The sequence below is a fragment of the Enterobacter cloacae complex sp. 2021EL-01169 genome (genome assembly GCF_020733125.1).
Lineage (GTDB): Bacteria > Pseudomonadota > Gammaproteobacteria > Enterobacterales > Enterobacteriaceae > Enterobacter > Enterobacter roggenkampii.
On sequence record NZ_JAJFTC010000003.1, the window covers coordinates 172001 to 226701 of the forward strand.

Annotated in this window: 60 protein-coding genes, 1 tRNA gene and 1 pseudogene (2 of these 62 running past the window's edge); 37 read left to right on the forward strand and 25 right to left on the reverse strand. The window is 56.4% G+C overall.

Annotated elements, in window-relative coordinates; all coding sequences use genetic code 11:
- On the forward strand, positions 1-668 hold the 3' portion of the coding sequence (rlmG, locus tag LLF79_RS11985; protein WP_008503153.1) for a 23S rRNA (guanine(1835)-N(2))-methyltransferase RlmG. It extends 469 nt beyond the left edge of the window; the window shows 668 of its 1137 coding nt (coding positions 470-1137); its start codon lies beyond the left edge, outside the window; its stop codon occupies positions 666-668.
- Positions 669-758: 90 nt separating this feature from the next.
- Here rlmG and LLF79_RS11990 read toward each other — a convergent pair whose 3' ends face one another.
- The 3 genes from LLF79_RS11990 to lsrR form a co-directional block, all read right to left on the reverse strand.
- On the reverse strand, positions 759-2780 hold the full coding sequence (locus LLF79_RS11990) for an NADPH-dependent 2,4-dienoyl-CoA reductase (protein WP_227879564.1): 2022 nt from the start codon (positions 2778-2780) through the stop codon (positions 759-761).
- Between the two features lie 185 nt (positions 2781-2965).
- Positions 2966-4546 carry an autoinducer-2 kinase gene (gene lsrK / locus LLF79_RS11995; protein ID WP_227879565.1) on the reverse strand — a complete coding sequence of 527 codons (1581 nt, stop codon included), beginning with the start codon at positions 4544-4546 and terminating at the stop codon, positions 2966-2968.
- A 33-nt stretch (positions 4547-4579) separates the two neighbouring features.
- Positions 4580-5551, reverse strand: coding sequence for a transcriptional regulator LsrR (gene lsrR, locus LLF79_RS12000; RefSeq protein WP_008503156.1), 972 nt, complete (start codon positions 5549-5551; stop codon positions 4580-4582).
- Positions 5552-5766: 215 nt separating this feature from the next.
- On the opposite strand from lsrR, the gene lsrA reads away from it, so the two are divergent.
- From lsrA to lsrG, 6 genes are read left to right on the forward strand one after another with little or no spacing between them, the layout of a single operon-like run.
- Positions 5767-7254, forward strand: a complete 1488-nt coding sequence (lsrA, locus tag LLF79_RS12005) for an autoinducer 2 ABC transporter ATP-binding protein LsrA (RefSeq protein ID WP_227879600.1) — start codon at positions 5767-5769, stop codon at positions 7252-7254.
- Entirely contained in the window at positions 7251-8282 is a 1032-nt protein-coding gene (gene lsrC / locus LLF79_RS12010; RefSeq protein ID WP_095428750.1) for an autoinducer 2 ABC transporter permease LsrC, read from the forward strand. The genes lsrA and lsrC overlap by 4 nt, the downstream gene beginning before the upstream one ends.
- Positions 8283-9221 carry an autoinducer 2 ABC transporter permease LsrD gene (gene lsrD, locus LLF79_RS12015; protein ID WP_227879566.1) on the forward strand — a complete coding sequence of 313 codons (939 nt, stop codon included), beginning with the start codon at positions 8283-8285 and terminating at the stop codon, positions 9219-9221. It abuts the gene before it with no gap.
- A gap of 40 nt (positions 9222-9261) precedes the next feature.
- Positions 9262-10263 (forward strand): autoinducer 2 ABC transporter substrate-binding protein LsrB, encoded by a 1002-nt coding sequence (lsrB, locus tag LLF79_RS12020; RefSeq protein ID WP_032653517.1) that lies wholly within the window; start codon positions 9262-9264, stop codon positions 10261-10263.
- Between the two features lie 11 nt (positions 10264-10274).
- A complete protein-coding gene (gene lsrF, locus LLF79_RS12025; protein ID WP_039024802.1) occupies positions 10275-11162 on the forward strand; it encodes a 3-hydroxy-5-phosphonooxypentane-2,4-dione thiolase in 888 nt (295 codons plus the stop codon).
- Positions 11159-11452: a (4S)-4-hydroxy-5-phosphonooxypentane-2,3-dione isomerase gene (lsrG, locus tag LLF79_RS12030; RefSeq protein ID WP_008503162.1), complete on the forward strand. Its 294-nt coding sequence runs from the start codon at positions 11159-11161 to the stop codon at positions 11450-11452. The genes lsrF and lsrG overlap by 4 nt, the downstream gene beginning before the upstream one ends.
- Before the next feature lie 101 nt (positions 11453-11553).
- Here the strand turns inward: lsrG and LLF79_RS12035 are convergent, their stop codons facing one another.
- The 10 genes from LLF79_RS12035 to ygjG form a co-directional block, all read right to left on the reverse strand.
- Positions 11554-11841, reverse strand: coding sequence for a hypothetical protein (locus LLF79_RS12035; protein WP_227879567.1), 288 nt, complete (start codon positions 11839-11841; stop codon positions 11554-11556).
- A 9-nt stretch (positions 11842-11850) separates the two neighbouring features.
- On the reverse strand, positions 11851-12552 hold the full coding sequence (locus LLF79_RS12040; protein ID WP_046092490.1) for a fimbria/pilus periplasmic chaperone: 702 nt from the start codon (positions 12550-12552) through the stop codon (positions 11851-11853).
- A 10-nt stretch (positions 12553-12562) separates the two neighbouring features.
- Positions 12563-13093 (reverse strand): fimbrial protein, encoded by a 531-nt coding sequence (locus tag LLF79_RS12045; protein WP_023294617.1) that lies wholly within the window; start codon positions 13091-13093, stop codon positions 12563-12565.
- A 9-nt stretch (positions 13094-13102) separates the two neighbouring features.
- Complete coding sequence (locus LLF79_RS12050; RefSeq protein WP_021242355.1) at positions 13103-13648, reverse strand: fimbrial protein; 546 nt, start codon at positions 13646-13648, stop codon at positions 13103-13105.
- A 10-nt stretch (positions 13649-13658) separates the two neighbouring features.
- Positions 13659-14666, reverse strand: coding sequence for a fimbrial protein (locus LLF79_RS12055; RefSeq protein ID WP_008503167.1), 1008 nt, complete (start codon positions 14664-14666; stop codon positions 13659-13661).
- Positions 14667-17294 carry a fimbrial biogenesis usher protein gene (locus LLF79_RS12060; protein ID WP_045334542.1) on the reverse strand — a complete coding sequence of 876 codons (2628 nt, stop codon included), beginning with the start codon at positions 17292-17294 and terminating at the stop codon, positions 14667-14669.
- A 77-nt stretch (positions 17295-17371) separates the two neighbouring features.
- Positions 17372-18079, reverse strand: a complete 708-nt coding sequence (locus LLF79_RS12065; protein ID WP_119312241.1) for a fimbria/pilus periplasmic chaperone — start codon at positions 18077-18079, stop codon at positions 17372-17374.
- 45 nt (positions 18080-18124) lie between these two features.
- Positions 18125-18658 (reverse strand): fimbrial protein, encoded by a 534-nt coding sequence (locus tag LLF79_RS12070; protein ID WP_021242352.1) that lies wholly within the window; start codon positions 18656-18658, stop codon positions 18125-18127.
- 72 nt (positions 18659-18730) lie between these two features.
- A complete protein-coding gene (locus LLF79_RS12075) occupies positions 18731-19273 on the reverse strand; it encodes a fimbrial protein BcfA (protein WP_008503171.1) in 543 nt (180 codons plus the stop codon).
- 511 nt (positions 19274-19784) lie between these two features.
- On the reverse strand, positions 19785-21164 hold the full coding sequence (ygjG, locus tag LLF79_RS12080; protein WP_008503172.1) for a putrescine aminotransferase: 1380 nt from the start codon (positions 21162-21164) through the stop codon (positions 19785-19787).
- 436 nt (positions 21165-21600) lie between these two features.
- On the opposite strand from ygjG, the gene LLF79_RS12085 reads away from it, so the two are divergent.
- Together LLF79_RS12085 and LLF79_RS12090 are read left to right on the forward strand one after the other, a co-directional pair.
- Positions 21601-23121, forward strand: coding sequence for a PAS domain-containing methyl-accepting chemotaxis protein (locus tag LLF79_RS12085; RefSeq protein WP_008503173.1), 1521 nt, complete (start codon positions 21601-21603; stop codon positions 23119-23121).
- A 337-nt stretch (positions 23122-23458) separates the two neighbouring features.
- Positions 23459-25018, forward strand: coding sequence for a methyl-accepting chemotaxis protein (locus LLF79_RS12090; protein WP_023326131.1), 1560 nt, complete (start codon positions 23459-23461; stop codon positions 25016-25018).
- Here the strand turns inward: LLF79_RS12090 and LLF79_RS12095 are convergent.
- On the reverse strand, positions 25015-25509 hold the full coding sequence (locus LLF79_RS12095) for a PadR family transcriptional regulator (RefSeq protein ID WP_021242349.1): 495 nt from the start codon (positions 25507-25509) through the stop codon (positions 25015-25017). The genes LLF79_RS12090 and LLF79_RS12095 overlap by 4 nt on opposite strands.
- A 147-nt stretch (positions 25510-25656) precedes the next feature.
- Here LLF79_RS12095 and LLF79_RS12100 point away from each other — a divergent pair, with 147 nt between their 5' ends.
- A complete protein-coding gene (locus LLF79_RS12100; RefSeq protein ID WP_049121086.1) occupies positions 25657-26421 on the forward strand; it encodes a siderophore-interacting protein in 765 nt (254 codons plus the stop codon).
- Here LLF79_RS12100 and LLF79_RS12105 read toward each other — a convergent pair whose 3' ends face one another.
- Positions 26422-27591, reverse strand: coding sequence for a DNA repair protein (locus LLF79_RS12105; RefSeq protein ID WP_206805658.1), 1170 nt, complete (start codon positions 27589-27591; stop codon positions 26422-26424).
- A 281-nt stretch (positions 27592-27872) separates the two neighbouring features.
- Positions 27873-28448: a phage repressor protein CI gene (locus tag LLF79_RS12110; RefSeq protein WP_206805659.1), complete on the reverse strand. Its 576-nt coding sequence runs from the start codon at positions 28446-28448 to the stop codon at positions 27873-27875.
- A gap of 227 nt (positions 28449-28675) precedes the next feature.
- Here LLF79_RS12110 and LLF79_RS12115 point away from each other — a divergent pair, with 227 nt between their 5' ends.
- The 25 genes from LLF79_RS12115 to LLF79_RS12235 all read left to right on the forward strand — a co-directional run bounded on the left by LLF79_RS12115 (position 28676) and on the right by LLF79_RS12235 (position 45970).
- On the forward strand, positions 28676-29014 hold the full coding sequence (locus LLF79_RS12115; protein ID WP_222665192.1) for a DUF5347 domain-containing protein: 339 nt from the start codon (positions 28676-28678) through the stop codon (positions 29012-29014).
- Positions 29015-29082: 68 nt separating this feature from the next.
- Positions 29083-29310, forward strand: coding sequence for a DUF2732 family protein (locus tag LLF79_RS12120; RefSeq protein WP_222665193.1), 228 nt, complete (start codon positions 29083-29085; stop codon positions 29308-29310).
- Positions 29310-29531 carry a TraR/DksA family transcriptional regulator gene (locus LLF79_RS12125; protein WP_045404086.1) on the forward strand — a complete coding sequence of 74 codons (222 nt, stop codon included), beginning with the start codon at positions 29310-29312 and terminating at the stop codon, positions 29529-29531. Before LLF79_RS12120 ends, LLF79_RS12125 begins: the two co-directional genes overlap by 1 nt.
- A gap of 1 nt (position 29532) precedes the next feature.
- Positions 29533-31722, forward strand: coding sequence for a replication endonuclease (locus tag LLF79_RS12130; RefSeq protein ID WP_222665194.1), 2190 nt, complete (start codon positions 29533-29535; stop codon positions 31720-31722).
- Positions 31723-31831: 109 nt separating this feature from the next.
- Positions 31832-32272, forward strand: coding sequence for a DinI-like family protein (locus LLF79_RS12135; RefSeq protein ID WP_024906437.1), 441 nt, complete (start codon positions 31832-31834; stop codon positions 32270-32272).
- A 178-nt stretch (positions 32273-32450) separates the two neighbouring features.
- On the forward strand, positions 32451-32654 hold the full coding sequence (locus LLF79_RS12140) for a tail protein X (RefSeq protein WP_024906438.1): 204 nt from the start codon (positions 32451-32453) through the stop codon (positions 32652-32654).
- Positions 32645-32866 carry an HP1 family phage holin gene (locus tag LLF79_RS12145; RefSeq protein WP_023309247.1) on the forward strand — a complete coding sequence of 74 codons (222 nt, stop codon included), beginning with the start codon at positions 32645-32647 and terminating at the stop codon, positions 32864-32866. The genes LLF79_RS12140 and LLF79_RS12145 overlap by 10 nt, the downstream gene beginning before the upstream one ends.
- A complete protein-coding gene (locus tag LLF79_RS12150; protein ID WP_222665195.1) occupies positions 32850-33359 on the forward strand; it encodes a lysozyme in 510 nt (169 codons plus the stop codon). The genes LLF79_RS12145 and LLF79_RS12150 overlap by 17 nt, the downstream gene beginning before the upstream one ends.
- Complete coding sequence (gene lysB / locus LLF79_RS12155) at positions 33356-33781, forward strand: Rz-like lysis system protein LysB (RefSeq protein WP_227879568.1); 426 nt, start codon at positions 33356-33358, stop codon at positions 33779-33781. Before LLF79_RS12150 ends, lysB begins: the two co-directional genes overlap by 4 nt.
- Positions 33669-33914 carry an Rz1-like lysis system protein LysC gene (gene lysC / locus LLF79_RS12160; RefSeq protein WP_255642687.1) on the forward strand — a complete coding sequence of 82 codons (246 nt, stop codon included), beginning with the start codon at positions 33669-33671 and terminating at the stop codon, positions 33912-33914. The genes lysB and lysC overlap by 113 nt, the downstream gene beginning before the upstream one ends.
- Positions 33877-34344: a phage tail protein gene (locus LLF79_RS12165; RefSeq protein ID WP_222665196.1), complete on the forward strand. Its 468-nt coding sequence runs from the start codon at positions 33877-33879 to the stop codon at positions 34342-34344. Before lysC ends, LLF79_RS12165 begins: the two co-directional genes overlap by 38 nt.
- Positions 34345-34456: 112 nt before the next feature.
- Entirely contained in the window at positions 34457-35098 is a 642-nt protein-coding gene (locus LLF79_RS12170) for a phage baseplate assembly protein V (protein ID WP_045910032.1), read from the forward strand.
- Entirely contained in the window at positions 35095-35445 is a 351-nt protein-coding gene (locus tag LLF79_RS12175; RefSeq protein ID WP_222665198.1) for a GPW/gp25 family protein, read from the forward strand. Before LLF79_RS12170 ends, LLF79_RS12175 begins: the two co-directional genes overlap by 4 nt.
- Positions 35446-35450: 5 nt before the next feature.
- Complete coding sequence (locus tag LLF79_RS12180; protein WP_048224966.1) at positions 35451-36359, forward strand: baseplate assembly protein; 909 nt, start codon at positions 35451-35453, stop codon at positions 36357-36359.
- The gene (locus LLF79_RS12185) at positions 36352-36882 is read left to right on the forward strand and encodes a phage tail protein I (protein WP_023616181.1); all 531 of its coding nucleotides are present in this window, start codon (positions 36352-36354) and stop codon (positions 36880-36882) included. The genes LLF79_RS12180 and LLF79_RS12185 overlap by 8 nt, the downstream gene beginning before the upstream one ends.
- Positions 36883-36893: 11 nt before the next feature.
- Positions 36894-38765, forward strand: a complete 1872-nt coding sequence (locus LLF79_RS12190; RefSeq protein ID WP_069598794.1) for a phage tail protein — start codon at positions 36894-36896, stop codon at positions 38763-38765.
- A gap of 2 nt (positions 38766-38767) precedes the next feature.
- On the forward strand, positions 38768-39205 hold the full coding sequence (locus tag LLF79_RS12195; protein WP_023616180.1) for a tail fiber assembly protein: 438 nt from the start codon (positions 38768-38770) through the stop codon (positions 39203-39205).
- A 387-nt stretch (positions 39206-39592) separates the two neighbouring features.
- Positions 39593-40780, forward strand: a complete 1188-nt coding sequence (locus LLF79_RS12200; RefSeq protein WP_227879569.1) for a phage tail sheath protein — start codon at positions 39593-39595, stop codon at positions 40778-40780.
- A gap of 11 nt (positions 40781-40791) precedes the next feature.
- Complete coding sequence (locus LLF79_RS12205; protein WP_045910027.1) at positions 40792-41310, forward strand: phage major tail tube protein; 519 nt, start codon at positions 40792-40794, stop codon at positions 41308-41310.
- Positions 41311-41366: 56 nt separating this feature from the next.
- Positions 41367-41669 (forward strand): phage tail assembly protein, encoded by a 303-nt coding sequence (locus LLF79_RS12210; protein ID WP_227879570.1) that lies wholly within the window; start codon positions 41367-41369, stop codon positions 41667-41669.
- A gap of 32 nt (positions 41670-41701) precedes the next feature.
- The gene (locus tag LLF79_RS12215; RefSeq protein ID WP_023616176.1) at positions 41702-41821 is read left to right on the forward strand and encodes a GpE family phage tail protein; all 120 of its coding nucleotides are present in this window, start codon (positions 41702-41704) and stop codon (positions 41819-41821) included.
- Positions 41814-44075: a phage tail tape measure protein gene (locus tag LLF79_RS12220; RefSeq protein WP_227879571.1), complete on the forward strand. Its 2262-nt coding sequence runs from the start codon at positions 41814-41816 to the stop codon at positions 44073-44075. The genes LLF79_RS12215 and LLF79_RS12220 overlap by 8 nt, the downstream gene beginning before the upstream one ends.
- A gap of 11 nt (positions 44076-44086) precedes the next feature.
- On the forward strand, positions 44087-44551 hold the full coding sequence (locus LLF79_RS12225) for a phage tail protein (RefSeq protein ID WP_206805914.1): 465 nt from the start codon (positions 44087-44089) through the stop codon (positions 44549-44551).
- The gene (locus LLF79_RS12230; protein WP_069598792.1) at positions 44548-45702 is read left to right on the forward strand and encodes a phage late control D family protein; all 1155 of its coding nucleotides are present in this window, start codon (positions 44548-44550) and stop codon (positions 45700-45702) included. The genes LLF79_RS12225 and LLF79_RS12230 overlap by 4 nt, the downstream gene beginning before the upstream one ends.
- Before the next feature lie 67 nt (positions 45703-45769).
- Positions 45770-45970, forward strand: a complete 201-nt coding sequence (locus tag LLF79_RS12235; protein ID WP_069598791.1) for an ogr/Delta-like zinc finger family protein — start codon at positions 45770-45772, stop codon at positions 45968-45970.
- 227 nt (positions 45971-46197) lie between these two features.
- On the opposite strand, the gene LLF79_RS27055 is transcribed toward LLF79_RS12235, so the two are convergent.
- The 3 genes and pseudogenes from LLF79_RS27055 to LLF79_RS12250 all read right to left on the reverse strand — a co-directional run bounded on the left by LLF79_RS27055 (position 46198) and on the right by LLF79_RS12250 (position 46851).
- On the reverse strand, positions 46198-46449 hold the full coding sequence (locus LLF79_RS27055; RefSeq protein ID WP_110915166.1) for a DUF2542 family protein: 252 nt from the start codon (positions 46447-46449) through the stop codon (positions 46198-46200).
- 24 nt (positions 46450-46473) lie between these two features.
- A pseudogene (locus tag LLF79_RS12245) lies at positions 46474-46611 on the reverse strand (site-specific integrase); the annotation flags it as partial.
- A gap of 164 nt (positions 46612-46775) precedes the next feature.
- Positions 46776-46851: transfer RNA gene (locus tag LLF79_RS12250), tRNA-Ile, on the reverse strand.
- A gap of 124 nt (positions 46852-46975) precedes the next feature.
- Here LLF79_RS12250 and mug point away from each other — a divergent pair.
- Positions 46976-47482 carry a G/U mismatch-specific DNA glycosylase gene (gene mug / locus LLF79_RS12255; protein ID WP_032675517.1) on the forward strand — a complete coding sequence of 169 codons (507 nt, stop codon included), beginning with the start codon at positions 46976-46978 and terminating at the stop codon, positions 47480-47482.
- A gap of 90 nt (positions 47483-47572) precedes the next feature.
- Here mug and rpoD read toward each other — a convergent pair whose 3' ends face one another.
- The 3 genes from rpoD to rpsU form a co-directional block, all read right to left on the reverse strand.
- Positions 47573-49420: an RNA polymerase sigma factor RpoD gene (gene rpoD, locus LLF79_RS12260; RefSeq protein ID WP_008503184.1), complete on the reverse strand. Its 1848-nt coding sequence runs from the start codon at positions 49418-49420 to the stop codon at positions 47573-47575.
- Between the two features lie 154 nt (positions 49421-49574).
- The gene (gene dnaG / locus LLF79_RS12265) at positions 49575-51320 is read right to left on the reverse strand and encodes a DNA primase (protein WP_206805401.1); all 1746 of its coding nucleotides are present in this window, start codon (positions 51318-51320) and stop codon (positions 49575-49577) included.
- Between the two features lie 114 nt (positions 51321-51434).
- Entirely contained in the window at positions 51435-51650 is a 216-nt protein-coding gene (rpsU, locus tag LLF79_RS12270) for a 30S ribosomal protein S21 (RefSeq protein ID WP_001144069.1), read from the reverse strand.
- 236 nt (positions 51651-51886) lie between these two features.
- On the opposite strand from rpsU, the gene tsaD reads away from it, so the two are divergent.
- Positions 51887-52900: a tRNA (adenosine(37)-N6)-threonylcarbamoyltransferase complex transferase subunit TsaD gene (gene tsaD, locus LLF79_RS12275; RefSeq protein ID WP_008503186.1), complete on the forward strand. Its 1014-nt coding sequence runs from the start codon at positions 51887-51889 to the stop codon at positions 52898-52900.
- A gap of 87 nt (positions 52901-52987) precedes the next feature.
- Here the strand turns inward: tsaD and ureG are convergent, their stop codons facing one another.
- The 3 genes in view from ureG to LLF79_RS12290 are tightly spaced (at most 9 nt apart) and all read right to left on the reverse strand, a layout consistent with a single transcriptional unit that may run on beyond the window.
- A complete protein-coding gene (ureG, locus tag LLF79_RS12280; protein ID WP_008503187.1) occupies positions 52988-53605 on the reverse strand; it encodes an urease accessory protein UreG in 618 nt (205 codons plus the stop codon).
- 9 nt (positions 53606-53614) lie between these two features.
- Positions 53615-54289, reverse strand: a complete 675-nt coding sequence (locus LLF79_RS12285; RefSeq protein WP_227879572.1) for an urease accessory protein UreF — start codon at positions 54287-54289, stop codon at positions 53615-53617.
- Positions 54289-54701, reverse strand: partial view of a HupE/UreJ family protein gene (locus LLF79_RS12290; RefSeq protein WP_181367552.1) — the 3' portion only. 127 nt of this gene lie beyond the right edge of the window; only the last 413 of its 540 coding nucleotides appear in the window; its start codon lies off the right edge, out of view; it ends in the stop codon at positions 54289-54291. The genes LLF79_RS12285 and LLF79_RS12290 overlap by 1 nt, the downstream gene beginning before the upstream one ends.

A 54701-nucleotide genomic window follows, 5' to 3' on the forward strand; every position in this document is an offset into this window, starting at 1 on the left:
AAGTCCTCGGCCCGACCACCACGACGCTGGCCTGGAAAAAAGCGCGCCTGATCAACTGTACGTTCGCCGCACCCGAGCTGGCCGACGCGCCGGACACGCTGAGCTGGAAACTGGAAGGGACCGACTGGACCATCCACAACCATGCGAACGTCTTCTCCCGTACCGGTCTGGATATCGGGGCGCGTTTCTTTATGGAACACCTGCCGGAAAATCTGGAAGGGGAAATTGTCGATCTGGGCTGCGGCAACGGCGTGATTGGCCTGACGCTGTTGGCGAAGAACCCGGAGGCCAGCGTGGTGTTCAGCGACGAATCGCCGATGGCGGTGGCCTCCAGCCGTCTGAACGTGGAAACCAATATGCCGGACGCGCTGGACCGCTGCGAGTTTATGATCAACAACGCGCTGTCGGGGGTAGAGCCGTTCCGCTTCAACGCCGTGTTCTGTAACCCGCCGTTCCACCAGAAGCACGCTCTGACGGATAACGTCGCGTGGGAGATGTTCCACCACGCGCGCCGCTGCCTGAAGATTAACGGCGAGCTGTATATCGTGGCGAACCGCCACCTGGACTACTTCCACAAGCTGAAGAAGATTTTCGGTAACTGCGTGACCATTGCGACGAACAATAAGTTTGTGGTGCTTAAGTCGGTGAAGCTGGGACGTCGTCGGTAAGATTGTTTTGCCCGGTGGCGCTTCGCTTACCGGGCCTACAATGGCCTCGGACCCGTAGGCCGGGCAAGCGCAGCGCCGCCCGGCAATGTTCTAGATCATCAGAGCTAACTTCGTTCCCTGCGCAATCGCGCGCCGCGCATCCAGCTCCATCGCCACGTCGCACCCGCCAATCAGATACACCGTTTTACCGGCCTCGCGCAGCGGATCCGCCAGATCGCGCTTTGGCTCCTGCCCGGCACATAAAATCACATGATCCACGCGCAGCAGCTGCGGCTCGCCGCCGATCGTGACGTGCAGCCCGTCGTCGTCGATCTTCTGGTAGCTCACCGCCGGGATCATCTTCACCCCGCGCGAGAGCAGGGTGGCACGGTGGATCCAGCCGGTGGTTTTCCCCAGCCCTTCGCCCGGTTTGCTGGCTTTACGCTGCAGCATCACGATCTGGCGCGGGCTTTTCGGCAGCTGTGGCCCTTCGGGTCGCAGGCCGCCGGACTGGCTGAGGCTGGTGTCGATACCCCATTCCACGCAGAATTCGGCAATGTTCTGGCTGGTGGCTTCGCCCGGCTGGCTTAAATACATCGCGGTGTCAAAACCGATCCCGCCGCAGCCGATAATCGCCACCTTCTCGCCAACCGGCGCTTTGTCACGCAGCACGTCGAGATAGCTCAGCACTTTTGGATGATCGATACCCTCGATCGCAGGCGTGCGCGGTACGATCCCGCTCGCCAGGATCACCTCATCAAAATCAGTCAGATCCGCCGCGTGGACAAACTGGTTAAGCCGCAGCTCGACGCCCGTCAGCTCGATCATCCGGCGGTAGTAGCGCAGCGTTTCGTAGAACTCCTCTTTGCCGGGGATCTGTTTGGCGATATTAAACTGCCCGCCAATCTCTCCCAACGCATCAAACAGCGTCACGCCGTGCCCGCGCGAGGCGGCATTGACCGCAAACGCCAGGCCTGCCGGGCCAGCACCCACGACGGCCAGGCGTTTTTTATTGACCGCCGGAACGATCGGCATTTTGGTTTCATGGCAGGCGCGCGGGTTGACGAGGCAGGAGGTGACCTTTCCGACGAAGATCTGATCCAGACAGGCCTGATTACAGCCGATGCAGGTATTGATCTCATCCGCACGGCCGCTTTGCGCTTTGGACAGCAGTTCAGCATCGGCCAGGAACGGGCGCGCCATCGAGACCATGTCGGCATCGCCGCGCGAAATCACATCGTCCGCCACCTGCGGATCGTTAATGCGGTTGGTGGTGACCAGCGGAACGGACACTTTGCCTTTCAGCCTGCGCGTCACCCAGCTGAACGCCGCGCGCGGCACCGGCGTGGCAATAGTGGGAATGCGCGCCTCGTGCCAGCCAATCCCGGTATTGATAATCGTGGCGCCCGCGGCTTCAATCGCCTGCGCCAGCTGCACGGTTTCGTCAAACGTCCCGCCGCCCTCCACCAGGTCGAGCATCGACAGGCGGAAGATGATGATAAAGTCCGCACCCGCACGTTTACGTACCGCGCGCACCACCTCCACGGCAAAGCGCATCCGGCGGGCATAGTCGCCGCCCCATTCATCGTCGCGCTGGTTGGTGCGGGCGGCGAGGAACTCGTTAATCAGGTAGCCTTCGGAGCCCATCACCTCAACGCCGTCATAGCCCGCTTCACGCGCCAGCGCGGCGCAGCGGGCGAAGTCGTCAATCAGCGCCAGGATCTCGTCGTGGCTCAGAGCATGCGGAGTGAAGCGGTTAATCGGCGCCTGAATGGCCGATGGCGCAACCAGATTCGGCTGATAGCTGTAGCGTCCGGTGTGCAGAATTTGCAGGGCGATTTTACCGCCCTCGTTGTGTACCGCGTCGGTCACAATGCGGTGATGCGGCAGCTGTGCTGCATCGTTCAGCACCGCACCGCCCTCCATGCCGACGCCGGAAGGGGAAGGGGCCACGCCGCCGGTGACAATCAGCGCCACCCCGTGGCGCGCGCGCTCGGCATAGAAAGCCGCCAGACGCTCGGCCCCGTCAGGATGCTCCTCGAGCCCGGTGTGCATCGAGCCCATCAACACGCGGTTTTTGAGTGTGGTGAACCCCAGATCGAGAGGGGCGAATAACGACGGGTAGCGGCTCATAGTCTCTTCCAGTGTAAAATTATTGTTATGTGGTCGGATGAGTTACTAATTTAGCCAGCGGCAGCGGAAAGGTAAAAGCGGGATCGAATGATTGTGATAGATCTCAAAGAACTTCCCCGGTGGCGCTGCGCTTACCGGGTCTACAAATCCCCAGGACAGATAAGCGTAGCGCCATCCGGCGTTATTTACGGCACCGCTGCCCGCACCAGCCCCGGCGCCTGCCACATCGACGTGGTCAGTCCGCTGTCCACCAGCCCGAGCTGGTCCGCGTATACCGCCTGCCATTTCTGCATCATGCTGTCGTACAGCTCGCGGTGCGCCGGGTTTGGCGTGAACTCGCGGCTCCATTTCACCAGCCGCTCGCCCGTCGAGGCCATATCGGTAAACAGCCCCGCGCCCGTACCCGCGGCAATCGCGCAGCCCAGCGCCGTGGCTTCTTTCACTTCCGGCACGCGCACCGGCAGGCCCGTGACGTCGCTTAAAATCTGGCTCCACAGGGCACCTTTTGACCCGCCGCCCGCAAACACCAGGCTCTCAAACGTCACGCCGGAAAAGCGTGAAATCTGCGCCAGGTTGCAGGCCGAAACAATCGCCGCGTTCTCTTCCAGGGCGCGGAACAGCGTCGCTTTATTGCATTTTTCCGGGTCGATGGAGAGGTTAATAAACGACGGCGCGGCGTGGTACCACTGCTTGAAATGCATTGCGTCGGAGAAGATTGGCATTACCCCGTGGGAGCCCGCCGGCACCCGGCTGGCCATCTCTTCCAGCAGGGAATAGGTGTCCATCCCCATCCGCTCGGCAATCAGCTTTTCCTCCGCGCAGAAGGCGTCGCGGAACCAGCGCATGGTCAGCCCGGTAAAGAAGCTGATCGACTCCGCCTGGACCATGCCGGGGATGACGTGCGGATTCACGCGGATGTTCATGTCGGGGTCGGTGCGTACCTGCGGCAGATTGACCACCTGCTGCCAGAAGGTGCCGCCCAGCACCGCCGTTTGTCCGGCGCGAACCACGCCCAGCCCCAGACAGCCCAGCTGCACGTCGCCGCCGCCCATCACCACCGGCGTGCCTTCGCGCAGGCCGCTCTGCTGCGTGGCCTCCCGGGTTATAGCACCCAGTACGGTGCCGGTCTCTTTCACCGGGGAGAGGATATCGGCGCGCAGCCCGGCCATGTCGAGAAGCGCCGGACGCCAGTCGCGGGAGAAGAGATCCAGCATGCCGGTGGTGCCCGCGTTCGACGGGTCGACCGCCAGCTCGCCGGAGAGCTTCGCCGCCAGCCAGTCGCTGATCATGGTGATAGTCGCGGCCCTGCGGTAAATATCCGGACGGTGGTGCGCCAGCCACAGCAGGCGCGGCATGGCGCTCAGCGCCAGCGTCTGGCCGGAGACCTCATACACTTCGGATTCAAAACGGTTGTCGTGGATCTCTTTGAGTTCGGCCACCTCGCGGCTGGCGCGGGCGTCGACGTTGGCGCAGGCCCAGATGGCCTCGCCGTTACGGTCGTACAGCACGATCCCTTCGCGCATCGAACAGCAGGCGACGGACTGAATATCCGCCGCGCTCAGGCGCGCACGCTCCAGCGCCTGATGAATGCACCGGCAGGCCAGCTGCCAGTTGGTCTCGAGGTCAAACTCCATTGACCCCGGCACGTTTTCCACGCTCAGGTGCTTCCACTCGGCCTGGCCGACGGCAATCTGGTTGCCCTGCAAATCGAAAATCACGGCGCGAACGCTGCCGGTCCCTGCATCTAACGCTAAAAGGTAACTCATGAGCTTGCCTCGCTGTTAGCGCAGGGCGGGCTCTTATTTGGCCAGAGCCAGCACCGCGCGGGCTGTCGTCTCTTCCGTCACCAGGCCATTGATACGGCGACCCTTCAGTGCGGCATAAATCGCATCGGCTTTCTCTTCCCCGCCGGCCACGCCAACGATGGTGGGCAGCTGCGCCAGCTCATCAAGTGAGACGCCGAGTAATTCTTTGTGGATCTCCAGCTCCTCAACGCACTCCCCTTCGGCATTGAGGAAATAGCCGAGAATGTCGCCGACCGCGCCTTTGCGGGCGTACATCAGCTGCTCGCCTTCGCTGATATAGCCGGAGCGCAGGATCGTGGCGTCACGGCGCTGGTTTACTGAACCAATACCAACTACCGCCACGTCGGCTGCGGTGGCGGCGAGGATCACGTCCCGCACGCTGGTCTCGCGTTTTAAGATCCCGGCCACTTCGGCGGAAGACACGCGAAGCGGGGCGGGGATCATGCTGACGCTGCAGGCCGCGTCCAGCTGGCCGATACCGGTCATGTACGGCCCGACGCCGCCGGAGAGCGTCACGAGGCGGATCTGCTGCGAGCTGATAAAGCCGCTCAGGTGCTGCAGGCTGCTCATGGTGGTTTCACCGAACCCCACCGCCAGCAGCTGGCCGGGCTCCAGCACGCCCATCAGCGACTGCGCCGCGCCAATGCCCAGCCGCACGTTCATCGGCGGGGTATTTAGGGCAGGCATCACGCGCACCAGCTTCAGGCCAAAGCGCTGCTGTAGCTCGGTTTCCAGCGACAGGCAGCCCTCGTACCGGGAGTTAATCTGCACGCGGATCACCCCGGACTGGCGGCCTTTCTCCAGCAGGCGGGAGATTTTTAATCGCGGCAGCCCGAGCCGCTCGCCGATATCGTTCTGGGTCAGCCCGTCGTGGTAGTAGCACCAGGCCACGCGCGCCACCAGCTCCTCTTCCGCCAGCGCCAGTCCGGCAAACCGTCCTTCTTCCGCAGTGCGTTTATCGCTCATAGTTGAACTCTTATAAAAATTTAGATCATATGTTCGTGATGACGCGGAGGGAAAGTGTGAGCCACGCGACAAAACGGATCATTTCGATCGTTTCTGGTTTATCTGAATCTCAATCGATAAAACTGTGATCCCTGCACGGTTGTAAATATAGTTCACCGTCTACGCTTTTGAACATTATTAAATCTAAAAATCATTTGTTCAATAGCGGAGCGATGATGACCCCACTTCTCGACGCGCGAAGTATCAGCAAGCAGTTCTCAGGCGTGCCGGTTCTAAAAGGCATTGATTTCACGCTGCTTGCGGGCCAGGTGCACGCGCTGATGGGCGGGAACGGCGCGGGAAAATCGACGCTGATGAAGATCATCGCCGGAGTCGAGACGCCGGATGAGGGTGAACTTTCCGTCGAGGGGCAGTCATATGCGCGGCTGACGCCCGTGCAGGGGCACAGGCTCGGCATTTACCTCGTGCCGCAGGAGCCGCTGCTGTTCCCCAACCTGACGGTGCGGGAAAACATCCTGTTCCGCCTGCCGCGCGAACGCGATCGGGAAAAACGGCTGGCGGAGAAACTTGAGCAGTTGCAGTGCCGGCTGAACCTCGACGCCGCCGCCAGCACCCTGGAAGTGGCGGATCAGCAGATGGTAGAGATCCTGCGCGGATTAATGCGCAACGCCAGGATCCTGATCCTCGACGAGCCCACGGCCTCCCTCACGCCGGGCGAAACCGAACGGCTGTTTCGTCAGATCCGCGCCCTGCAGGCGCTCGGCGTCGGGATCGTGTTTATCTCGCACAAGCTGCCGGAAATTCGCATGCTGTCGAGCCACGTCTCGGTGATGCGCGACGGCGCGGTGGTGCTCAGCGGTGAAACCGCGCAGTTCGACGATAGCGCCCTGATCGCCGCCATGACGCCGGTAACCCGCGAGAAATCCCTCAGCGATACGCAAAAGCTGTGGCTGGCGCTGCCGGGCAACCGCCGCACCCAGCCGCAGGATTTCCCGGTGCTGCGGGTGGAGGATCTTACCGGGGAAGGGTTTATCGATCTCAGCCTTGAGATCTACGCCGGGGAGATCGTCGGCCTGGCCGGGTTGGTAGGCTCCGGGCGCACCGAGTTTGCCGAAACGCTCTATGGCCTGCGGCCTGTGCGCGGGGGGCGCGTCTGGCTGGAGAACCAGGACATCACCGCCGCACCGGTAAGTTCACGTCTGGACAAAGGCCTGGTCTACCTGCCGGAAGACAGGCAGGTGTCCGGCCTGTTCCTCGACGCGCCGATCCGCTGGAACACCGTGGCGCTGAACGAGCCGTCGCTCTGGCAGCAGCGGAAAAGAGAGTCCGCGGTGGTGGAGCGCTATCACCGGGCGCTGGGGATCAAGCTCAACCATGCGGATCAAACCGTGCGCACGCTCTCCGGCGGCAACCAGCAGAAGGTGCTGCTGGCTCGCTGCCTGGAGGCCAACCCTTTGCTGCTGATCGTCGACGAGCCGACGCGCGGCGTGGACGTCTCGGCGCGCGCCGATATCTACCAGCTTATCAAAAGCGTGGCGGCGCAGAACGTGGCGGTGCTGATGATCTCAAGCGATCTTGATGAGTTTCCCGGCCTTGCCGATCGCGTGCTGGTGATGCATCAGGGCGTACTCAGCGGCGAGCTGCCGCGCCATGCGGTCAGCCTCGATCGCATGATGGCGCTGGCGTTTGGAGGGCAATCATGAAGATCTTACTGAAAAACCGCGAGCTAAGCGCGTTTCTCGCCATTCTGGCGCTGTTCGCCGTGCTGGTGGCGCTCAATCCGTCGTACCTGAGTTTGCAGACGCTGGGGATGATCTTCGCCAGTTCGCAGATCCTGATCCTGCTGGCGATCGGCGCGGCGCTGGTGATGCTGACCCGCAATATCGACGTCTCCGTGGGGTCTACCGTCGGGCTGTCCGCCATCGCCGTCGGCGTGGCGCTGAACAGTGGCTACAGCCTGCCCGTTTCCATTCTCTTCGCGCTGTCAGTTGGCGCGCTGGCGGGGGCATTCAACGGTTTTCTGGTGGTGGGATTACGCATCCCGGCGATTGTCGCCACCCTCGGCACGCTGGGGCTGTACCGTGGAGCGATGCTGCTCTGGACGGGCGGAAAGTGGATTGAAGGGCTGCCGCCGGGGTTGAAATCGCTCTCTGAGCCTGCGGCCATCGGCGTGTCGCCCCTTGGTATGGTGGTGTTGATTATCGTGGTCACCGGCGCGTGGACGCTGTCGCGCACCGCGTTCGGGCGTGATTTCTACGCGGTGGGGGATAACCTCGCCGCCGCGCGCCAGCTGGGCGTGGCGGTGAATCGCACCCGCATGATCGCCTTTACCCTGAACGGCCTGCTGGCGGCCTGCGCCGGGATCGTCTTTGCCGCGCAGATAGGCTTCGTGCCCAACCAGACCGGCAGCGGGCTGGAGATGAAAGCCATTGCCGCCTGCGTACTGGGGGGCATTTCACTGTTGGGCGGCACCGGCACGCTGGTCGGTGCTTTCCTCGGCGCGTTCTTCCTCACCCAAATCGATACCGTGCTGGTGCTGTTCAGGCTCCCGGCGTGGTGGAACGACTTTATCGCCGGGCTGGTGCTGCTGGGCGTGCTGGTGCTCGACGGGCGTCTGCGTCAGGCGCTGGCGCGGCATCAGCGGGCGCTGAAGTACGGTCGTTTCCAGCCGGGCAACAGAGGGGGAAAGCACGTCACCCCCTTTCCCAAACGTAAAAAAGAGGTGGCGTAAATGAGGCTTAACTGGGAAAGCGCGCTGCTCATTTTGCTGGTGCTGGAGATCCTGCTTTTCGGGGCCATCAACCCGCGGATGCTCGATATCAACATGCTGCTGTTCAGCACCAGCGACTTCATCTGCATCGGTATTGTGGCGCTGCCGCTGACGCTGGTGATCGTCAGCGGCGGGATCGACATCTCCCTCGGCTCGACCATCGGCCTGTGCGCCATTGCGCTGGGGGTGATGATGCAGGCCGGGTGGCCGATGGCGGTCGCCGTTCCGCTGACGCTGCTGCTGGGTCTGCTGTGCGGGCTGGTGAATGCGGCGCTGATCCACTACACCGGCATCAGCCCGCTGGTGATCACCCTCGGCACGCTCTACCTCTACGGCGGCGGCGCGCTGCTGCTCTCCGGCATGGCGGGCGCGACGGGCTACGAGGGCATCGGCGGCTTCCCGGACAGCTTCACGGCGTTCGCTAACCTCACGGTGTTGGGTCTGCCGATCCCATTGGTCTTGTTCGCGGTAATCACCGTCTTCTTCTGGCTCATTACCCACCGCGGGCGCTTTGGCCGTCATCTGTTCCTGATTGGGCAGAACCCGCGCGCGGCGCGCTATGCGGCGCTGCCGGTGAACGGCATGCCCTACGTGCTGTACGGCCTGGTGGGCGTGGCCTCGGCGATTGCCGCGCTGGTGATGGTCTCCTATTTCGGCTCCGCGCGTTCGGATCTGGGGCGCGATCTTTTAATGCCTGCGCTCACCGCCGCCGTGCTCGGCGGAGCCAATATCTACGGCGGGTCAGGTTCGGTTGTCGGTACGGCGCTGGCGGCGCTGCTGGTGGGGTACCTGCAACAGGGTTTACAGATGGTCGGCATCCCCAACCAGGTGTCGAGCGCGCTGTCGGGGGCGCTGCTGGTTGTGGTGGTGATGGGGCGTTCGCTGAGTCTGCACCGCTAATGGGTGCGATCTCTCTTTAGAAAACTATCCGGAGCGTAAGATGAAAACAAAACTGCTCGTCCTGGCAATGGCCCTCAGCTTCGCTTCGGCGCAGGCGGCGGACCGCATTGCCTTTATCCCGAAGCTGGTGGGCGTCGGCTTCTTCACCAGCGGCGGCAACGGTGCGAAAGAGGCGGGGAAAGATCTTGGCGTGGACGTGACCTACGACGGCCCAACCGAGCCGAGCGTCTCCGGCCAGGTGCAGCTCATCAATAACTTCGTCAACCAGGGCTATAACGCCATTATCGTCTCCGCCGTGTCGCCGGATGGGTTGTGTCCGGCGCTGAAGCGCGCGATGCAGCGCGGCGTCAAGGTCCTGACCTGGGATTCCGATACCAAACCGGAGTGCCGCAGCATCTACATCAATCAGGGGACGCCGGAACAGCTGGGCGGCCTGCTGGTGGAGATGGCGGGCAAGCAGGTCACCAAACCGAACGCGAAAGTGGCGTTCTTCTACTCCAGCCCGACCGTCACCGACCAGAACCAGTGGGTGAAAGAGGCGAAGGCCAAAATCGAGAAAGATCATCCCCAGTGGCAGATCGTCACCACCCAGTTTGGCTATAACGACGCCACCAAATCGTTGCAGACCGCCGAAGGGATCTTAAAAGCCTATCCGGATCTGGATGCGATCGTCGCCCCGGACGCCAACGCGCTTCCTGCTGCCGCGCAGGCGGCAGAAAACCTGAAGCGGGAAGGCGTGGCGATTGTCGGGTTCAGCACGCCGAACGTGATGCGCCCGTACGTTGAGCGCGGCACGGTGAAGGCCTTCGGCCTGTGGGACGTTGTGCAACAGGGCAAAATTGCGGTCAATGTCGCCGATCGTTTACTGAAAAAAGGCGATCTTAACGTTGGCGACAGCGTGGACGTAAAAGATATCGGGGCGCTGAAGGTCGAGCCGAACAGCGTGCAGGGCTACCAGTATGAGGCGAAGGGCAACGGCATCGTGCTGCTGCCGGAACGCGTGGTGTTCACCAAAGAGAACATCAGCAAATACGATTTCTGACGGGGGAGCAAATGGCTGATTTAGACGACATCAAAGACGGCAAGGATTTTGGCATCGGCACGCCGCAGCAAAATGTGCCGTTCACCCTGAAGGGCTGCGGCTCGCTGGACTGGGGCATGCAGTCGCGGCTGGCGCGCATCTTCAATCCGCAGAGCAACCGTACGGTGATGCTGGCCTTTGACCACGGCTACTTTCAGGGGCCGACTACCGGCCTTGAGCGTATCGACCTCTCTATCGCGCCGCTGTTTGGTGAAACCGACGTGCTGATGTGTACCCGCGGCATCCTCAGGAGCCAGGTGCCCGCCGCGACGAACAAACCGGTGGTGCTGCGCGCCTCCGGCGGTAACTCGATTCTGGGCGAACTTTCCAACGAGTGCGTGGCGGTGGCGATGGAAGACGCCCTGCGCCTGAACGTCTGCGCGGTGGCGGCGCAGGTGTACATCGGAAGCGAGTTTGAGCATCAGTCGATCAACAACATCATCAAGCTTGTCGATGCAGGGGCGCGCTACGGCATGCCGACGCTGGCGGTGACGGGCGTGGGGAAAGAGATGGCGCGTGACGCTCGGTATTTCTCGCTGGCAAGCCGCATTGCCGCCGAAATGGGGGCGCAGTTCGTCAAAACCTACTACGTGGATGAGGGTTTTGAAAAAGTCACCGCCAGCTGCCCGGTGCCGATCGTTATCGCGGGGGGCAAAAAGCTGCCGGAGCACGAGGCGCTGGAGATGTGCTGGCGCGCGATAGACCAGGGCGCGTCCGGCGTGGACATGGGGCGCAACATCTTCCAGTCCAGCGCGCCGCTCGCCATGCTGAAGGCGGTGAAGAAAGTGGTGCACGATAACTGGAATGCCCGTGATGCGTTCCAATTCTGGCAGGAAGAGAAACAGGGAGAAGCACAATGAACGTGACGCTGGTAGAGATCAACATTAAGCCCGAGCGGGTGGACGAGTTTCTGGAGGTGTTTCGCGCCAACCACGAGGGCGCAATCCAGGAGCCGGGGAACCTGCGTTTTGACGTATTGCAGGACCCGAGGGTGAAAACCCGGTTCTTTATCTACGAAGCCTATAAAGACGAAGAGGCGGTGCTGGCGCATAAGCAAACCCCGCACTATCTCGCGTGCGTGGATAAGCTGGAGGAGCTGATGTCGGAGCCGCGCAAAAAACGCAGCTTTGTCGGGTTATTGCCGGAGTAATGGTCTTGCCCGGTGGCGCTGCGCTTACCGGGCTTTTGGGGAAAAGGTGGAATGGTTTTCTAGGCCGGATGAGCGTAGTCCGCCCGGCTTTAGATTTTGCTTTACTGCGCTTTTTTGGCTGCGTCCTGCATCTCTTTCATTTTTTGCGCGGCCGCTTGCTGGCTTTGGCGTAGGTTTTCGCTCGCGGCAACCAGAAACTCAGGATGATTAGCCAGGTAGATAGATATCGCTTCACCCATTTTTTCCGGATGGACGGTAAAGTAATCCTCGGCGATTTTGCCGATTTCCGTCTTCTGCTCAGCGGTAAACTCAGCGGCCTGGCTCAGCGCCGGTGCGGTCAGTGTGACGAAAACGGTCAGAACGAGGAAGGGGTGCTTTATGAAAAACATGATGGGGACTCATTTCAGATTAAGGATGTTAACCACGGGCGGCATAACCCGGCCATAGTCGTTTATGGTTTGCCAGCGTATTTCGCAGCGAGGCGCCTTCTGGCACTCGTCCATTGTTCGCTGGCTAAAAGGGGCAATGATGCCCGCGTTATCAATGGATTTGTTGTTAATACGCGTCTGGAAGAGCGTCACGTAGTAGGGGGTCGGGTTCTTCACCACGAGCTGGTTTGCTGAATATGACCAGAGGATTTCCCGATACGCGTTTTCTGGATTGCCGTTTAATCCCTCAGGGCGATAGAACACTTTGAAGCTTGAACGTACGGCCATTTGCACGTTGTCGCTGCTGGTCTTACTGGCTGGAATGGTTGAGATGCTGAGGGTGAAAAGCGTTTCACGGTCAGCAGGCAAACCCTCATCGGCACGAAAAATCCTGATGCTATTTTCGCGTCCGCCCTGTAGTGCAAAAAGCGCGGGCGTTGCAACAAGCGCCGAGGTCGCCTGGGGGGCAGAGGTTGCCCCTGGCCAGTTTCCGCCAGCATAAATTTTTGCACTGACCAGCCAGGGAAGCGTGGATTTATTGCGCACTGAAACGGTAATGGAGTGCTGTTTTTCAGGATAGACGAAGCGTGTCCCCCCTATCACGACGCCTGCATGCGCAAAAGAGATGAACGTTAAGAGTGCTAAAACAGGGATCAGGATGCGCAGTTTCATCACGGTGTTATCAGGCATAAGTCAAAATAAAGGTTGCTGCAGCATTGGCTGTTCCAGGCGATACAGCACCTCCGTCAGCAAGATAACGGGCATAAAAATCAAGGGTGGCAGTAAGCTGGTTATTTGACAGCGTAAACAGCTGGCTTTCATCGCCCAGCGGTATAAGCGTTTTGTCCGGATTATAAATACCGATAGCCACGCCGCTGGCATAACCCGGACCGCCTGTCAGAGAAAGCAAATCTGCGTTGCCCTGATTGGGTGTGCCTTCAAAATGGGTACTGATGTTATTCAACCCTGCGCCGCAGTTTTCAAGATTGATAGCAAAATGTTCCCATGGCGTATTATTTTTCTGGTTCGTAAATTGCCCTGTGGCGACGTCACTCATACGAACGATAAGATTTTCCGAATCAGGCGATATGATGCAGGTTTTGCTTTTTACGGTGCCTACAATATAAACGGTCCCGTCGTGCGCCATTGTACTCGCACTGCCCAGGTGCATCAGGATAATGCAGAAGAAAAATAACCGGAGAAACGGTTTCATTCATATTCCTTACTGATAAAGCAGGTCAAAATACATAACGGCAGTCGCATTTCCTGACGTCACGACGGGCAGCGTGGATTTATAGTGCAAATAAAACGTGAGCGTGTTATCTCCCGGCAGCAGCGGATAAAGCGAGGACTCCGTATTATTGATCGGTATTGGGGTGCGATTGGAATCCAGTAGCTCAACGCCGAGGCCCGTTGCCATCCTGCCAGGCGTTCCCTTTCCGTTATCAGAAAGTGCCAGCAATGTCGGGTTGTTCGCATCCACATTCCCGGTAAACCAAACTTTGGTGCCGGTAATGGCGCGGGTGCAACCTTTCAACGTGATATCAAACTTTGTATCCGGCGTTGTGGTGCCAACCGACGGGAAATCATCCGCGGTAAAGTCACCGAGTTCGACCGTCTGCTCAACGCTGCCAGTGTCGACGTTGCAGGACTCCCCCACGATGGTGCCGATAAACTGAACATTGAAACTGTCATTTTCTGCTCTGGCGGTCTGTAAGGACAACGCCAGATTTGCCAGCAGAAACAGGAGAAAATTGCGCTTTTTCATCACCCAATCCTTATGCGAAATCAACGCGTAACAAGGCCAGAGCGGTGAACACGCCCAGTTCCGGGGAATTGCCCGTTGTGCTGATAGGATATGCTTTCAGCGTCACGTTGGCCTTGCCCGCCTCATCAGTCGTAAAAGGTGCGCTACTTGAAAAGACATTCGGTTTCAGTATGTTGTCTTGCTCACTGGTAACCACGACGGCAACATCAGGATTATCCGATGCCAGCGCTTCCGGGTAGCGAGGGTCCGATGTGCCCATAACGCGCAAGGTTAATTGTGCCGGGGAGTTCACATCAGCATTACATTCAATGGGCACATTGAAGGTTTTGGGTTGAGCGTTGTCCGGCATCTGCCCGGCGCGCGTAAAATCACCGTGATAAAGAGAACCCAGATCCACCGTTACGGTTTGCCCGGCATTAATGACGCAGTTTTGCGGCACGGTAATAACGCCACTGTAGGTAATCTGGTAGACAATATTGGTCAGGCGATCGTTATTCGTCGTGGTGACGTACACATTGAACATCAATTTTGGCGGGATAACCACGGTGCCGATAAAAGGCCTGACAATTTGTAATTTAAAGATCAGGTCATTATCGTTGACCGGGAAAACGCCGCCGGTATCCACTTCATCGTGGCCGCCCATGTGAACGTACTCAATGGGGGGATAAAACTCACCAATGGTTGCGTCATTTATTTTCATGGCGCCAATAATATAATCCGGGTCAAGCTGGAGATATTTCCATTCACCATCCGTTTTGACGACCGGAAAAGGGCTCAAATAGGAGCGATAGGTGCGTTTTTCCCACTCACCCGGTGGACAGGTGGCGTTAACCTGCACATCCTGATTTTTTTCCAGCTCTGTGGAGCCACCTTTAATGTTCTGATTGGTGTTCAGCGTGGTGGTCAAATCATAGTTAACAATCGAGATGCCACCGTTAGCATTTTTACAAATATCGGCTATTCCATAAGGTGAGAATGCCAGCCCGACCACATAAAATAAAATCATCCATAATTTCATTTATATACACTCCATTTTCAACCGCAGCAGCGGCTGTTTACTTTCAGGTAATTGATACTTCACGCTACATTGCTTGTCTGACCCTTCACCCCACTGAATTTTCAGCGTTCCCGCCGGGCTCAGGCCAGAGAGATAGACCTCTCCGTCTTCACCCACAATCGTATCGCTGCCATTGTCATCACGTGACACCATGGCACCGAAAGGAACGGGTTTGCCCCGATGGGTTAAGGTCATTAACGCACGCGTACCAGGCCGGGCTTTGAAGGTTGCCCGCACAACCGCGCCACGGGTTGGGACCACATTGGTTACGGCATCATCGATATCCATATCGTCAGCCAGTGAGTTGATGTCCAGTGCCATGCGGTTGAGATGATACGAGGACGCGTAGGGAACCACGGCATAGCCTCTCCAGTCGGTATGAATACCCGGCTCGTTCTCGACCTTGACGTTACTCGCGCCCGGAGCGGCAATCAGCACGTTGGTATCACCCAGCGGCTGGCTAAGGGTGATGCCGTTCCGGTGAGCAATGACGCCGCCGCTCAAACCGTAGTTCACCTGCTGGTAGTCGCCGTTTCCGCTGTAGTTATAGCCCACGTTCGCATTGCCATAGGCGCTATCGTATTCAAGGCTGCTGGAGCCTTGTGATTTTGTCCCCTGGCTTGAATACCCTTCCTGAACGCTGTAGCTCAGGTTGTTATCCTCAAGCAATGTGCCGTTGATCCCGGCATTTTGCGAGGTTTCACCCTTTTTGTCGGTGCTGATGTTGTAGGTGGCATAAGCATAGTTATGCTTCTGGCTGACATCGTTTTGTGGACGCAGCCACAGGCTCAATGGCAGCGACAAATTCAGCGCGTAAATCTCGTCGCTTTTCGACATGCCCGGTGATTTGTTGTAGTTGTAGGACAGGCTGTAGGACACATCTTTAATGGTCCCGCTAAAGCCTACCTGGAGTAGCGTATTTTTTTCATCGGTATGCCAGTAGGTCTGTTGGCTGCCCGTGACAAAGAGCGAACCTGCATGACCAAGCTGCTGAGAGATGTTGAACTGAACCTTTCCTCGCTTGGTGTAGTACAGATTGTAATAATCCATCCAGGGATTTTGCTGTTCGGTATCGTTGTCCTCGTGGTCACCTGTGTAGCCGCGCATTTGCTTATAGGCTGTTTCATCCAGTGAATAGAATCCCGATGTCGAGTACCGGTAGCCCAGCAGCTGAAAGTTAGTGCCGAGGCCGTTAAGGGATTTTGCATACAGAAAACGGATCGATTGCCCTGAATGCGTGCTGTCATCCGCCAGCGTGCTCTTCGCGTGAGTCACATCCGCAGAGATAGCGCCCAGTTCACCCATATTCAGGCCGGTGCCGAATGCCAGCGAGTGGTAATTGTTGGTTATCTGCGATCCGCTATACAGCGTGAAGCCATGCGAAAGCCCCCAGATTAGAGATCCCTGAACGAAATTAACCTCGTCCTGTTGATCGCTGCTGCTGCGGTATTCGGCTGCTGTTAATGCGTACTTTACGCGGCCTTCACGCTGGAGTACGGGAACGGTGGAATAAGGCACGGAATAGCTGTTGATGCTACCGTCAGATTCTTTTACCTCAACACTGAGGTCACCGCTTGAGGACGTGGGAAACAGGTCGCTAATCGCAAATGCACCCGGTGGAACATAGCTTTGATAAATGGTGTAGCCATTTTGCTTAATGGTTACCTGAGCATTGCTTTTTGCGATACCCCGGATCGTGGGCGCGAAACCCTTCAGGCTATCGGGCAGCATATTGTCATCAGAGGCGATTTGCGCACCGCGAAAAGGGAGGCTGTCAAACACGTCTGATGGGGTGTAGCTGTCACCCAGCGTCAGTCTTCCTTTCAGCGGAATGACCGCGCGTTCAACATAGGTATTAATGTGCTGCCAGTTGTCGCTGCGTGAGTCATCGCTGTTGTGATAATTCCAGCTTGAGTAATCCCTTAACCGCCACGGGCCAAGGTTCAACCCGCTGTTAAGCCCGAGGAAATAGCTTTTACTGGTTGAGTTGCTCTCCCCCCGATCGCGGCTACGAGAGCCGGTGAAGTTATAATTCAGCAGCAGGGCATTAATGCCTTCATCCCATTGTTCAGGCGGAATATATCCGCGTGCGCTATTCCTCAGGGCGGCTTGCGGGATACTGATATCCAGCCGCTGATGCTCAAAATCAAAGGTGGTTGATGAGGCGGGAATGATTGACGCAATATCAATACAGCTGTCCGTTTTTTCCGCCGTCAGCGCAGGAAACGCCTGAAGGTTAACGCCCAGGTTTTCCAGCGCTTTTGCTGATAAACAGGCGGTCAGACCGGTATCATCCGCCTGCGGTTGTGCCGTCGACGCCGTATTTCTTGCCGTAAAGGTGATATCGCGAGTCGCCACAAACGCCCCGTTAAGCCAGAGATCGACACGATAGACGCCAGGTGCCTGGCCATTGGTGGAAAACCGCGACAGGTCAGCAACGGCAGAGGGATCGCTAGACAAAAATGCCGGGTTGAAAAAATATTCTGCACTTGCATCTGATGGCGATAGCAATCCTGCTATCGCCATCGCCACTGGCGTAAGGGATGTTAAAGAAAATGTGCTAAAAATCAGTGAAGTATTACGTTTCATCTCTTTTCCCTGCAGTAAATGCTAAGTACTTCCTTCCTTGAAGACAAAATGCAGGTCTGCTATTTCATTTCAGGTTGTTAATGGGAACAAATCTGCGTAGGGGTATTTGCGCCGAAATCATTCACTGTCTGGAATTTCACACTGCCGGAACCGCCGCCGGGGATATCCACCGCCAACGTGTTTTTAGGTGCGACCATTGAATTGGGAAGACGGGTTCCCCCAACAAAGAACTGCACCAACGATACGTAATACGGTGATGGATTCGTTATGATGACTTTTCCATTTTCTGTCCGACACGTCAGCGTTTTGGGCGCATCCACGGAAAGGGATGTTAATTTCTTAGGGCGAATGAATAACTTAATCACACTCTGTGTTGCTATTTGCAGCGTATTGCCCTGAAGCTTATTTTTATCGACAGACGGAATAGCCTTGCTGTTCAGATAGAAAACAGTTTCGCGATCGGCAGGAAGGTCGGGGCCGATATACATAATACGCAGCGTGTTCTCTTTCTTAGGGTGGATAACAAACAACGGTGGCGTAAGGATAAAGTCTGGTGACTTGATACCCTCAACGTTGGCTACCCATGATTGTATTAAGAACGTATTGTCTGCCGACGAATTGATCACCGGTAATGAAACCTGTTTATCCCCCTGCGGATAAATGACGCGGGTAGCCCCTAAAGCAATTCCACCTGCAGAGGCATTCGTTGCCAGACCCATTGTCAGCAGCAACGTACCAGCCATCATCAGGCGAGACAAAGACGTAGGTGATGTGTTCATTTGCATTGTTCCCTCAATTCTCATGACGAGGCACTCGGGCCTCTGAGTGTTTTACTGGTAGACGACGTTAAACCATACCTGGGCGTCGGCCGTACCAGCCTGAACGTGCGGTTGTGTGGAGCGGTATTTCGCCATAAAACGCAGAACATTGGCGCCGTTCTGCAAGGGGGCGTACCAGGGCGGGGCTGTATCCGGAATAAGTAGATGGCCGGTTGCGTCAAATATTCCCACACCAATCCCCTGCGCTGCGCCTGCGCCATAACCTGCGCGAAAAATTTGCGGGTCTTTTGCATCGGACTCGCCGCTGAACAGTACGCCCGCACGTTGACTGACGCTGGTATCGCAGTCTTCTAGCGTTATCTGAAAGGCTGTCGGTGCTGCCCAATCGCCCGTTGCGGCAAATTCGTTATTGCGTATTTGGCCCATACGCACAATCTGGTCCTGACTTTCTGCACTGACGGAACAGCCGGTGTTGACGACTTGCCCCTGAAAATGCACGCTTCCGTCGTCAATTGCCGAGGCGGGCAGTGCAACGCACAGCAATACGCTGAAAAACAGCACTGATTGCCTGGTGACCTGTCGCATAGTGACTCCGTTTCGATGGATCGGCAAAACACCCCCGAATCAGATTCCGGGGGTGTTACTGCAGCTAACGAATCAGGAGTAAACCATCTGGAATGTTGCAGTCGAGGATACGTTACCCGGCGTGGCCGCACCGGTAGCGATGTAGTCAACGCTCAGCGGGATGGTGTTCTCGCCATTGATCAGCTTCACATTGGAGGAGGTATCACCGATATTGAGTACGTTACCATCCGGTCCGAACAGTTGCAGTGCGACGTTAGTTGCTGAGCCAGCTCCCGCTGTGTTAGCCAGTGAACCTGCCAGTGCTGCGTCTTGCTGACCGTTGAAAATCACAGCGGCGTTCTGGCTTACCGTGGTGTCACAATCTTCCAGAACGATTTTGAAATCTTCTTTCTGGTTCGCCTGCATTCCTTTTGTCGTCAATTTCACAGTACGAACCTGGCTCAGCGTTACAGTCTGATCTACGGAGTCAGCTGCGACCGAACATGCAGCATTAACAACCTGGCCAACGAAGTTAACCGTACCGCCAGAAACCGTGACGGTGTCTGCCTGTGCGTTCATCGCTACGCCACTTACCATTGCCGTTGCAATGACCATTGCTAAAACGTGCTTTTTCATACAAATCCTTTTAAATAAACATCTTTCTGTCAAATTGAAATTGAGTAAAAGCTATATGCTTTCACAGCGTGAACTTGAATAACGTTTAACAAGTTCCGTTATTTAGAATATGCATTTCGCATAATGGACGGGCTTATTGAAAAGCTCTTTTCATCATGTTTATGATGTTCCGCGGCAGGTATTCTAGGAGCCGTGAAATATTATTTCAATGTATGGTGGTATAATATGCCGTTAGTTTTTTTTAGGTATAATATTAGAATTAATTAATATTTTTAAATGATGTAAGTAGTGGTGTTTTTACCGGATTTTAACAATGGGCGCCCTGTTTGCGGTCAAATAGATAAAGGTGGTGTATGGATATCGGTTTGGTTGCAAAAAAAATCATGTAAGAGAAAAGGAACTTTATAATTTTAAAAGTATAAATGTATGTCTGAAATATAATACTATTATTTCAATTTGTAATATTTATACCAGAAAAATGAAATCCCCCTCGGTTAAGAGGGGGGATTGATCAGATCTCTTCTACGCGCACTCTGAGTGCTGCCAGCGCTTTACGTGCCGCTTTTAGCACCTGCTCACACTGCTCAATGGTCAGCGTAAGCGGCGGTTCAATACGAATGGTTTTTGCGTTATTAAGCGTCCCGGCCACCAGCACACGCTGCCTGAACATCTCGCTCGCGAAGCTGTAGCCGATTTCGTTATCAACGAACTCAATCGCCATCAGCATCCCTTTGCCGCGCGCCTCCTGCACAAGGTCAGGGTATTCCCGGCCCAGCTGGCGGAAGCCGTCCAGCAGCATGTCGCCTTTTTGCTCCGCCTGCGCAGGCAGGTTTTGCTCCAGCAGCACGTTGATGGTCGCCAGCGCCGCCGCACAGGCCAGCGGGTTACCGCCAAAGGTGGTGGTATGCAGGAACGGATTGTCGAACAGCACCGAGAAGACTTCTTCGGTGGCGACCGTCGCGCCAATCGGCATCACGCCGCCGCCGAGAGCTTTCGCCAGGCACAGAATGTCCGGCTGCACGTTTTCGTGCTCGCAGGCGAACATCTTGCCGGTACGCCCCATGCCGGTCTGGACTTCGTCGAGGATCAGCAGCGCGCCAAACTCGTCGCACAGCTGACGCACGGCAGGCAAATAGCCCTGCGGAGGGAGGATGACGCCGCCTTCACCCTGAATGGGCTCCAGGATCACCGCCGCCACGTCATCGCCGGTTTTACGGCATTCACTCAGCACGGTGCGCATGGCGTTAATGTCGCCGAACGGCACGTGGCGGAAGCCCGGCAGCAGCGGCATAAACGGTTTACGGAAAGTGGATTTCGCGGTCGCCGACAGTGCGCCGAGGGATTTACCGTGGAACGCGCCGCTGGTGGCGATAAAGGTGAATTTCCCGCGCGGCGACTGGTACGCTTTGGCGAGCTTAATCGCCGCTTCGACCGATTCTGTGCCGCTGTTGCTGAAGAAGCTGTATTTCAGTTTGCCGGGCGTTAAGGCCGCCAGCGTTTTCGCGAGCATGGCGCGAAGAGGGTCGAGCAGTTCCTGGCTATGGAGAGGTTGTTTCGCAAGTTGATTCTGTACGGCGGAAACCACAACTGGATTACGGTGCCCCACGTTGAAAATTCCAAAACCTCCCAGGCAATCGATAAACTCCTGTCCCTGGGTGTCGACAAGCGTGTTGAGACTTCCCGCTTGCCACTCTACGGCTCCGTAATCCCCGCCGGCGGTAACAGATTTGCGATACTCCAGAAACCCTGGATTGACGTGCTCTTTAAAGTAATCGATGACCTCACGGTTAAGTTGTTTCATCTCCTCATGATCAAGCGTTCGCTTCTCAATGAGATTCAGTGCGTGCGCGGTACAGGCAAGAGCCGAGGCGCTGGAAGGTAACCTGTTCAAAATGTGCTCCCGGGGATCGCGTATCACATGATACTGGTTTAAGTATTGCAGGGATTACGCCACTTCAGAGGCCTTAACGAAAATCGGGATAAACGCCAGGTTAAAATAATGTTGCACAATATTTAATCATGCCGATAGAAGCCAAACGGGATTTAGCGGTACGGGGCAGCAAGTATAAAGAAAGGGGGGAAGAGCGTCGCTGCACTAAAGAGGTGCATACGCTGCAACTTAAGCGGGCATTAACAGGTCATGCTTTGTCGGTAATTTCTCTACGAAAGTATTTGAAATCAATGAATTAAAATATCGTACAAAAAGTATGGTTTAAGTCAAATCTGCGATCTTCATCAAGTTTAACAACTAAAGATAAATTGTTTACCGCCGAAAAAACATTGACCCACAAAATTAACATTCAAATAACCTGCAAGGGATGCTCACGATGTCCTCTCCAACCTATGTCACCCAGAATGAATATCCTCTGGACGATGACACCACCTTAATGTCTACCACAGACGTCCACAGCTACATCACCCACGCCAACGACACCTTTGTTCAGGTGAGCGGCTATCAGCTCGATGAGCTGACGGGCCAGCCGCACAATATGGTGCGCCATCCCGATATGCCAAAAGCTGCGTTTGCCGATATGTGGTACACGCTGCAGCAGGGCGAGCCGTGGAGCGGGATTGTCAAAAACCGGCGCAAAAACGGTGACCACTACTGGGTGCGTGCTAACGCGGTGCCGATGGTGCGCCGCGGGCAGGTGACGGGCTATATGTCGATTCGCACCAGAGCCACAGCGGAAGAGATCGCCGCCGTGGAGCCGCTCTACCGGGCGCTGAACGACGGGCGCTGTAAAAAACGTATTCACAAAGGGCTGGTGGTGGGAAAGGGCTGGCTGGGTAAACTCCCGGCCATGCCGCTGCGCTGGCGCGTGCGCAGCGTGATGGCGGTGCTCTTTGCCGGACTCGCCGCCACGCTGGCCGCCACCTCCGCAGGCTGGTTACCGCTTGCCGCCGCTGCGGTGGTGATGCTGATGGGAACGCTGCTGTTTGAGCAACAGATTGTCCGCCCGATAGAGAATGTGGCGCGACAGGCACTGAAGGTCGCCACCGGCGAGCGCAACAGCGTGCAGCATCTTAACCGCAGCGATGAGCTGGGCCTGACGCTGCGCGCGGTAGGACAACTTGGCCTGATGTGCCGCTGGTTGATCAATGACGTGTCGAGCCAGGTGGTGAGCGTCCGTGACGGGAGCGACAGGCTGGCGCAGGGAAATGAAGATCTGAACGATCGGACCCGTCAGACCGTGGCGAACGTGCAGCAGACCGTCGCGACAATGAACCAGATGGCCGCGTCCGTGCAGAGTAACTCCGAAACCGCCGCCGAGGTGGACAAACTCTCCGTGGCCGCCAGCAGCGCGGCGACGAAAGGGGGCAACGCGATGCAAACCGTCGTTAAAACGATGGATGACATTGCCGACAGCACGCAGCGCATTGGCTCGATCACCTCTCTGATTAACGATATCGCGTTCCAGACCAATATTCTGGCGCTGAACGCGGCGGTTGAAGCGGCAAGGGCAGGGGAGCAGGGCAAAGGGTTTGCCGTGGTCGCGGGCGAAGTCCGTCATCTCGCCAGCCGCAGCGCCAGTGCGGCTAATGATATTCGTAAACTCATTGATGCCAGCGCCAGCAAGGTGCAGTCCGGCTCTGAGCAGGTTCACGCCGCGGGCCGTACGATGGATGATATCGTTGTGCAGGTGAAAAACGTGACCCAGCTTATCGCCCAGATCAGCCACGCGACCTCCGAGCAGGCAACCGGCTTATCAGAGCTAACCCGTGCGGTAGCTGAACTCGACAGCATCACGCAGAAAAACGCCGATCTGGTCGAGGAGAGCGCGCACATTTCGGCCATGGTGAAGCACCGCGCCGGACGCCTTAAGGATGCGGTGACCGTGCTCCATTGAGTCAGTCATGTTCCAAAAAAGCCGTTTATACCGTAGGGAATAAACGGCTTTTTATTTTTCTGATTGTGACTATTAATGGGGTTTATTGTTAATTTAATATTAAATAACTAAAGAAAGTGCGTCAGTTATTTATTCCTGCCTAAGTCAGTTCTTCAGAATGCTATTTCGAAAATACCCCGTTTGGCGGTCTGGTAACGATCGATGAGGTCATATTAATAGCCTGCACCTATGTATTGTGAGGATTATGAAATAAAAAAACGATCAAACTCATAAAGTTAGCGAAATCGTTACCGATAACAGCGATCGTCTGAGAAATAATCACATCGATGGAGAAAATATGTTCTTTCATGACGTAAAGATCGGCACGAAATTATTTCTGGCGTTTGGGTTCTTTATTGTCCTGATGGCGATCAGCGCAAGTGTGTCTTTGCTGAGCCTGAACCGGGCAAATAATGGGATGCAGTCCATTGTTACCCATGACTATCCGACCACGGTAAAAGCGAACCAGTTAATTGATAACTTCCAGGAATTTATTAGCACTCAACAGCTGATGCTGCTGGACGAGCAGGGTACCTACACGGGGCAATCTCAGCAGCGCCTGAAAGAGATCAGCGAGCATATCACGGTGATCCTGGGCGAGCTGAACAACGCCTTGCAGGATCAACAGTCTCAGCAGGTGCTGGCGGATATCCGCAGCGTGCGCCAGCAGTACCTGGATTCACGCTACCGCATTCTGCAGGCGGTGCAGAACAACAACCGTGCGGGCGCCATACAGGAAATGATGACCACCACCCTCGCCGTGCAGCAGGCTTATAAAGCGAAGGTGAAGGAGCTGATCGCCATTCAGAACAGCGAGATGCAGCGTGCGGGCACGCAGGTGGAAGGAGATTTCAGGTCTAACCGTCTGCTGCTGATCCTGCTCACGCTCTTTAGCGTTGGGGCAGGCAGCCTGATTGGCTGGTTTATCGTGCGCGCTATCACCCGCCCGCTCGGTGAGGCGGTGAATTTCGCAAAAGCGATTTCAGAGGGCGATCTGACGGGCAGCATCACGCCGCACGGCAAAGACGAAACGGGCTTGTTGCTGCATGCGCTGATGGAGATGAAGACGCGTCTGCTGGACATTGTGCAGCAGGTGCAAACCGGCTCGGAGAATATCTCCAGCGCTGCCGCGCAGATTGTCGCCGGGAACCAGGATCTGGCCGCACGCACGGAAGAGCAGGCCAGCTCCGTTGAACAGACTGCCGCCTCGATGGAGCAGATCACCGCCACGGTGAAAAATACCGCCTCGCATACCGGTGAAGCGACCAACCTTTCTGCCGATGCCGCCACGGTGGTCAAAAACAACGGTGAGATGATGAAGCAGGTGACCAGCAAAATGCGCCTGATTAACGAGACCTCCAACCGGATGTCCGACATTATCGACCTGATCGACGCTATTGCGTTCCAGACCAACATTCTGGCGCTGAACGCGGCGGTGGAAGCGGCGCGCGCCGGTGAGCACGGCCGCGGCTTTGCGGTGGTGGCAGGAGAGGTGCGCCAGCTTGCCCAGAAGAGCGCGTCGTCTGCCAGCGAAATTCGCGAGCTGATTGAGAGCTCCACCAGCCAGACCCAGGACGGGATGAACCTGGTCGAAAAAGCGAGTGGGCTGATTAACGGCATGGTTGGCAACGTGGAGGAGATGGATGCGATCCTGCGCGAGATCCGTCAGGCCAGCCATGAGCAGACGGAGGGGATCTCGCAGATCAACAGCGCGATTGGCCTGATTGATGCCACTACCCAGCAAAACTCCGCGCTGGTGGAGGAATCCGTCGCGGCGGCGGCATCGCTTAACGAACAGGCGATGCACCTGAAAGAGCTGGTACGCGTCTTCCGCGTGAGCGAGCACGCACCGGCTTAATCCAGCTGGGAGATCTCCAGCGCTGCGCGGTCAATCACGCCGATAATCTGCTTAAGCTGCGCGTCGCTGAGCTCTCCCTGATTCACCTTCAGGTCTAATACCGCCTTGAAGTTATCCAGCGCCCGCTTCATCTGCGGGTTTTTGCGCAGCTGAAAGCCGACGCTGCGCGCTTTGATACGCACCTGGATCTGTTCCAGCTGTTCCCGGTTTTCGTCCAGCCAGTGTTGTCCTTCAGCGGTAATCGCAATGCGCTTACGCCCGTTCTCTTCTTCTGTAATGGTGATAAACGCCTGATCCTGCAAATAATCCAGGGTTGGATAGATGACGCCCGGGCTCGGGGTGTAGTTCCCCTGGGTCAGGTTCTCGATCTCTTTAATCAGCTCATAGCCGTGGCTCGCGTTGCGGGTCAGGATATCCAGAATCACCAGCCGCAAATCGCCGTGGCCGAAAAAGCGCGGCCGACGTCCGCCGCCCTCGTGTTCGTGTCGCATAGTATTCCCTTTGTTTTGATATATCTAAACTATATCTAAGATATATTCAGATGCAATCTAAAAGATCTTGCATTTTTCCTTATTAGTAATCATTATCATTTGAAAATTGATTTAGATATATCGTATTCACCAGAAAAGGGTCTAAAAATGGCATCTACTCGTTATCCACAGCGTGTTCGTAATGACCTGCGTTTTCGCGAGCTGACGGTGCTCCGCGTTGAGCGCGTCAGCGCGGGTTTTCAGCGCATTGTGCTAGGCGGCGAGGCGCTGGAGGGCTTTAGCTCCCGCGGTTTCGACGACCATACCAAAGTTTTTTTCCCGGCACCCGGGACAACGTTTACGCCGCCGGTGGTCACCGATGAAGGCATCGACTGGGGTGACGGCGTGCGTCCGCAGGCGCGCGACTATACGCCGCTCTATGATGAGGTCCGTCATGAGCTGATGCTCGATTTCTTCATTCATGACGGCGGCATTGCCAGCAGCTGGGCGGTTGAGGCGAAAGCGGGAGACAAGCTGACCATTGGCGGCCCGCGCGGTTCGCTGGTGGTGCCGGAGGATTACGCCTGGCAGCTTTACGTGTGCGATGAATCCGGCATGCCCGCGCTGCGCCGACGCTTAGAGAGCATTGCTCAACTGCCGGTTCGCCCGGACATACACGCGGTCGTGACGGTTGGGGATGAATCGTACCAGGACTATCTGGCGGACCTGAGCGCGTTCAATATCAAGTGGGTGGTGGGCCACAGCGAGCAGGCAGTCGCTGACCATCTGGCGGCGCTGACCGTTCCGGAGGACGATTACTTTATCTGGCTGACCGGGGAAGGGAAGGTGGTGAAACGCCTGAGCCGTCAGTTTGAAACCGACGCGATTGACCCACAGCTGGTGCGTGCCAGCGCATACTGGCACGCCAAATAATCAGGCGGCGGAATCCAGCTGCGCTTCGTTCACCTGATGTTCGAGCGAGGCGCGGACCTCGTGCAGCGCTTTCTCCTGCTGAGCAAAGTACGCTTCCATATTGCTCAGCGAGGAGACCAGCAGCCAGGACTCCTCTTTCTCCAGCTCCGCCAGCTCGTTCACTAAAATGTCGATTTGCTCGCGAACCTGCGCCATTTTTTTGCGGATACGTTCCAGATCGTTCAGCCTGTCGCTTGCCATCAATGGCTCGAAGCCCTGCTGCAGGCGGGCCACTAGCGAACGAATGGCTTTCACATCGCCGCGCTGCTTCGCCTGGTTAAGCTGTACCATCATGCTGTTGGCTTCTTCTTTCAAATCGTCCGCCACCAGATCCGGGTGGCAGAGCTTGCTCGCCTGCCGCCAGAGACGCTTGAGCTCGTTCTGGTCCTCTTGTGAAAGATGCTTACCTTTGCGCAGCCGCACTTCGGCATCGTGATGCTGTTCGCGATACTTCTCGTACTCTTCGTTCGCCTCGTCGCGCGCCTGACGCGCAGGCTCCTCTTCGCGCGTTAAGCCGCTCTCCAGCTCCAGCGCTTCGGCCAGCAGGTTGGCAATCAGATTGCTTTGCTGCTCCAGATGCTTACGCGCCTCGGCGGCCTGCACGGAGTCCGCCGGGAGATCGCGCCAGCGCTGGGTCAGCGTCGCCAGCACCTCTACCGCCTGCGCCATATAGTGCTGGCAGCGACGGTAATCCTCCTCGCGACGACGCGCTTCCGCCTGCTGACGACGCAGGTTCAGCTCCGCCAGCGTTTTACGCAGGGCGAGGATCTGCTGCATCAGCGGCCCCAGGCGGGAGAAATAGAGATCGTTGAACTCATCAAGCTGCTGCACCCGCGCGTTGCGGCGGTCAATCAGATCGCGCAGACGCTCTTCCAGCGCCTTCAGCTCCAGCTTGCTGGCCGCCACCTGCGGATCGCGCCACGGCGTCACGGCGCGCTGGCCCTGCAGCCAGGCGGTAATGGCCGCCATGGCCGCGGTGTAGTTCTTCTCCTCAAGCGCCACGACGATTGCCTGTAGCTCATCGTCAAACGCTTCATTTTTCAGGCGTGTCAGCTGGCTCCGGATGATGTCGTCATCTTCCAGTTCAATGGCATTTTTAATGATTTCTAGCCGTTTGATCGGTGTGCTCATGATGCCTTTCGCTTTGGCGCTTAAGTATTTGAGTTAAGGTTAGTTGTTGTAAAAGCTACAGGAAATAATACACACGGATGATGATCGGCGCGATGGGGGATTTCTTTAACGGGTTGATGGATGTTGCTCTCACTATGGGTAAACCCAATAGAGCGTCATACCACACGTTCACCAGCCCTGTTAATGTGCGTCGATTCTCTTTTTCCCCTGCCACGGGTTTTACCGTGTCCTACCCGAAAGCAAGTGCCCCATCTTTAGTGGCCAATGCAACCGGCCAGGCCTCAGCTAACCTCGCTGTAAATCCCCACCACGCGACCCACCGTCTTTATTTCGTCGATACCGCATTCAAACGGAACCTTGCCGCCTGCCACGTGAAGTTTTTTTCCTGGCAGCAGCGTTAAGTCGCGGATGCTGGCGGTGCCTTCAATCTCAACCAGCCACAGGCCGTCGGTTAACGACACCTCTTTTTCGATAAAGTGCAGTTTCCCCTCCGCCCGTACGGCAATGCCGCGCGCTAGCGGTTTGCTAAAGAGAGTAGAGTCGATACTCAAAATAGTATTTTCTTCCAGCCTTCCATCACTTAGGGTGAATGTGGAAACCGAAACGGGATCGCCCGGCGCGGGGTTACCTTCAAACTGTGCACCTTGCCCGGTCATCAGCCAGCGGAGGCTGGCCCCAGTGTCCAGCGCGCACTGAACCGCAAAGTCGTAAGAGATGGTACCGCGCGCGTAGCGGTTCTGAAGCGAGCTGGCGGCGATATTAAAGTGCCGGGCCAGCTGGATTTTCTGCGTGAAACCATATACCTGACAGATTCTATCGAGCAACTCTTCATTATTCACTTGAGAATCTAGTATCAAAATATATTCCTTTGGGTGTTTACTAATACTCGATTGAGTATTACCATCATTGTAAATTCGGGCAATCAGCAGCAGATGTTGGCAAACTGAGGCTAATGATTGCAGGCATTATCAAAATGGGAATCATGCAGTATGGCTTCCGAAATCGCAATCCTCAAACGGCGGAAAAAGCCGTGCTCTGCCCGTTTTGAACGCATTAGCGTGCATACATTTACGCGAGGGGAGATATGGCGATAGAAGCTGCCCGTGCAAGGGTTCCACTTAGCGTGGGAGCGCGTCTTAACGGGCTTAACCACGTCGCTGAACTGCGCGCCCGATACGGGAGCGATAGCGGAAAAGAGCTGGCGCGGTTTATGGCCGAGCTGCGCGATAAGCGCGATCCCTGTTTTGAGGAGAACTGCAGGGCGCTGGCCGCCCTCTTTTTCCTGGCGAGATTACCCGTCGCTCGTCATGAGTGCGATATCAGCGAGCTGACGACCGAAGAGAAACGGGCGCTGATTAACGCCATGAACCATTTTCGTGCTGTTGTGAGTTTATTTCCTGAACGGCTGACCATGCCGGTATAACCCAACCCAAAAACTAATGGCGTAAACCCGCCGGGCATCCTTTTGCCTGAATTTAAGGAGAACGCGTGATGCGAAACAGTGAAAACCGCCCTTATCCGATCGGAAGTGAAGAACTGAAACGCCTGCTGGCAGAGGCAAAAACGGAGGAACGATGTGCGCGAGCCCTCGCAGTCTCCCTGCACCTGGAGGCACTGGCGAGCCATATCTACAAAACCGGTATGAGCGGAGAGGACGTTGCCGAACTACTGTGCCACGAGGCGGCCCGCTACGAGCGTGAATCACAGGAGCTGCACTGATGGCCGATTTTATCGATCTTGCCCAGGCGCGCGAGCAGGAAGACAGAGAGCGGTACATTAATCGTGCCCGCAGACGACCCGCATCGCCTTCGCGTTTCCTCTGCGAGGACTGCGAGGCGCCGATACCGGAGGCGCGCCGAATAGCGGTGCCTGGCGTAGCCCTGTGCGTCACCTGTCAGGAGATCGCAGAGATGAAAAATAAACACGTCCGGGGAGGATGAGTTGGCGACGTCATTTGCTTATCCGTGGAATGCCCCACGGTCGGCCATTGCCAGCCCTTATCTCACCCATGCCCAACAGCAGCGCCGCGATCGCCTTTTCGCGGCGCTGAAGCAGGCACGAATGGCCCTCTCACAGCAGCCTGACTGCGTGCGTTTTGAGGTCTGGCGCGCGGTTGACGCCCTCGAACAGCACCGGGGCAGCCCGCAGGCTAACGCCTTTTTGATCCGCTTCTGCAAAAGGATGTTACCTCGCCTGCAGCGGGTCTCTGAACGCTATGCCTGCGCAGGTTTGCATGACGCAGTCTCCCGAGCCGTGTTTGACGGCCATTTCGATACTCAGCTTCTGCAGTACCTTGCCTCGCGAATGGTCGAACTGGTTGCCCGCTATAACCGTCTGCCGGATATGTCCCGCGCTGACATCGACCTGCTGGCCGCCGATATCGCCAGCTTTATTCGCGGCGAGCTGGCGAATATTAACGATGCTGAGATGGATGAATACCAGACGCTGTACGTCTGGTATCAGCGCGCCGGACTGATCGCCCGGCAGTTCAACGTGTCGCCTCCGCACTGGGAACGGGTGTCAAAGACGTTTTTCGACAAAGATGATGTTGCCGCGGCGGTAATCCGCATGTTTTCCGAGGCGTGGTGGCGCGGGCGTCTGCGTCGGGTCGCGGCTGCCTGGCGCGAGCATTTGCAGATTGCCCTCGGCAGCGTCAGCAAACGGAGAACGGCGTATGCGAGCAAACGCTGCGTGACCGAGTGGCGCGAGCAGAAGCGCCGCACCCGCGAATTTCTCAAGGGCATAGAGCTGGAGGATGAAGAGGGCAACCGCATCAGCCTGATTGAAAAATTCGATAGCTCGGTGGCCAACCCGGCGATACGCCGCTGTGAACTGATGACCCGCATCCGCGGATTTGAAAATATCTGCGAGGCGCTGGGCTATGTGGGCGAGTTCTATACCTTAACCGCGCCCGCGCAGTATCACGCGACGCTGAAATCAGGTTACCCCAACGCGAAGTGGAACGGGGCCAGTCCGGCGGAGACGCAAGGCTACCTCACCCGGCTGTGGGCGCGCATCCGCGCAAAGCTCCACCGTGATGGGATCCGTATTTTCGGTATCCGCGTTGCGGAACCCCATCATGACGGTACGCCCCACTGGCACATGCTGATGTTTATGCTGCCGGGAGATGTCGAATGCGTTCGCCGGATTATCGGGGACTACGCGCGGCAGGAGGATGCCGTTGAGCTGCAGAGCGAAAGCGCCAGACAGGCGCGCTTTCACGCGGACGCGATCGATCCGCAGAAAGGCAGTGCTACCGGCTATATCGCCAAATACATCTCAAAGAATATCGACGGCTATGCGCTCGATGACGAGGCCGATAACGAAAGCGGCGGGCTGCTGAAGGAGACGGCGTCCGCCGTGTCGGCCTGGGCAGGGCGCTGGCACATTCGCCAGTTTCAGTTTATCGGCGGCGCGCCGGTAACGGTCTACCGCGAGCTGCGACGTATGGCGGATCCCGAGGCCGCGAGCGGTCTGAGCGTTGAGTTTGCTGCCGTCCATGAGGCTGCCGACGCCGGTGACTGGGCGGGATATGTTACTGCACAGGGCGGCCCGTTTGTGCGTCGCGATGATTTACAGGTGCGCACGCTGTATGAGCCGCGCGCCGGATTTAACCAGTACGGCGAGGAAACGGTCCGCATCCGCGGTGTATACGATTCTGCCGTTGGCGCGGGCAGCCCAATTATAACCCGACTCACGCAGTGGAAAATTGTGCCGAAGCGGGCCGCGGATCTTAAGGACACGCCTGTATCCTCTCGGAGTTCTGTCAATAACTGTACGCAGACCGATCTTTCTCAACCCCTCAGCAGGCGTGCGAGGCGGGCGTTGACCGAACGCATCAAATTCATCCGCCCTGGCGCGTCGTCGCCCATCGTCTTCGCGAGCGACCCGCAGAACGGGGTTCCGGAGAAGGTGATCGATGAGATACGGCTCGCCACCGGAATCGCCATCAGCCGCGGAGAGGCCCTGCACCTTATGGCTGGCGGCGTTAGCCGCTTTAACAACAAATGGTGCAGAGGCGCAGCTGACGGATCGCTCTTTCCGGCAGCGGGTTCTTATCAGCACAAGGCGCGGAAAATCCTTGAACGTATTGGGTATTTAACGGATCTCTTCGCTCAGAGAGCCCGCTAATCTCCATCCATATCATGTACATACCGTGAAGGATTCTGATTTTTCGCTTCACTCTTTTTATGAATACGTGATACTGTATGTTTATACAGTATCTCGTGGTGGAGGTTGTGTGGACAGAGAGTTGAACGAGCAGGTCATGATTGAACGTGTCGAGATGATTGCGCGACTGACGACAGAAGGAACATGTCAGGAAAGAGATCGTGAGATTGCCCTGAATTTGATTGCTGAGATTGCGCGGGGAAATTTAATCAAGAACAACGCATTTACCGTTGTTTTCTCAGCATCGCCTGTTCCGGAACGAATCAAAAAAGAGGGCAACGTTCGTGTGAACATTACGCTCGATAAAGATCAGCAGATTGGCCATGCCGTCGTTGAAGCCTTTCAGTGCGAACTGACCCGCAGAATACGATCCCTGTTTCCGTCATCGCGGGTGAGCGTGAAAATAGGATCGGTGACGGGGGTCGAGCTCCAGGGGCTTGAAGGAGAGGCCGATCGCGAAATGCTGGATAATATTCTCCGGGAAGTCTGGGAAGACGAGAGCTGGCGCTAGCCCAGCGTCATAACCCGAACGTACACCCTCATTCAGATTTTGCGCTTTCGTCGACCCACGCTTCGCTGCTTATGGACGGTCTGTTGTGTCCGCGATTGTCCATCCGTCAGCGATAGCGAAAAGGCCGCCGGCCCGGGAAACTCTACAGTACCTGGAAACCGGATGTTGGGAGCGTCTGATGAAGATCTATGCAATGCAGGGGGACACGCTTGATGCCGTTTGCGCCCGCTATTACGGGCGCACGGCTGGCGTCGTAGAAGCCGTTCTGAAGGCCAATCCTGGCCTCGCGGAGTCAGGCGTTATTTTGCCTCACGGCACGCCAGTAGAGATGCCGGAGGTGAATAGCGCCCCCACCAAAGAATCCGTAAACCTATGGGATTGAGCCTGGAGAAAATCACCACGGTTATCGCCTACTGGCTGGCCGTGGCGCTGGCCTGGTTCGGGGCGATGTCTCCTGAAAAGGTTGCGCTGTACGTGGGGAGCCTTTGCGCCATTTTTACCGCGCTGACGAATTACTGGTTTAAGCGCAAAACCTGGCGCTACCTCCAGTCTCTGGGCCTCGATAAGAAGAGCATTCGTGAACTCAATCATTAAGCGTTGCAGCGTCGCCGGCGTGCTGGCCCTGGCGGTGCTGATGCCTGACTTTCGATTACTGAAAACCTCCCCGGAGGGGCTGGCGCTGATTGCCGATCTCGAAGGATGTCGCCTCTCGCCCTACCGGTGCAGCGCTGGCGTATGGACGTCAGGCATTGGCCACACGGCAAACGTCGTGCCGACGCGGGACATTACCGAGCGTGAGGCCGCGGTAAATCTGGTCGCTGATGTGCTCAACGTTGAGCGTCGTCTGGCGGCGTGCGCGCCGGTGGAGGTGCCGCCGCAGGTCTACGACGCGCTGGTGAGTTTTTCCTTTAACGTCGGCACAGGCGCCGCCTGCCGTTCGACTCTGGTCTCCTTTATCAAACGTAAACAGTGGTCACAGGCGTGCGGGCAGCTTACCCGCTGGATATACGTCAACGGCGTCAAAAATACCGGGCTGGAAAATCGTCGTGTCCGCGAGAAGGCCTGGTGCATGAAGGGGCTGCCATGAGAGTCCTCATGCTGATGCTGGCCGGACTGCTGGCCATCACGCTGTGGCTTCGTCATGACAACCAGACCCTGTCCCGTTCTCTAGCCACGGCCAACCGGGTCGCCAGCGAGCAAAAAACGGCCCTCGCCACGCTTAACCAGCAGCTGTCCCTGTCGCAACGGATGGCCAGAGCAAATGAAAACGCCCAGGTCAGGCTCCGTGAGGGGCTTGTTACTGCGGGCGAGGAGAGGGCAAGACGGGAAGCGACTATCGGGAGATTACTCAATGAAAATGAAGCGTTACGCCGCTGGTATACCGCTCAGCTGCCTGATGCTGTCCGCAGGTTGCACACCCGTACCGCCTGCGCCTCCGCAGCCCATTGTTTACAACGCCTGCCCGAAGGTGAGCCGCTGCCCGATGCCGGGAAGCGAACCCGCCACTAACGGCGATCTCAGCGCCGATATTCGCAGGCTTGAGTACGCCCTTATCGCCTGCGCGCTGCAGGTTGAAACCATAAAAGACTGTCAGGATAAACTCGATGCACAAACTCAAGAGCCTGCGTCAGGCATTAATTGACGCGATCCCCCAGCTGAATGCCAACCCTGAACGCCTGCAGATGTCGGTCGGCAGCGGCAATATAGACGCCCGCCTTGCCTCCTCGCTCTCCTTTGAAAAACGGTATGTGCTGAACGGGAAGGTTAGCGGTTTCACGGGCGACAGCGAGGGATTTTTTGTTCCGGTACTGGCCTGGCTGCGGGAAAACCAGCCGGACATTTTTACCCTCGATGAGGGACGCAAAAATGGATATACCTTCGCGATCGTCTTAAACGATGACGCTACGATGGATATCAGCATCAGCATGCAATTAACCGAGCGCATTCTTGTTTCCGAGGAACAGGGCGTTCTGCACACGACCTATTCCCCGGAGCCGCCGCTGCCGGAGCCCGTCACGCGTCCGAAGGCGTTGTACATCAACGGTGAGCTGGTCAGCCAGTGGGAGGACTAAGCTCCCCACGCTGAAGGCCGCCAGCCGCCAGCTGTCTGGACCGCTTGTTGTATCATCCCGCAGAAAACCCCGTCTCGTTGCTGCCGTTCCTCCTGAACGGCATTCTCTTCTCATGAATACATTAACTTCCATGCACGGTATCGCTCGCGCGATCCGCAATCTGATTCGTATCGGTGTTGTGACCGACGTTGACCTCAACAGAGGGCTTTGTCGTGTCCAGACCGGCGGGATGAAAACCACCTGGCTGAACTGGCTAACCTGCCGTGCGGGACGTTCGCGCGTGTGGTGGGCCCCTTCCGAGGGAGAGCAGGTGCTGCTGCTGGCCATCGGCGGTGAGCTGGATACCGCCTTTGTGCTGCCCGGCATTTTCTCTGACGACCATCCGGCGCCGTCCGGTTCGCCTGACGCGTTCCACGTCGCGTTCCCTGACGGCGCGGTGATCGAGTATGAACCCGGACGCGGGGCGCTGACGGTTTCAGGCATTAAAACGGCCGACATTTCCGCTTCTGAATCGCTGACCGCCACCGTGCCGGAGGTGCGGGTGATCTCAACGTCCCGCATCACGCTGGATACGCCTGAAGTGGTGTGTACCAACAAGTTAATTACCGCCTCGCTGGAAGTGCAGAAGGGCGGGGTGATGACCGGAAATATTGAGCACTCTGGCGGTAAATTGACCTCCAACGGGGTGCAGGTGGACAACCACGCGCACGGCAGTGTGCAAAGCGGCGGAAGCTGGACTAAGGGGACACAATGACGGTGCGTTACAGGGGAATGAACAGGCAGACCGGGCTAAGCCTTTCAGAGGCTGACCACATCCGGCAGAGCGTGCGCGACATTCTGGTTACGCCGATTGGCTCGCGGGTCATGCGCCGGGATTACGGCTCGCTGCTGGCGGCGATGATAGACAGGCCGCAGAGCCCGGCGCTGCGCCTGCAGATCATGGCCGCCTGTTATTCCGCCATCCAGAAATGGGAGCCGCGGATAAGCCTGACGGCCATCACTTTCGAACGTTCGGAGAACGACGGGGCGTTGTATGTCGATATCACCGGCACGCGTCCGACCTCCGGACAATCCTTTTCTATCACCATTTCACTGAGTTAAACGCTATGGCTATTGTTGATCTGAGCCAGCTCGCCGCGCCTGATGTCGTGGAGGAGGTGGATTATGAAACGCTGTTGGCAGAACGAAAGGCCACCTTTGTCTCCCTCTATCCGGAAGAGGAGCGAGAGGCGATTGCACGGACGCTGACGCTGGAATCCGAGCCGATTGTGAAGCTGCTGCAGGAGAACGCCTACCGGGAAGTTATCTGGCGCCAGCGCGTAAACGAGGCTGCACGGGCGGTCATGTTGGCCTATGCGGCAGGCCACGACCTGGACCAGATCGGGGCAAACGCGAACCTTGCGCGTCTTACGATTACCCCTGCCGACGACACCACGTTACCGCCCACTCCGGCTGTGATGGAGTCCGATACCGACTTTCGTCTGCGCATCCAGCAAGCGCCGGAAGGGCTGAGCGTGGCCGGTTCGACGGGCGCGTATCAGTTCCATGGCCGCAGTGCAGATGGTCGGGTGGCTGACATTTCCGTCATTAGCCCACAGCCCGCAAACGTCACGGTTTCCGTGCTCTCCCGGGAGAATAACGGCGTAGCGTCTGAGGAACTGCTCGCCGTTGTTCGCAATGCGCTGAACGATGAGGACGTCAGGCCCGTCGCCGACCGCGTGACCGTCCAGTCGGCCAACATTGTCGACTACAGCATTGAAGCATCGCTTTTCCTTTTTCCCGGCCCCGAAAGTGAACCGGTACTCAATGCGGCAAGAGCCCGATTACAGACCTACATCACGGCTCAGCATCGGCTGGGACGCGATATCCGCAAGTCAGCCATTTACGCTGCCCTTCACGTGGAAGGGGTGCAGCGGGTGGAACTGACCGCACCCGCGGCTGACATCGTGCTTGATGAAACTCAGGCCTCCTGGTGCAGCCACTACAGCGTAACCGTGGGGGGAAACGATGAGTAATGCCCGCCTTTTACCGGTCGGCTCATCGGCGCTTGAGGTCGCCGCGGCGCGCGCCTGTGCGGACATCGAAAATACGCCGGTTCCGCTGCGCCATCTCTGGAATGCGGACACCTGTCCGGCGAATTTGCTGCCCTGGCTGGCGTGGGCGTTTTCGGTTGACCGCTGGGATGAGAACTGGCCGGAGGCCACCAAACGGGAGGTGATCCGCGCCGCGTGGTTTATTCATGCCCACAAGGGAACGATAGGCGCCGTGCGTCGCGTGGTGGAGCCGCTTGGCTATCTGATTAACGTTACCGAGTGGTGGCAAACCAACGATCCGCCCGGCACCTTCCGCCTTGATATCGGCGTATTGGACACGGGCATCACCGAGGAAATGTATTACGAAATGGAGAGGCTTATTGCTGATGCAAAGCCTGCCAGCCGCCACCTTATTGGCCTGAATATCATCCAGGACATTCCGGGTTATCTCTATACCGGTGCCCTGAGCTATGACGGCGACATCATCACGGTTTATCCCGGATAAGTGAGAGCACAATGACAGTGAAATATAAAACGGTTATCACCAAAGCCGGTGCCGAAAAACTGGCTGCCGCGACCGTCCCGAACGGCAAGAAAGTCAATTTTACGGCGATGGCCGTGGGTGACGGTGGCGGCACATTGCCGGTTCCTGATGCCGGGCAGACGAAGCTGGTTAATGAAGTCTGGCGCCATGGGCTGAATAAAATTAGCCAGGACAATAAAAAGCTTAACTATGTAATCGCGGAGCTTCTCATTCCTCCCGAAGCGGGTGGTTTCTGGATGCGTGAGATGGGGCTTTACGATGACACCGGTACGCTGATTGCCGTCGGCAACATGGCGGAAAGTTACAAACCATTGCTGGAGGAGGGATCGGGCCGTGCACAGACCGTGAGAATGGTGATCATGGTCAGTGATATCGCCTCGGTCGAGCTCTCGATAGATACGTCTACGGTAATGGCGACCCAGGAGTATGTTGATGAGAAGCTTGAGGAGCATGAGCAGTCTCGCCGCCATCCCGATGCCACGCTAACGGCTAAAGGATTTACGCAGCTCAGTAGTGCGACTGATAGTGTGTCTGAAGCGCTGGCCGCAACGCCGAAAGCGGTTAAGGCTGCCTACGACCTTGCCCGTGGTAAGTATACGGCTCAGGATGCGACTACCGGACAAAAGGGGATTGTTCAGCTTAGCAGTGCGACCGATAGTGCTTCAGAGACGCTTGCGGCCACACCAAAGTCTGTGAAGACTGTCAGTGATGATCTCATAAAACTGAAAAACAGTCTGGGTACTGCTGCTGGTAAAAATGCCCAGGAAAGTCGTGACGACATCACGCCCGGGCGCGTGGTTGTTAACGGTGGTGCGCTTGCTATACGGTCTGTTGCTGCTGAAGCGAGCAGAGAGATTAAAGACGCAAGCGGTCTTCCTGCTAATTCCGTAAGTTTCTGTTATGCCAGTGCTGCCTATTCACCTGGCTATGAGGCGACAATTCTTGATGTGGGAGGACTGGGTGGTAACTATCGGGTGCAATATGCTGCGTCTTATAGTGATGGTGGTAAACAACTAAAATTCCGTACCTTAAATGGAGATAACGGATACTGGGGGAGCTGGACGAAAGTTCTCACAAACTACGGGGGAAGCGTTGATTATCTCGATGGTGCAAAGTATTACGCCACTAAGCCGGAATACTGGCAGGGAGGTGGGGCATTTGCACATCAATATACGAATGGCTCAGCACCGTTTTTTGTTGGTGGATACACTACCGCTAAAGATAATTCGGTATACCTTCCGATCGTGAAAGGAACGTCTGTAACGAGTGGTCATGGATATGGCGCTTCTGTTAGTTTTGGCATATTACGATCGGGTAAAAATGATTTTGGTTCCGCAGTCGTTCATATCATTGGGGATTCTGGCAGTGGTGCCCTGTATTCTTTTGATGCAAACGGAACATTCAATGCACCCCAACGGCTTTATAGCGGTGACTCAATTTTTGCTGCTGGGCAAATTAACAGCGGAGGCAATATCGTTGCGGGTCAAGGGGTGTTTGAATCCGGCGGGCAGGTAAGGGTTTATTCTTCGAACAACCCACCACCGAACCAGTCAGGGTCGACCACCACCGGAAACAGCTCCGCCTATTACCGTCACGGCAACGGTCAGGTGTTCATGCAGTGTATTGGCGGGGTTGCTTCCAACTCCAATTCCAACCCGGATGTCACTGTTTATCTTCCGGCTGCTTTTCCTAACGGAATCCTCGCAATAGGTGGCTCTTTCAGCGGAACAGGGGGAAATGACAAAGATTCATACTGGACAGCTAACCCTTTAAGTGCAAGTGCTTTCTCTCTTCACTCGCGAAATATGAGCGGCTATTTCTCTTTTGTGGTAACAGGATATTAGTTATGCATAGTCAGTTATTCAGCAATAAAACGCGCGGCTTTTATCCGATTAAAAGTTTGCGCTATTACAAGTCTGTTAACGCTCTGCCGGATGACCTTGTCCGGGTCAGTGATTCAGAGCATGAAAAATTTGTCGGCGCCGCTCCCGTTAACTGCGCCCCCAGTTACAACGTCGAGAGCAAACAGATGGAGTGGGTCACTGTAGCCGCACCGGTCAGGACACCAGAAGAAATCCTCGCAGCTAATCGCAGAGAGCTATTGAGCAGGCAACGCGAGGCGGCGGTAAGCGCTTTTCCGCTGCAGTCTGCAGTTGATTTGGGGATGGCTACCGAGGAAGAAAAAACACAACTGGAAGAACTGAAAAAATACGTTGTTGAACTGACGGGGGTTGACCTCAGTGTACCAGACTGGCCTAAAACTCCTGAGTGGATATCTGTTTAAACTGTCTTATTATAAAGAAAAGGCCCGCATCACGCGGGCTATTTCTTATTTATAGGGGCATTACTCATATTTTTCTGTTTTATTACCGATAAAAAATTTTAGCCAGTAATAACCAAAAATTCATCATGCAGTCAGACCGCCAGCTAACCAGAGTAAAATCGTTATTACCTCGTTAATGGCGCAACGATATCGATAATATTCACTCATTAATAATGGTAATCGACGATCAATTACTTATGATTGATCGCTCAAAACGCTCAGTCACCTTTCCCGCGCGGGTCAACCACTCACTCTATGTTGTGCTGCCCTACCTCCAACGGCATTACGTTTCATACCTCCTTCGCCCAAGAGAAAATAGCCTCACCACTAAACGAAGGAGTTAACCGGATGGGCGACTATCACCACGGCGTGGAAGTTATCGAAATCAACGATGGCACCCGCACCATTTCCACCGTCTCGACGGCAATCATCGGTATGGTCTGTACGGCCAGCGATGCTGACGACAAGACATTTCCTTTAAACGAGCCCGTGCTCATTACCAACGTGCAAACTGCGATTGCGAAAGCCGGCAAGGCGGGGACGCTGTCCGCTTCTCTGCAGGCGATTGCTGACCAGTGTAAACCGGTTGTCGTTGTTGTTCGCGTGGCTGAAGGCGCCGCTGAAACCCCGGAAGAGGCGCGCAAACAGACCGTTTCCAACATCATCGGTACCACCGATGAAAACGGTAAATATACCGGCCTGAAGGCGCTTCTCACGGCGAAAACGGTAACCGGCGTTAAGCCACGTATTCTCGGCGTGCCGGGGCTGGATTCTCAGGAGGTGGCAACCGCGCTGGCCGCGATGTGCCAGAGCCTGCGCGCGTTCGGCTATGTCAGCGCATGGGGATGTAAAACCATTTCTGAGGCGATCGACTACCGCAAAAACTTCAGCCAGCGCGAGCTGATGGTTATCCACCCTGATTTTCTGGCATGGGATACCACCACGAACGCAACGACGACGGCCTGGGCAACCGCTCGCGCGCTTGGCCTGCGCGCCAAAATCGACCAGACCATCGGCTGGCATAAAACCCTGTCAAACGTTGGCGTCAACGGCGTCACGGGCGTAAGCGCTTCTGTCTCCTGGGATCTGCAGGAACAGGCTACCGATGCGAACCTGCTTAACCAGGCGGGCGTCACCACGCTGATTCGCAACGACGGCTTCAAATTCTGGGGTAACCGTACCTGCTCAGACGACCCGTTATTCGTCTTTGAAAACTACACCCGTACCGCGCAGGTGCTGGCCGATACCATGGCGGAAGCGCACGCGTGGGCGATGGATAAACCCATCACCCCAACGCTTATCCGCGACATCGTTTCCGGTATTAATGCCAAGTTCCGCGAGCTGAAAACCAACGGCTATATCGTCGACGGCTCCTGCTGGTATGACCCTGAGTCGAACGACGCAACCACCCTGAAAGCGGGGAAACTGTATATCGATTACGACTACACCCCTGTCCCGCCGCTGGAAAATCTGACCCTGCGCCAGCGCATCACCGATACCTATCTGGCAGACCTGTCAGATTCGGTTAATAGCTAAGGAGCTGAAGCATGGCGTTACCACGCAAACTTAAATACCTGAATATGTTCAACGATGGCCTGAGCTATATGGGCGTTGTTGAGTCTGTGACCCTACCGAAGCTTACCCGCAAGCTGGAGAAGTATCGTGGCGGCGGTATGCCGGGCTCGGTCTCTGTCGATCTCGGTCTGGACGATGATGCCCTGGCGCTGGAGTGGACCGTTGGCGGTCTGCCGGACGCCGCGCTGTGGGCGCAGTACGCCTCTCCGGGCGCGGACAGCGTGCCGCTGCGCTTTACCGGCTCTTTCCAGCGTGATGATACCGGCGAAATCTCCGCCGTCGAAATCGTCATGCGCGGCCGTCATAAAGAGTTTGATGGCGGTGAGAACAAGCAGGGCGAAAGCGGCACCACCAAGATGTCCACCGAGTGCGCCTACTACCAGCTGACCATTGATGGCAAAGAGATCATCGAGATCGACATCATCAACATGGTGCTGAAAGTCGACGGTGTCGATCGTCTGGCTGAACACCGTAAGGCCATCGGCCTGTAACCCTTTAACCGGCCGGGATAGCCGGCCGGTAAGCTAACTTTCAGAAGAGTAATGAAATGGAAAATAGCAACGAGAACGCCATGAACAACAGCTCATACATCGTCACGCTTGATAGCCCCGTTCAGCGCGGCGAGCAAAAAATTGAACAGGTGACGGTCTCCAAACCGAATGCCGGGGCTCTGCGTGGGATCTCGCTGGCCTCGCTGGCGCAATCCGACGTTGATGCGCTGATCAAGGTGCTGCCGCGAATGACCTCGCCGGCTCTGACCGAGCATGAAGTTGCGCGTCTGGATGCCTGCGATCTGCTCTCTTTTGCCGGTAAGGTGATCGGTTTTTTGTCACCGGCTTCGGCTCGCTGAGATTTCCCGAAAACCTGTCGGTCGACGATCTGATGGCGGATATCGCGGTGATTTTTCACTGGCCGCCGTCAGAACTGTACTCCCTTAGCGTGACCGAACTCCTCTTATGGCGCGAAAAAGCGCTGCAGCGAAGCGGAAACCACCATGAGTAATAATGTCAGTCTTCAGGAGCTGCTTAAGGCAGTTGATCGTGCAAGCCGACCGCTTAACGCTCTTCAGAACGCCAGCCTGACTCTCGCGAGCGATATCCGCGATGCGCAGGCGGCGCTGGGGGCGCTCGACGAGCAGGCGGGGCGCATTAACGGCTTCAGAAAAGCAAATGCCCAGCTCGCCACGACGGAGCAGTCGCTTGCTCAGGTGAAACAGCAGGCGGCGGCGCTGGCGTTGCAGTTTAAAAACACACAAAACCCTACTCAGGCACAGGCTGATGCGCTGTCCGCAGCCCGAAAATCGGCAGCCAACCTCAAGCTTGAGTACAACAGCTTACGTTACTCGGTACAGCGTCAGCGGACTGAGCTCGCTCAGGCGGGAATCAACACGCGAACGCTTTCGTCGGATGAGCGTCGTTTAAAAAGTCAGATCGGCGAAAAAACGCAGCAGCTTAACCGACAGCGGGATGCGCTGGCCCGCGTCAATCAGCAGCAGGCGCAGCTGAGTACCGTTCAGAATCGCTACGAGTCAGGCAAACGCGTTGCCGCGCGGGTGCATCAGCTGGCTAATGCGGGCGTGGGCATGGCCAAAGCGGGCTTTGATCAGACGTCCCGGTTTATGGCGCCTGGCATCAGTTTTGAAAAACAGATGTCGACTATTCAGGCAAGCCTTGGTCTGGAGAAGGGTGACGCCCGGCTTGAGGCCATTCGCCAGCAGGCGCGGGAGGTCAGTGCCAGGACCGGAGTACCCGCAGATACGGTCGTCCGTGCACAAACCGAACTGGCTCGTTCAGGCTACGACGCCGATGGGGTTATGGCTGCCACAGTACCCACGGTTAACCTCAGCCTGGCGGGGAATGTCGACGCGGCTAAAGCGGCCGATGTACTTAGCAGCACGCAGGCCGCCTATAACCTGGCCGATACGGATGCGGGACGCATCGCAGATTTACTTACCTGCGGGTTTACCTCTTCGAACACCAGTCTCGTTGAGATGGCGGCGGCCATCACCTCCGCTGCGCCCGCTGCGGATGCGACAGGTATGGGTCTTGAAGAGACAATCGCGCAGCTTGGCGTTCTGACGGAAAAGGGAATGAACGGTGCCGCCGCCGGGGACGCGCTCAGCGCGATGCTGCGACAGTCCCTGGCTCCGGATGCACTGCGTTCAGCCGCGGGTAACGGCGCGCTTGATAAAAAACGCCAGCAGTTGCAGGGGGCAACGGGCAGTGCCGCGCTCGTGGCTTCCGTGCAGACCGACAATCTTGACGGCGATATCAGCAAATTCCAGGCCGCGTGGAGCGGGCTTAAGATTGACGTATTTGATAAAGCAGATGGCGCTTTGCGCAACCTGATAACAACTGCAACCGGCTGGCTTGGCACGGCCTCCCTGTGGGTGAATGCCAACCCTGAGCTGACGCAGACCCTCGCCAGTATTGTTGTCGGCGCGCAGGCATTTGCTGGGGGACTGGGTGGCGTAGGCACGGTTATTGGCCCGGTTCTGACGGGCATCAATATGGTTATTACCGCGGCCGGGATGTTAGGAACGGTATTCAGCGTGGTGGGCGGTGCCGTCATGACGGTGCTGGGCGCCCTTAGCTGGCCGGTGATAGCCCTTGGCGCGGCGATTGCCGCCGGTGCTTTGCTGATTTTCAAATACTGGGAGCCCATCAGCGCCTTCTTTGGCGGGGTGATTGAGGGATTGTCTGCGGTATTCGCACCGCTGGGCGAGCTGTTCTCTCCGCTCTTACAGGCGTTTGGTTTTATCTCAGAAAAACTGGGCGGGATCTGGCAGTGGTTCACTGATCTGATTGCGCCGATTAAGGCGACGCAGGAAACCCTCGACAGCTGTAAAAATGTCGGTGTGGCGTTCGGTCAGGCGCTGGGGGATGCGCTAATGGCACCGCTTAATCTCTTTAACAGCCTGAGCGGTAAGGCCAGCTGGCTGCTGGAAAAACTCGGACTGATCAAAAACGAGTCGGGTCATCTCGACGCCGCGGCGGCAAAAGCAGACGCGGCATCTTCTCCTGCGGGCAGTGCGTCCATTCTGGTGGCGGGGATCTCTGGCGGCGGTCAGGGGTATCAGCCCACCCTCGTGCCGGGAGGACGCTCTTACGTCGATCAGAGTAAAAGCGAATATCACATCACGCTGCAGGGGAGCGCGGCCTCCGCAACGGATCTGACTCGTCAAATCCGGGAGGAAATCGAGAACAGTGAGCGTGATAAAGCGAGACAGCGGCAAGCCAGCTTTATGTACGGTTGAGGAGAGAGAACATGTTAATGGTGCTGGGTCTGTTTGTCTTTGAACGACGAACTTTACCCTATCAGACAATGCAGTTTACAAAGGACTACCGCTGGGCGTCCAACGACCGGATCGGGAAATCTAAAGCCTGGCAGTACCTTGGCGAAGGCGAGACATCTTTTACCCTCTCCGGACTGCTTTACCCGGAGCTCACGGGAGGGCGACTTTCCCTCAAGGCGGTTGAGCTGATGGCGAATGAGGGGAGGGCATGGCCGTTGATAGACGGAACCGGCATCATTCACGGCATGTTTATCATTGAGAAAGTCACGCATACGCATTCGGATTTTTACAGTGACGGTACTGCCCGAAAAATTAATTTTACGCTGGAACTGAAACGCGTGGACGAATCGCTGGTGACGATGTTTGGCGATCTGAGAACCCAGGCCGAAGAGCTGGTGACGAGCGCACGTAATAGCATTGGAGGGCTGGTGGGATGATCACCGAAATGAATATCCGGGCGGGTGGGAAAATCGCCCCTGATTTTATGCTTAAGCTTGACGATCGCGATGTCACACAGAATTTCAGCCACCGTCTTATCAGCCTGAGCATGATCGACAAACGTGGGCTGGAAGCCGATCAGCTGGATATTCAACTGGATGATTCCGACGGGCTGCTAGACTTGCCAGCCCGGGGGGCAAGGCTCTCCTTATGGCTGGGATGGGAGGGAACCCCACTCCAGCCGAAAGGGAGCTTTACGATCGATACGATTGAGTTTCGGGGCGCACCGGATACGCTGACGATTCGGGGATGCAGCGCGGATTTTCGTGGAAAGCTAAACGTGCGGCGCGAACAGTCATGGCATGACACGACGATCGGCGCGATAGTCAACACTATTGCTCAGCGTAACCAGTTAACTGCCAGCGTTGCGGCAGGTCTTTCATCGATTGCCATTTCTCATATCGATCAGTCTCAGGAGACCGACGCTGCGTTTCTCTCTCGACTGGCCGAACGTAATGGCGCCTTTGTTTCAATCAAAGCCGGGAAGGTTATTTTTATGAAGGCGGGCCATGCCGTGACGGCCAGCGGTACGCCGATTCCCTTAATGATGATTGAGCGTGGGGATGGTGATAAGCACCTTTTTTCCGTCGCTGACCGTGAAAATTATTCCGGCGTGACGGCCAAATGGTTGCAAACGCGCGACCCAAAACAACAAAATCCTCAATTGAGTATTTCGCGTCAGTCAGGGGGACAGCCGACAGAAGCACTGCAGCACCCGGATGCCGTCGCACCGGTAGCGGAAACAGGAGGCAAGGAGCAGAAGCCGCAAGAGAGGCTGGTGGGATCGGCGGAAAACGTATTTGAGCTCACCACGGTCTATGCCTCTGAAGAGCAGGCACTCAGGGCCGCAGAGGCGAAGTGGCGCGCGCTTCAGCGGGGTACCGTGAATTTTTCTATCCAGCTGGCGCTGGGGCGAGCCAATCTGTACCCCGAAACGCCGGTATTAGTAAACGGTTTTAAACGCGTTATTGACGAGCAGGCGTGGATTATCAGCGAGGTGGTTCACACCCTCAACAGGAGTGGATTTACCACGCAGCTTAAGCTTGAACTGAATGCCACTGACGAAAAATTCTCTGTCGATAGTGAGTAATTCATTTGCCTTTAAGTTTGTTTTGGGTATCATTGATTCACAAAATGTGAATAAAACGGAGAGGTACATGTTTCATTGTCCTAAGTGCAAGCATTCAGCGCATGCGCGTACCAGTCGCTATTTAAGTGAAAATACCAAAGAGCGCTATCACCAGTGCACCAATGTGGACTGCAGCTGTACGTTCGTGACGATGGAGTCCGTAGAGCGTCTGATTGCGACCCCTGGTGCCTCTGACCATGCCCGAACGGCTTCGCTGAGCCAGGGTTAGCGGGTTCAAAAAAATCAATAAAAAAGCCACTCAATCGAGTGGCTTAATCATATGATTCTACAGCTTAAATTTGGTATTCCCTGCTGGACTAGAACCCGCGACCTGGCGATTCTGAGCTCCATTTTAAAGATTTATAAAACAATAAGTTAGTTTGTTTTTTTATGGGTTTTTGCATCGAATAATGTCAAATATGAAAGCATAGTGAATAGGTTTGCTGCCAACGATGCCTATAAAAAATGATAATCGCCATTCAATAGGTAAAGGGCTAAACCAATCATAAAGGAGCCGAACAGCGAAAACACAGTGTTATACCAGTAGAAGTAGATAGGTGTTTCGGAGCGGTAGATGTAGTAGTTTTCATATGTGCCTTTATACCAACCGACGAAGACCCCACTTCTAAGAGCTTTTGCTGAATGAAAAATCATCCACAATCCGCAAAGAAGTACACAGATCAATACTAATAATGTATCCCATTCCATATATTGTCTTCTAAAAACAATGGTTTATAAAATTGTTGGTGGGTTGGGCAATGCCGCTTCGTTCAGGTGGTCAGGTGCAAAGTAAGCGTAGCGCATCGTTACCTTAATATCAGTGTGACCAGGAATGCGCTGGAGTACAAGGATGTTGCCCCCGCGCATCATAACCTCTGCATCCGAAGGGGTTGCATCAACAACTTTCGTACTAGCCCGCTGCTGGCGGGTTTTTTTATGGAACTCCTGCTGCCATTTCGCTGCCAACGGGATTTAAATAAACAAAAAGGCCACTCGCGTGAGTGGCCTAAGTATATGTATTTACTGCTAAAATTTGGTGGCCCCTGCTGGACTTGAACCAGCGACCAAGCGATTATGAGTCGCCTGCTCTAACCACTGAGCTAAGGGGCCGTGGCGGTGAATTATAAAGTAACTCCCCGCAGCAATCCAGCCATTCACACCTGCCTGCTGTTTTTATAAACAACGCATAATCAATCCTTTATACTTCCATAACGATGTATCAGCGGGAGTAAAGATGATCAACGACATTCTGGCCCCTGGCCTGCGGGTGGTGTTCTGCGGAATCAACCCGGGCAAGTCCTCGGCGCACACCGGTTTTCACTTTGCCCATCCGGGCAATCGCTTCTGGAAGGTGATCTATCAGGCCGGATTTACCGACAGGTTACTCAAGCCCGAAGAGGAGCTGCACCTGCTGGACACGCGCTGCGGAATTACCATGCTGGTCGAGCGGCCGACGGTACAGGCAAGCGAGGTCAACCTGCATGAACTGCGCAGCGGCGGGCGGGAGCTGGTGAAGAAGATTGAAGACTACCAGCCGGCCGCACTGGCGATCCTCGGCAAGCAGGCCTACGAGCAGGCATTCAGCCAGCGCGGGGCTAAGTGGGGTAAGCAGAGCATCATGATTGGCGTTACGCAGGTGTGGGTGTTGCCGAACCCGAGCGGGCTCAACAGGGCGACGCTGGATAAGCTGGTGGAGGCCTACAGGGAACTTGATGAGGCGCTGATGGTGCGGGGGCTTTAGCTCCTTTGCGGTCTGATGCCCTCACCCACAGGTCGAGGGAATAAACAAAAAAAAGCTCCCGATTGGGAGCTTTTTCACTGTCAGAACAGATTAGTCGTCCAGGAAGCTACGCAGCACTTCAGAGCGGCTTGGGTGACGCAGCTTACGCAGCGCCTTCGCTTCGATCTGACGGATACGTTCGCGGGTAACGTCGAACTGTTTACCCACTTCTTCCAGGGTATGGTCGGTGTTCATATCGATACCGAAACGCATACGCAGCACTTTCGCTTCACGGGCGGTCAGGCCAGCCAGAACATCGTGCGTTGCGGCACGCAGGCTCTCGGTGGTGGCAGAGTCAAGCGGCAGCTCGAGGGTGGTATCCTCGATGAAATCACCCAGATGCGAATCTTCATCATCACCGATTGGTGTTTCCATGGAGATTGGCTCTTTGGCGATCTTCAGCACTTTACGGATCTTGTCTTCCGGCATCAGCATGCGCTCGGCCAGCTCTTCCGGCGTCGGCTCGCGACCCATCTCCTGCAGCATCTGGCGGGAAATACGGTTGAGCTTGTTGATGGTCTCAATCATATGCACCGGAATACGGATGGTGCGCGCCTGATCCGCGATAGAGCGGGTGATAGCCTGACGGATCCACCAGGTTGCGTAGGTGGAGAACTTGTAACCACGACGGTATTCAAACTTGTCTACCGCTTTCATCAGACCGATGTTGCCTTCCTGAATCAGATCCAGGAACTGCAGACCGCGGTTGGTGTATTTCTTGGCGATAGAGATAACCAGACGCAAGTTCGCTTCAACCATCTCTTTCTTCGCACGGCGGGCTTTCGCTTCACCGATGGACATGCGACGGTTGATATCTTTAACCTGCTCGATGGTCAGGCCGGTCTCTTCTTCAATCTGCTGCAGCTTCTGCAGGCCGCGATACACGTCTTCTTTCACGTCGTGCAGTTTTTCAGACCACGGCTTGTTCATCGCAATAGCCGCGTTGAACCAGGTTTCGCTGGTTTCGTTGCCGGTGAAGAGGGTGATGAAGTTCTTCTTCGGCATTTTGCACTGCTCAACGCACAGCTTCATGATGATGCGTTCCTGGGTACGTACGCGATCCATCATCACGCGCATGCTGTTCACCAGGTAGTCGAACTGTTTTGGCACCAGGCGGAACTGTTTGAACACTTCAGACAGTTTCAGGATCTCTTCCTGAGCGGCTGCGTGGCTGCGGCCTTTCGCTTTGATGGTGTCACGCGTCACTTCGTACTGAGTACGCAGCTCGGCAAACTTCTCGCGCGCCAGTTCCGGGTCGATGCTGTTGTCATCATCGGCGCTGTCGTCGTCGCTCTCTTCCTCATCTTCGTCTTCGTCATCATCCATCTCTTCCTGAGACAGTTCAGAACCGACGTGAGTGGCGGTAGGTGCCATATCTTCTTCAGCGTTCGGGTCGACAAAACCGGTGATCAGGTCAGACAGGCGCGCTTCTTCCGCTTCAACGCGATCGTACTGCTCCAGCAGATAGGTGATCGCTTCCGGGTACTCGGCAACAGAGCACTGAACCTGGTTGATCCCATCTTCGATGCGTTTTGCGATGTCAATTTCGCCTTCGCGGGTCAACAGTTCAACGGTACCCATTTCGCGCATGTACATGCGGACCGGGTCAGTGGTACGCCCGATTTCAGATTCCACGCTGGACAGTACCTGTGCAGCAGCTTCTTCCGCATCTTCGTCAGTGTTGTTGGAGGTTTCAGCCAGCAACAGATCATCGGCATCCGGTGCTTCTTCCATCACCTGAATGCCCATGTCATTGATCATTTGGATGATGTCTTCGATTTGATCTGAATCGACGATATCTTCCGGCAGATGGTCATTGACCTCGGCATAGGTCAGATAGCCTTGCTCCTTACCACGTTGGACAAGAAGTTTCAGCTGTGACTGCGGGTTTTGCTCCATAAGACGGTATCCACACTTAATTCGTTTGATTGGTGTCGGCGATGGGGCTGCCAACCTTTAAAGCGAGGGCGTACTTATATTTTTGCCGCTGCCTCTCAGTGCGGCTGCCGGGGGCTTCCCGATCGATATTCGGCACTTAAGCCGTTAAATTTATTTATTTCTTCGCCAGTTCCTGGTTAATCATCCAGAGCTCCCGGCGTTCTTCGCTGCTCAAACCGTGTGTGCGCTCGCGAGCTATCAACTCTTCCTGGCGCAGCTCAAGCATCGAATCAAACATATGGTTGAGTGAGTCGGTGAACGTTTTTTCTGCAATGTCCTTATCTGCTATATCGTCCCACATCGACAATTTTTCAAGGGTAGCGGCCTCTTTTGTGCCGCGATAATGCTCTAAAAGTTGTCCGGTGGTCAGACCTGGCTGAGACAAACAGGTGTTGACCAGTTCTGAAAATAAGCCAAGCCCGGGCAATTTTTCGTGGTTCAAACCCGCCAGCGACGGCACCTGTGGCGCCAGCTCGGGGTTTTGTACCAGTAACCCTATCAGTATACGCATGGTTGTGCGTTTTAGCTGAGGCGCGGGGCGAACCGCACCGTTTTCAGCCTGTTTAGGCATTAAACGTTCAAGCTGGCTGTCATCCAGAATGCCGAGCTTGTTGCCTAGCTCCTGACGCAGGTAGATGCGCAGCGTTTCGCCGGGCACCTGACTGATTAACGGCAGCGCCAGCGTGCTGAGCTGCGCGCGCCCGTCAGGGGTACTCAAATCAACCTGCGGCATCAGGCTGTTAAACAAAAACGTGGAGAGCGGCTGAGCCTGCTCCATCCGCGCTTCAAATGCCGCTTTGCCCTCTTTACGCACCAGCGTATCCGGGTCTTCACCGTCGGGCAGGAACATAAAGCGCAACTGACGCCCGTCGGTCATATAGGGTAGCGCGGTTTCCAGCGCGCGCCAGGCGGCATCGCGTCCGGCGCGGTCTCCGTCGTAACAACAAATCACGTTGTTGGTCACGCGGAACAGCAGCTGGATGTGATCCGCCGTCGTGGACGTTCCTAACGACGCAACCGCGTAGTTAATGTCGTACTGCGCCAGCGCAACGACGTCCATATAGCCTTCGACGACCAGAAGACGCGGAGGTTCCGCGTTATCCTGCTGCGCCTCATAAAGGCCGTAAAGCTGGCGGCCCTTATGGAAAATATCGGTTTCCGGGGAGTTGAGGTACTTCGGCAGGGCATCACCCAGCACGCGACCACCAAAACCAATTACCCGGCCTCGCTTGTCGCGGATTGGGAACATTACCCGTTCGCGGAAGCGGTCGTAGCTTCGTCCCTGGTCGTTGGTGACCAGCATGCCTGCATCGATGAGAGACTTACGATCTTCGCTCTTGCCGCCAAAACGCTTTAACACGTTGTCCCAGCCGGGCGGGGCGTAGCCAATAGCGAAACGCGCAATGACATCGTCGCTCAGTCCGCGCTTGTTCAGATACTGACGCGCAGGCTCAGCCGCAGAGTGCTTAAGAGACTGTTGGTAAAACGAATTCAGGCCATCCATCAGTTGATACAGCGTTTGCCGTTGATGGCGCTCGATCTGACTTGGCCCACTGCCAGCTTCATACGGCACTTCAAGGTTATGCATTGCCGCCAGCTCTTCGACGGTTTCAACGAACTCGAGCTTGTCGTAGTTCATTAAAAAATCGACGGCATTACCGTGAGCACCACAGCCGAAGCAATGGTAAAACTGCTTTTCACCGTTTACGGTGAAGGAGGGGGTTTTTTCGTTATGGAACGGACAGCACGCATGGTAATTCTTGCCCTGCTTCTTCAGCTTTACCCGCGCGTCGATGAGATCGACGATGTCGGTTCTGGCGAGCAGGTCATTGATGAAAACGCGTGGGATTCTTCCGGCCATATGCCCCAAAATTTAAGCGACTTATAAACGAAAACAAGCCGCGCATTCCTTCCGGAAGCACGGCCTTACGACTACTACTCTGTCTGTCAATTGAGGGCTGAGGCCCTCAACCAATTAGTACAGACGAGTACGGCGTGCGTTTTCGCGAGCCAGTTTCTTCGCGTGACGTTTCACAGCGGAAGCTTTAGCGCGCTTACGTTCGGTCGTTGGTTTTTCATAAAACTCACGACGACGAACTTCAGCCAGAACACCTGCTTTCTCGCATGAACGTTTGAAGCGACGCAGTGCTACGTCGAACGGCTCGTTTTCACGTACTTTAATTACCGGCATGTAACTCTCACCTTTAATAAATTCGGTTTGCCGCTGGCATCAACGCCAGCTTATTTCAAAATGGTGCGGAATTTTACTGCAAATGCTGCTGCTTTGTAAAGCACCGATGCGATTTTGAAAGGGACTTTAATAAGGGTGAGGAGTATACACGAGCCTTCTTCCTGGGGCGAACAAAGTTTTACATCAACCCGCCCAGGCTCTACACTGCGCGGTATTGAAACGAGGTAAAACAAGTCATGCGTGTACTGGGTATTGAAACATCCTGCGATGAAACCGGCATCGCCATTTACGACGACGAAAAAGGGCTTCTGGCCAACCAACTGTATAGTCAGGTGAAATTGCACGCTGACTACGGCGGCGTCGTGCCTGAACTGGCCTCTCGTGACCACGTGCGTAAAACGGTTCCCCTGATTCAGGCGGCGCTGAAAGAGGCCGGGTTAAGTTCAACCGATATTGATGCCGTAGCCTACACTGCGGGGCCGGGTCTGGTCGGCGCGCTGCTGGTCGGTGCGACCGTTGGCCGTTCGCTGGCCTTCGCGTGGGATGTGCCGGCCATCCCGGTTCACCATATGGAAGGGCACCTTCTGGCGCCGATGCTGGAAGAGAATCCGCCTGAATTCCCGTTTGTGGCGCTGCTGGTCTCCGGCGGCCATACGCAGCTGATTAGCGTCACGGGCATTGGCAAGTACGAGCTGCTGGGCGAGTCGATCGACGACGCTGCCGGTGAAGCGTTCGACAAAACCGCCAAGCTGCTGGGACTCGATTACCCAGGCGGCCCGATGCTGTCCAAAATGGCTGCGCAGGGAACGGAAGGGCGCTTTGTCTTCCCGCGTCCGATGACCGACCGTCCGGGGCTGGACTTCAGCTTCTCCGGGCTGAAAACCTTCGCGGCCAACACGATCCGCAATAACGACGACAGCGAGCAGACCCGCGCCGATATCGCCCGCGCGTTTGAAGATGCGGTGGTGGATACGCTGATGATCAAGTGCAAGCGCGCGCTGGATCAGACCGGCTTCAAGCGTCTGGTGATGGCGGGCGGCGTCAGCGCCAACCGCACGCTGCGCGCGAAGCTCGCCGAGATGATGCAAAAGCGTCGTGGGGAAGTGTTCTACGCCCGTCCGGAATTCTGTACCGATAACGGGGCGATGATTGCCTACGCCGGTATGGTGCGCCTGAACGCTGGCGCAACGTCTGACCTGAGCGTGTCCGTGCGTCCGCGCTGGCCGCTGGCGGAACTGCCTGAGGCGTGAGTTTTTTTGCCCGGTGGCGCTGCGCTTACCGGGCCTACAAAACCGTAGGCCGGGTCAGGCGAAGCCGCCACCCGGCAATAACCCGCACTACACCCGCAGCATCCCTTTCTCTTCCAGAAACGCAATAATCGTCCCCAGACCGTCTCCCGCTTTCAGGTTGGTAAAGGTCCACGGACGCTCGCCGCGCATGCGGTTGGTGTCGCGCTCCATCACCTCCAGCGACGCCCCCACGTACGGCGCGAGATCGGTTTTGTTAATCACCAAAAAATCGGACTTGGTGATCCCCGGCCCGCCCTTGCGCGGGATTTTTTCCCCTTCGGCCACGTCGATCACGTAGATGGTCAGATCCGCCAGCTCCGGGCTGAAGGTCGCGCTCAGGTTGTCCCCGCCGCTTTCCACGAAGATCAGATCCAGATTGCCGAACTTCTCGCTGAGCGCTTCCACCGCCGCCAGGTTCATCGAGGCGTCCTCGCGGATGGCGGTATGCGGGCAGCCGCCGGTCTCCACGCCCACGATGCGCTCCGGCGCCAGCGCGCCCGCCTCGGTCAGGATGCGCTGATCCTCTTTGGTGTAGATATCGTTGGTCACCACCGCCAGGTGATATGTGTCGCGCATTGCCTTGCAGAGCGCTTCCAGCAGCGCGGTTTTGCCCGACCCTACCGGGCCACCCACGCCCACGCGCAGGGGATGTTTGTAATCAGCCATGTTGACTCCTCAGGAACGGAATAGTCGTGAATATTGGGTTTCGTGGCGCGCGGAGGCGATGGCGGACAGCGGCGTAGCTGCTCCCAGCGCGTCGTCGCGACGTAAAAAGGCCTGTTCAAGCCCGGCGGCAAAATGGTCGCTCAGCTCGATAATCAGCTGCTGCGCCGCCTGCTGCCCAAACGGCACCAGCTTGACGCCCGCCATGACCGCGCTCTCAATCCAGCTGTAACCGAGGCTCAGCGCCAGCTCGCGCACGTCAATGCCCCAGCGCACGCCGAGCCACGCCATGCCGCAGAGCTGGCTTTGCCTGCACAGCGCCAGCCATTCTGTCGAGCAGTCCGGCTCCCAGCTTTTGATGAGACGCGTAAAGGCCGCTCCGCGGTTGCGTTCTTCTTCGCGCAGCTCGCGCGTTTCCCGACAGGCGAGCAGGTATGCCGTCCAGCGTTTGGCCGTCGCCAGGTCGTTCCGATTGCAGGCCTGGCAGAGACGGTGAAACAGCGGCAGATCGACACAGAAAAAACTCTGCTCCATCTGCTGGATCTGCCAGCGTTTAAAGGCGTCGGCGTCCGTGACCCAGCCCGCCTCCACGGCCCACTCCAGCCCCTGCGACCAGGTAAACGACCCGACCGGCAGGCTGCTGCTGGAGAGCTGCATCAGGCGCAGCCACTGGCGGGCGTGCTCCATCAGCTCATCAGCGCCAGCAGGGCGGAGACGATCAGCCCGCCGCCGAAGGTTTTACGCAGCCCGTCGTGACGGCGCAGCAGCAAGCCTGCGGCGAAACTGGCGCACAGCACCGTCGCGCTGGCGAACATAAACCCGCTGGTGAACAGCCAGAAGCTATGGCCGGACATCTCCACGCCGTGCGCCCAGCCGTGGAACATCGCCAGGGCAGGCACCGCCAGCAGCAGACGGTTTTCAGTCTTAAACATCATCGCGCCGCTGACCGCCAGCGAGGCGATAATCAGCATCTCCATGCCGCTAAAGCCGCCGAGCAGGCTGCCTGCGATGGCGCCGACAAGCATCATCCCGAGGGTGGCAAACGGCAGCAGGAGCTTGCGGCCGCTCAGCGCCGAGAGCACGCCTGCGCCCGCTAGCA

Coding starts and splice junctions, on each gene's coding strand:
- LLF79_RS12140 (WP_024906438.1), top strand. CDS start 32,451: ATGAAGATCTATGCAATGCAGGGGGACACGCTTGATGCCGTTTGCGCC.
- LLF79_RS12085 (WP_008503173.1), top strand. CDS start 21,601: ATGTCCTCTCCAACCTATGTCACCCAGAATGAATATCCTCTGGACGAT.
- LLF79_RS12040 (WP_046092490.1), bottom strand. CDS start 12,552: ATGAAACTGCGCATCCTGATCCCTGTTTTAGCACTCTTAACGTTCATC.
- dnaG (WP_206805401.1), bottom strand. CDS start 51,320: ATGGCCGGAAGAATCCCACGCGTTTTCATCAATGACCTGCTCGCCAGA.
- LLF79_RS12065 (WP_119312241.1), bottom strand. CDS start 18,079: ATGCAAATGAACACATCACCTACGTCTTTGTCTCGCCTGATGATGGCT.
- lsrF (WP_039024802.1), top strand. CDS start 10,275: ATGGCTGATTTAGACGACATCAAAGACGGCAAGGATTTTGGCATCGGC.
- LLF79_RS12070 (WP_021242352.1), bottom strand. CDS start 18,658: ATGCGACAGGTCACCAGGCAATCAGTGCTGTTTTTCAGCGTATTGCTG.
- lsrA (WP_227879600.1), top strand. CDS start 5,767: ATGACCCCACTTCTCGACGCGCGAAGTATCAGCAAGCAGTTCTCAGGC.
- LLF79_RS12090 (WP_023326131.1), top strand. CDS start 23,459: ATGTTCTTTCATGACGTAAAGATCGGCACGAAATTATTTCTGGCGTTT.
- LLF79_RS12285 (WP_227879572.1), bottom strand. CDS start 54,289: ATGGAGCACGCCCGCCAGTGGCTGCGCCTGATGCAGCTCTCCAGCAGC.
- tsaD (WP_008503186.1), top strand. CDS start 51,887: ATGCGTGTACTGGGTATTGAAACATCCTGCGATGAAACCGGCATCGCC.
- LLF79_RS12075 (WP_008503171.1), bottom strand. CDS start 19,273: ATGAAAAAGCACGTTTTAGCAATGGTCATTGCAACGGCAATGGTAAGT.
- LLF79_RS12050 (WP_021242355.1), bottom strand. CDS start 13,648: ATGAAAAAGCGCAATTTTCTCCTGTTTCTGCTGGCAAATCTGGCGTTG.
- LLF79_RS27055 (WP_110915166.1), bottom strand. CDS start 46,449: ATGGAATGGGATACATTATTAGTATTGATCTGTGTACTTCTTTGCGGA.
- LLF79_RS12035 (WP_227879567.1), bottom strand. CDS start 11,841: ATGTTTTTCATAAAGCACCCCTTCCTCGTTCTGACCGTTTTCGTCACA.
- lsrD (WP_227879566.1), top strand. CDS start 8,283: ATGAGGCTTAACTGGGAAAGCGCGCTGCTCATTTTGCTGGTGCTGGAG.
- LLF79_RS11990 (WP_227879564.1), bottom strand. CDS start 2,780: ATGAGCCGCTACCCGTCGTTATTCGCCCCTCTCGATCTGGGGTTCACC.
- LLF79_RS12205 (WP_045910027.1), top strand. CDS start 40,792: ATGGCGTTACCACGCAAACTTAAATACCTGAATATGTTCAACGATGGC.
- lsrK (WP_227879565.1), bottom strand. CDS start 4,546: ATGAGTTACCTTTTAGCGTTAGATGCAGGGACCGGCAGCGTTCGCGCC.
- lsrR (WP_008503156.1), bottom strand. CDS start 5,551: ATGAGCGATAAACGCACTGCGGAAGAAGGACGGTTTGCCGGACTGGCG.
- LLF79_RS12200 (WP_227879569.1), top strand. CDS start 39,593: ATGGGCGACTATCACCACGGCGTGGAAGTTATCGAAATCAACGATGGC.
- LLF79_RS12095 (WP_021242349.1), bottom strand. CDS start 25,509: ATGCGACACGAACACGAGGGCGGCGGACGTCGGCCGCGCTTTTTCGGC.
- LLF79_RS12125 (WP_045404086.1), top strand. CDS start 29,310: ATGGCCGATTTTATCGATCTTGCCCAGGCGCGCGAGCAGGAAGACAGA.
- LLF79_RS12115 (WP_222665192.1), top strand. CDS start 28,676: ATGGCGATAGAAGCTGCCCGTGCAAGGGTTCCACTTAGCGTGGGAGCG.
- lysB (WP_227879568.1), top strand. CDS start 33,356: ATGAGAGTCCTCATGCTGATGCTGGCCGGACTGCTGGCCATCACGCTG.
- LLF79_RS12120 (WP_222665193.1), top strand. CDS start 29,083: ATGCGAAACAGTGAAAACCGCCCTTATCCGATCGGAAGTGAAGAACTG.
- LLF79_RS12060 (WP_045334542.1), bottom strand. CDS start 17,294: ATGAAACGTAATACTTCACTGATTTTTAGCACATTTTCTTTAACATCC.
- ureG (WP_008503187.1), bottom strand. CDS start 53,605: ATGGCTGATTACAAACATCCCCTGCGCGTGGGCGTGGGTGGCCCGGTA.
- LLF79_RS12190 (WP_069598794.1), top strand. CDS start 36,894: ATGACAGTGAAATATAAAACGGTTATCACCAAAGCCGGTGCCGAAAAA.
- LLF79_RS12220 (WP_227879571.1), top strand. CDS start 41,814: ATGAGTAATAATGTCAGTCTTCAGGAGCTGCTTAAGGCAGTTGATCGT.
- LLF79_RS12145 (WP_023309247.1), top strand. CDS start 32,645: ATGGGATTGAGCCTGGAGAAAATCACCACGGTTATCGCCTACTGGCTG.
- mug (WP_032675517.1), top strand. CDS start 46,976: ATGATCAACGACATTCTGGCCCCTGGCCTGCGGGTGGTGTTCTGCGGA.
- LLF79_RS12180 (WP_048224966.1), top strand. CDS start 35,451: ATGGCTATTGTTGATCTGAGCCAGCTCGCCGCGCCTGATGTCGTGGAG.
- LLF79_RS12170 (WP_045910032.1), top strand. CDS start 34,457: ATGAATACATTAACTTCCATGCACGGTATCGCTCGCGCGATCCGCAAT.
- LLF79_RS12225 (WP_206805914.1), top strand. CDS start 44,087: ATGTTAATGGTGCTGGGTCTGTTTGTCTTTGAACGACGAACTTTACCC.
- LLF79_RS12175 (WP_222665198.1), top strand. CDS start 35,095: ATGACGGTGCGTTACAGGGGAATGAACAGGCAGACCGGGCTAAGCCTT.
- rpoD (WP_008503184.1), bottom strand. CDS start 49,420: ATGGAGCAAAACCCGCAGTCACAGCTGAAACTTCTTGTCCAACGTGGT.
- LLF79_RS12100 (WP_049121086.1), top strand. CDS start 25,657: ATGGCATCTACTCGTTATCCACAGCGTGTTCGTAATGACCTGCGTTTT.
- LLF79_RS12185 (WP_023616181.1), top strand. CDS start 36,352: ATGAGTAATGCCCGCCTTTTACCGGTCGGCTCATCGGCGCTTGAGGTC.
- LLF79_RS12165 (WP_222665196.1), top strand. CDS start 33,877: ATGCACAAACTCAAGAGCCTGCGTCAGGCATTAATTGACGCGATCCCC.
- lsrG (WP_008503162.1), top strand. CDS start 11,159: ATGAACGTGACGCTGGTAGAGATCAACATTAAGCCCGAGCGGGTGGAC.
- lysC (WP_255642687.1), top strand. CDS start 33,669: ATGCTGTCCGCAGGTTGCACACCCGTACCGCCTGCGCCTCCGCAGCCC.
- LLF79_RS12105 (WP_206805658.1), bottom strand. CDS start 27,591: ATGAGCACACCGATCAAACGGCTAGAAATCATTAAAAATGCCATTGAA.
- LLF79_RS12215 (WP_023616176.1), top strand. CDS start 41,702: ATGGCGGATATCGCGGTGATTTTTCACTGGCCGCCGTCAGAACTGTAC.
- lsrB (WP_032653517.1), top strand. CDS start 9,262: ATGAAAACAAAACTGCTCGTCCTGGCAATGGCCCTCAGCTTCGCTTCG.
- LLF79_RS12230 (WP_069598792.1), top strand. CDS start 44,548: ATGATCACCGAAATGAATATCCGGGCGGGTGGGAAAATCGCCCCTGAT.
- LLF79_RS12045 (WP_023294617.1), bottom strand. CDS start 13,093: ATGAAACCGTTTCTCCGGTTATTTTTCTTCTGCATTATCCTGATGCAC.
- rpsU (WP_001144069.1), bottom strand. CDS start 51,650: ATGCCGGTAATTAAAGTACGTGAAAACGAGCCGTTCGACGTAGCACTG.
- lsrC (WP_095428750.1), top strand. CDS start 7,251: ATGAAGATCTTACTGAAAAACCGCGAGCTAAGCGCGTTTCTCGCCATT.
- LLF79_RS12235 (WP_069598791.1), top strand. CDS start 45,770: ATGTTTCATTGTCCTAAGTGCAAGCATTCAGCGCATGCGCGTACCAGT.
- LLF79_RS12195 (WP_023616180.1), top strand. CDS start 38,768: ATGCATAGTCAGTTATTCAGCAATAAAACGCGCGGCTTTTATCCGATT.
- LLF79_RS12210 (WP_227879570.1), top strand. CDS start 41,367: ATGGAAAATAGCAACGAGAACGCCATGAACAACAGCTCATACATCGTC.
- LLF79_RS12055 (WP_008503167.1), bottom strand. CDS start 14,666: ATGAAATTATGGATGATTTTATTTTATGTGGTCGGGCTGGCATTCTCA.